We start from the raw sequence: 57,671 nt of genomic DNA on the forward strand, positions 1-57,671 counted from the left end.
TTTTCACAGGTTTTCTTTTTCACAACTGGCATTTCTTTTTAGCAATTCCTGTATTGGGCTACGGCTTTGCGTGGGTTGGACATTTCTTTTTCGAGAAAAACAAACCTGCTACCTTTCAGTATCCGGGCTATAGTTTAGTGAGCGATTTTATCCTATTCTACGATCTGTTATCCGGCAGACAGTCTTTTGTAATAAAGAAATAATTTTCAGGAGTTAAAAATAACCTTTCCATCTAAACTCGATTGAAGCGGCATCCTTTTTGGCTGTCACCCTGAGCGAAGTCGAAGGGCAGCCAAAAAGATATAGCGCAAAGCGAGGCTGCATGTCCCGAATGACTACTGCAAGATCATTTCCAAAAAATAATGAATCAATAATAAGACATGAAAGATGCTGAACTAAAAGAAAATCGTCATCTCGACTGAAGCACCGCGGAATGGAGAGATCTACCTTGAGATAGATTTCTCGACTGCGTTGCACTCCGATCGAAATGACAACTCTGTTAACTAAAAACTACCAACTGTTAACTAAAAACTAAACTACAGTTTCCTTCTTTTTAATTCTCTTTCAATCAAGCCAAGTTCACGGCCTGTTTGTCCGGCTACTGAAGTATTTTCTTGCGCCCTTCTGAACAAATAAGGCATTACTGCTTTAATCGGTCCGTAAGGAACATATTTTGCTACATTATAGTTCGAATCGGCAAGATTAAAACTTAAGTTGTCACTCATCCCCAATAACTGGGCAAAATATACATGAGGATGATTGTGCGTTATATTTTTTTCCTCTAAAAGATAAGTCAGTAAGCGGCTGCTATCTTCATTATGCGTTCCGGCAACTATGGCAATTTCCTCAATATGATCAATACAATAACGTAAAGATTCGTTATAATCGCGGTCAGATGCTTCTTTATCAGGCTGAATTGGCGAAGGATATCCCATTTCCAAAGCGCGTTTACGCTCCTTTTCCATGTAAGCACCACGTACCATTTTCACGCCTAAAATAAAACCATCTGCTTTGGCTATTAAATGGTCAGCTTTCATATCCGCTAATTTATCATGACGATACATTTGGTAAGTATTGTACACAATAATCCGTTCCCGGTTAAATTTACGCATCATATCCAGCGCCAGCTCATCAATGGTATTCTGAATCCAGGTTTCTTCAGCATCAATCATTATGGGCACAGCTTTATCGAAAGCCGTTTTACAGATCATTTCACAACGCAGTTTTACTTTTTCGTATTCTGCCTGTTCTGCTGCAGTTAAAACTTCTTTGGCATCCAGTTTCTGCAAGAGTGCAAAACGGCCGATACCGGTTATTTTGAAAACTGTAATCGGAATTTTGGTATCGCCATCGGCACGTACAATCGTACGGATAATTTCGGCACAGGTTTCGTCAAAAACCTGTTCTTCTTCTTCTCCTTCTACCGAATAATCTAAAATGGTACCTACCCCGCCTTTATCCAATTGCTCAATAGCTTTATTACATTCTGCAATGGTTTCACCACCGCAAAACTGCTGAAAAATGGTTGCTTTGATCGCCCCCTGAATCGGCAAACCGATATTTAAAAAGAAGTTTGTAATGGCCGGACCAACTTTGGTGAGGAAATTACTCCCAATCATTTTAAAAAGCCAGTATGCTTTTTTAAGCTCATGGTTAGATTTTTGACGGAAAGCGATTTCCGTATTGTCGAAATTGGGTTGTTTTTTGGTGGATAAATCCATTTTTACTATATAATAAGTCAGATTGGTGCAAAATTATAAAAAGCATTGGTTGTTAAAACTAAAAACCTCTAAATAATCGTATTTTTGCATAAAATGATACAATTCAAATTAGAAGGCGAATTTATTCCATTAATCCAACTGCTAAAAGCAACAGGCTTGGTTGGAACCGGTGGTGATGCACAGGCTGCTGTGATGGACGGTTTGGTAAAATGCAACGGTGAAGTAGAATTCCGCAAACGCTATAAAGTCAGGGTTGGCGACATCATCACTTTTGAACAAGATAAAATCGAAGTAATTTAATGGAAACCTTAACGAGCGCAGGCCATTCGCTTTATTTCGAAAGCAATTTAGACGCCTTAAAAACACTTTTAGAAAGCAACAAGTACAGCAAAGTTTTTGTACTTGCTGATGAGCATACCAGCGAAATCTGTTTACCGCTTTTCCAGTCGCTTTTAGATGATTTTTCTGAATTTGACCTGATTGAAACTTCGGCAGGCGAAGAAAATAAAAATATCGATTTCTGTATCGGCATCTGGAAAACCTTACTGGATTTTGAAGCCGACCGCAAAAGTTTAATGATCAATCTTGGCGGTGGTGTAATTACCGATATGGGTGGCTTTATTGCCTCTACCTATAAAAGAGGTATTGATTTTATCAATGTACCTACTACCCTTCTATCACAGGTTGATGCTTCGGTAGGCGGCAAAACAGGAATAGATATTGACAATGTAAAAAACATGGTAGGTACCTTTACCTTACCACAAATGGTTTTTATCGAAACTGCATTCTTAAAAACATTGCCGGAGCGTGAGCTTTTATCAGGCTTTGCTGAAATGATTAAACATGGTTTAATTTATGATAAGCCTTACTACGAAAAATTAAAGGCAAGTAGCTACTTAACGCCTGCTGCAGAAGACATTTACCGATCAGTTGAAATTAAAAACGAAGTGGTTACCATCGATCCGCATGAAAAAAACCTACGGAAGATTTTAAACTTCGGCCATACCATTGGTCACGCTGTAGAAGGCTACTCACTGGCAAATGACGAAAATCCATTAACACACGGTGAGGCCATTGCAATTGGTTTTGTGTGCGAGGCAGCCTTATCAATCAAAAACAGTACGCTAAGCAAAGACGAACTAAAGGATATTAGTGGCTATATCCTGTCTCTGTATCCTAAGTACCATATTAAAAAAGAAAGTTTTGATACGCTTTTGGAACTAATGCAAAGTGATAAAAAGAATGAAGATGGAAATATTCTCTTTTCACTTTTAGAAACAACAGGTAAATGCACGTTTAACTGCCGTGTAAGTACAGCCGATATTTTAAGCAGTTTAGATTACTATAACAGTTTGTAAAATGAAGTACACCGGAAGTGATATTTCTGTTATCGGGCTATTTGGCTTTGTAATCGTTTTAACCTTCGTTGAAATGTATTTCAGCTACCAGCACGACAGAAAATTATATACCAAACGCGATACCTGGACGAACATCTACCTGATGACGGCAGCCGTTGTGATTAATTTAGGCACTAAAACATTTACTTTTTTCTTATTGGCCTATTGTTACCAGTTCCGTTTATTCCAGATCTCAAATATTTGGCTGTATTGGCTTGTTTTGATTTTAGCTCAGGATTTTCTGTATTGGTTTTTGCATACCGTTGGGCATTATGTACGCTTTTTCTGGGCAATGCATGTTACCCATCATTCATCTGAACACTTTAACTTAACCACAGGCTTCCGTTCAACTGTTTTTGAGCCTTTGTACCGGGTTTTCTTTTATCTTCCGCTGGCATTTATGGGCTTTACGGCGGTTGATATTCTTTTTGCATACCTGGTTACCCAAATTTACGGCAATCTCGTTCACACCCAATACAACATCAAATTCCCTAAATGGTATGAGTATATTTTCGTAACCCCATCCCATCATAGGGTCCACCATGCCAGCAATGTGCGTTACCTGGATAAAAACATGGGTATGGTATTGATTCTTTGGGACAGGTGGTTTGGCACTTTCCAGGAAGAATTGCCTGAAGATGTAGTGAAATACGGTCTAACTTCACAACCTACTGATACGGGGCCAGTAAATATTATTTTCCATGAGTTTATCGCTTTAACTGCAGACGTTAAAAAGGCACCAAACTTTATGGATAAATTGAAATACATTTTCAATCCACCGGGATGGAGCCATGATGGAAGCACTAAAATCGCTAAAATTATGCAGCAGGAATTACGTGAGGAAGAACAGAAAAAGTATGATGAACTGCAACTGCAAAAAGTAAAGGGACTTAACGATAGAGGGGAATTAAGTTCTACAGGATAGAAATAATTTAAAGGTCTGTGTCTCCACAGACCTTTTTTGTTAACGATTTTATTGCTTTTTAACCGCAGATGCGCACAGATAAACACAGATGATGGTTTCGTACGCTAAAAATCTTGTGATTTTGGGGACTAATTAATTCATAAAAATCAATATAAAGACAGTATTGATATACGAGTAAAATTCCCTCGAGTTACTGTCATTTCGAGCGTATTCGATAGCTATCGCGTGTAAAGCAGTCGAGAACCCAAAGGCTCTGCGAATCAAAATCTGTCTAGATAGATCTCTCCACTTCGCGTTGCTCCGGTCGAGATGACGACGATTCTATTGAGTCTTTCAATGGTAGATGCTTCGTACCCCCAGCATGACAACTTATCTGTGTTTATCCTCTTATCTGTGGTTAATAATACACTAACCATATAAAAATCCGTTTTTAAGTTGTTTCAAAAAATAAAAAGACTAATCCAGAATACAGATCATTTTTAACAAAATTAAATTTTATTAAAAATATTTTCGTTTTCCTATTGACAAATTAAATTTTGTTATTACATTTGGCTCAACAAAAAAAGAAATGCAAATTACAAACACATATTACTTTGGTTACTTTTACTATTTTAGTGAGAGCCGGGGCTAATATGCAAAAAGATATATAACAATATTAAAATGTATAAAAAAGTCCCGGCAAACAGCCGGGACTTTTTTGTTTTAACGCAAAATGGAAACGACAAAACGAGTAGCAATTCAGGGTATTAAAGCATCTTTCCACGAAGAAGCCGCGTACAAATTTTTTGGTAAGGACATTGAAACTGTTGAGTGTAATTCTTTTAAAGAAACCTGCGACAAGCTAGAGAAAAACGATGCCGATTTCGTGGTAATGGCTATCGAAAACTCTATTGCGGGTAGCTTATTACCAAACTATACCTTGATCCGCGATTACGGCTTTTCAGTTGTGGGCGAAGTTTACTTAGCTATCCAATTGCACCTAATGGCGTTACCGGGCATAAAGTTTGAGGATATTAAAGTGGTTACCTCACACCCTATCGCCATCCGCCAGTGTATCGATTTCTTTTACGATTATCCTCACATTAAAATTGTAGAAAGCAACGATACTGCTGCCTGCGCAAAACGGATCCAGGAAGAGCAATTAACAGATACCATGGCCATTGCAAACAGCTTAGCCGCTGAACTTTATGGCTTAAATATTTTAGAACGCCGTGTAGAATCGAACAAAAAAAATTATACCCGTTTCCTGATTCTTAAAAAAGACAAGACAGACGAAGGAAAGAAAATAAACAAAGCATCAATCTGTTTTCAGGTCGGACATAAAGCAGGCTCATTGGCAACTGTGTTAAATATTTTCGCTGAACAGGATGTAAGCTTAACAAAAATACAATCTATGCCGGTTTTAGGTAAAAGAAATGAGTATTACTTTTACGTGGATTTAGAGTGGCCAAGCACCGAAAAATACGATAAAGCGATTAGAAAAGCATTAAAATATACATCGAACTTTAATATCTTAGGAGAGTATCAGAAGAACGATAAAGTATAATAGTCGGGAGTCCATAGTCAGGAGTCAGAAGATAAATAGCAGAACATCCAATTAATAATATAAAATAATTAAAATATAATTCCGGACATCCACCTAAGACTACGGAATTTAAACACCCAATCATCATGAAACTTAATTTAAACATTCAGCCTTTAAACACCTGGTTAAACGTAAACAACGAACCATTAATCATTTCTGGTCCTTGTAGTGCAGAAACTGAAGAACAACTATTAACCACAGCACATTTATTGGCTGCTACCGGAAAAGTATCGGTATTGAGAGCTGGTATCTGGAAACCACGTACCCGTCCGGGAGAATTCGAAGGTATCGGAAGTATTGGTTTAGAGTGGTTAAAACGCGCTAAAGCAGAAACCGGTTTGCCAACGGCTGTAGAGGTTGCCAATGCAAAACACGTTGAAGAAGCGTTAGCAGCTGGTGTAGATATTCTTTGGATTGGTGCACGTTCTACAGTAAACCCGTTCACAGTTCAGGAAATTGCTGATGCTTTAAAAGGACATGATGTTCCGGTATTGATTAAAAACCCGGTTAACCCAGATTTACAGTTATGGATCGGTGCAATTGAGCGTATCAATGGCGCAGGAATTACTAAAATCGGTGCTATTCACCGCGGTTTCTCTTCATTCGAGAAAAGTTCTTTCCGTAACGAACCAATGTGGGAACTTGCTATTCAGTTAAAAACACTTTGTCCTGAATTACCGATCATCAACGACCCAAGTCACATTTGCGGTAACCGTGAGTTAATCCCTTACATCTCTCAAAAAGCTTTGGATTTAGATATGCAAGGTTTAATGATCGAATCTCACGTAGATCCTTCAGTTGCCTGGACAGATGCTAAACAACAAGTTACTCCAGCTGCTTTAGCTGAATTGGTAGACCGTTTAACGGTACGTGAACCAGAAGCACCAAACGAAGCTTTCGCTGATAAATTAGCCGACTTACGTAAATCAATCGATAAAATTGATGATATTTTATTACAGAAATTAGGCGAACGTATGGCCATCGTTGAGAAAATCGGCGAGTTTAAACGTGATAACCAGGTAACTATTTTACAGGTTAACCGTTGGGATGCCATCATTAAAAAGGGTCACGCTTTTGCAAAAGCTTTAAAATTAGACCTGAACTTTACGGAGAAATTCTTAGAATTGATGCACGGTGAATCGATCCGTAAACAAACTGAAATTATGAATGCTGGTAAAGCTGAAAAAGGCATTGCGGCTGAGCAACATACTGAGGTTAAAGCGTAGTTGAGGTAAAAGCTGAAAGACTAAAGCTTAAAGCTAAGTTTAACAGTGGTGTCATCCTGAGCCTGTCGAAGGGCTTATAATACTTTCGATAACTCAATGTGATATAAAACAAATATAATGTGGTGTCAGGTGTTTCCATCTGACACTTACATTTAAGAATAAAAACAGAATAAAATGTCGAAAAACGCCTTAGTTTCTTTTAAATTAACCAAGAATATCAATACGGAAATCCAATTAACAGGCTCTAAAAGCGAATGCAACAGAGCTTTGATTATTAGCGCTTTAAGCAAGAAACTGGTTAAAGTTAAAAACCTTTCCAATGCTGCCGATACTGTAACGTTAAATGGAATTCTGAATAATCTGGAAGAAGAATTAGAAGTTGAAATTGAGGAATCAAAAACGGTAGATGTTGGTCCTGCGGGAACTGCGATGCGCTTTTTATCAGCTTATCTTTCTGCTAAAAACGGGAATTTCCTATTAACAGGAACCGAAAGAATGAAGCAACGTCCGATCGGGATTTTGGCTGAGGCATTGAGAACAATCGGTGCTGATATTTCGTATGCAGAAGCAGATGGTTTTCCTCCATTAAATATTACAGGTCCTTTAAATCAAAAAACTGCTGAAGTTAAAATAAAAGGCGATATCAGCAGTCAGTATATTTCGGCTTTGCTGATGATTGCCCCTATCCTGCCTCAGGGTTTAACGTTAGAAATTGAAGGCGAATTGACCTCTAAACCGTATGTAGATATGACTTTAGATATGTTGGCTGAAGTTGGCATTGAACATAGCTGGAACGAAAATTCAATTACCATTAAACCACAGGCTTTTAAACCTGGTACTTTGGTTGTTGAGCCAGACTGGAGCGCGGCATCGTATTGGTATAGCATTGCAGCTTTAGCAGATGAAGCAGAAATTAGCTTACCCGCTTTAAAAGAGAAAAGTTTACAGGGTGATAGCCAGATCAAAAATATCATGAAGATTTTTGGCATCGCTACCAGCAAAACCGATAAGGGAATTGCCATTAGCAACTTAGGCCATTCTTTAGATACTAAAGAAGTTTTAGATTTAAAAACCTGCCCGGATTTAGCACAAACTATTGTAGTTATTGCTGCAGCTCTGGGTAAAAATATGTCTTTTACGGGCTTAGAAACCTTAAAAATCAAAGAAACAGACCGTATTGCAGCCCTTCAGAACGAATTGGCTAAAATAGGTGTTACTTTTACAGAAGATAATCTGGTTTATACTTTAAATACAGATAACCTTCATTTTCCTGATAAAGTTACTTTTGCAACCTACGAGGACCACCGTATGGCAATGGCTTTTGCTCCTCTTGCACTATTGATTAACGAAGTTGAAATTGAAGAAATGCAGGTAGTAGAAAAATCTTATCCTTATTATTGGGAAGATTTGAAAAAAGCGGGATTTGATGTTAGCATAAAGTAAGTACAAAGTATTAAGATCCAAGTATCGAGATTGGATGTGAAAATCCATTCCATAATTTAATCAATCTATAATTCAATCAAAAATAATGGCAGGCAACTCATTCGGACAACTATTTCGCATCACCACTTTTGGCGAATCTCATGGCGTAGCCATTGGGGTAATTATTGATGGCTGTCCGGCGCAATTGGATATCGATATGGATTTTATCCAGTCAGAACTTGACAAACGTAAACCGGGTCAATCCAAAATCACCACGCAAAGAAAAGAAAGCGATACCGTTCAGGTTTTGTCGGGGGTATTTGAAGGAAAAAGTACCGGGACACCAATTGCCTTGCTTATTCCAAACGAAGATCAACGCTCAAAAGATTATGGCCACAATGTTGATGTTTACCGCCCCAGCCACGCTGATTATGTTTATGATGCGAAATATGGTATCCGCGATCACCGTGGCGGAGGCCGTTCTTCTGCGCGTGAAACTGCTGCCCGTGTAGCAGCCGGAGCAATTGCCAAGCTGTTTTTAAAGCACCAGGGCATTGAAATTTTCGCACACGTAACTTCAGTAGGAACAATAGAAGCTCCTAATTTGGAAGGCAATGATTTATCAGCGTTATTGCAGATTAGAGAAGAAAATATTGTGCGTTGTGCCGATCCGGCAACGGCAAACGAAATGATTGAGTTTATCGATTCGGTTAGAAAAGACGGCGATACCGTTGGCGGAAAAATAGGCTGCATAATAAAAGGCTGCCCTGCGGGTTTAGGTGAACCAGTTTTTGATAAATTGCATGCCGATTTAGGGAAAGCTATGCTCAGCATTAACGCTGTTCATGGTTTCGAATATGGCTCTGGCTTTGCCGGAAGTGAATTAAGAGGATCTCAGCACAATGACATCCCTCAGCCAAAAGTTGCTGATTCGAAAGTTTTTAAAACAACTACCAATTATGCCGGTGGCATTTTGGGCGGCATCTCTAACGGGATGGATATTACCTTCAAAGTAGCTTTTAAGCCTGTTGCCACCATTATGCATAACCAACAAACCATCAATGCAGCTGGCGAAGCTTCGGAGATTAAAGGCAAAGGCCGGCATGACCCTTGTGTGGTACCCAGGGCAGTAGTAATTGTTGAGGCGATGGCTGCACTCGTTTTAGCCGATCAGTTTTTAAGAAACAAAGTAAGTATTATTTAATTTTCGCAAATGAGAACCATCACTTTCTTATTGCTATTGATCAGTATGAATGGCTTTGCACAGCGTTATGCTGAACAGATTGCCAAACATCGTGAAACCTATAAACAGGATTTCATTAAAGACGAACGGTCACCGCTCAAGAAAAACGATCTGCAAAACCTTCATTTTTATGAGGCAGATAGTGCTTACAAAATCTTAGCCGATATAGAAACACTTAAGAATGAAAAAGTTTTCAAAATGTCTACTTTCGATGGCTCCAGCAGCGATTATTATAAATATGCACATGTAAACTTTGTTCTTAATAGCAAAAAAATCCAAATGACTTTATATAAAAGTGTTTCTTTATCGACCAACCCAATTTATAAAGATCACCTTTTTCTGCCCTTTACTGATGAAACCAACAATAAAGAAACTTATGGCGGTGGCAGATACATTGATCTGGATGCAAAAGAAATCATAGATAACCACATTGAAATCGATTTTAACAAAGCCTATAACCCTTACTGTGCCTATAGTGACGGATACCGTTGTCCTGTGCCGCCAGAAGAAAACGACCTGCAAATGGCTGTAAAAGCAGGCGAGAAATTATATACTGGTGAAAAGAAACACTAGAAATAAAAGTTAATGTTACGTTTATCTGCAAAATGATTCCTGGATTGTCTTATAATCCGCTTTTTAACGTAAATTACGAACATTAAGTAAAAATAACCCATTCCTAAATGACGTACAGCTGTTTAATTGTTGATGATAATGAAATTGAAAGAGATGCCATAGAAATGCATCTAAAAAAAATCCCGTCATTAAATATTATCGCTGTGTGTAGTAATGGTATAGAAGCTTCGCAAATTTTATCAACCGTTTCTGTGGATATTGTTTATTCTGATATTGATATGCCAGAGCTTTCCGGTATGGATTTATTAAAGAGTATTAAAAAACAACCGTTATTTATATTTATTACTTCATTTAGTGAGTACGCGGCAGAAAGTTTTAATCTGGATGCATTGGATTTTATCGTAAAGCCCGCAACGTTCGAACGCATATTAAAAGCCACTAACAAAGCGATCGAGTATATTGAGTTAAGGAAACAATTAAATAAACTTCCTGTCGAAAACTTAAACAACGACGATAAAAATGATGACGATTATTTCTTTTTTAGAGAGACTAAAGGCATAACCAAGCTTAAATATAATGATGTAATTTATATTGAAAGTATGGGTGATTTTTCAAAGCTGTTTACCAGTAGCGATAAACATGTTATTTTAGTAAGCCTAAAAAATCTGGAAAAACAACTACCTTCGAAAATTTTCTCAAGGGTACACAAACAGTATATCATTAATATAAACCACATCGTAACCTTAACCAATCATGAGGTTCATTTAGATCATAACTTTCTGGTTCCCATAAGTGCTGCTAACAGGCAGGAATTATTAGAAAGATCAATTGACAAGAAAATTCTGTCGAGATTTTTAAAATAAGTTATTTTTTCAGGATTATTTTAAAATAACTTCCACCTGTAGGATTAATATCGGCGCTAATTTTACCATCCATCAGGCTAATAAAGGTTCTGCAGAGCAATAAACCTAAACCTGTACCTTTTTCTTTATTGGTACCTGATGTACTCACACCGGCGCCTAGATAACCTGGCTTATTAAAATGCTCGACCTGTACAGGGGTCAAACCGATCCCTGTATCTGAAATTTTAATCTCCAGCACATTTCCGTTATGAGCAACACTAGTTGTAATTTTACCACCGTTTGGCGTAAATTTTATGGCATTACTGATGATGTTTCGAATAACAAGAGTTAACATATTCGAATCTGCTTTGCAAAACGTTTTGGCTGGCACAAAATTCTGAATAGCCAGGCTTTTTTCGTTGGCATTATCCTGCAAAGAAAGAATAACTTCATCAATCAGCTCATGAATATCCAACGATTCTAAATACGGGTTAAACCCCTGCATCTGGCTGGCCGCCCAATTAAGGAGGTTCTCCATCATTGTAGAGGTATAGGTAAGGTTGTTTTTTAGTGCCGCAGCATACCTTTTTAATTTCTCTTGCTCAATATTCCCCCCTTCTAACAACTGCATAAAGGAAATTAATGAATTTACAGGGGTACGCATATCGTGACTTACCACACTAAAAATACGGTCTTTAACCTTACTTAACTGCTCTAACTCCCGTTTTTGGGTATTGATAATTATATTCAGCCTCATTGTTTTCCGCTGATTAAAAAATATTACAACAGCAATAATGAGAATCAGTATGGTAGCTATGATGAGGAATAATCTTAAACGTTCATCAAATTTAATCTGTTGTACCTGTTTACTAATTTGCTTATCTTTTATCCCGGCGGCTAACTTTGCCTCAAATTTAGCATTAGCAAATTTACTATCCTGAGCCAAACGCTGAATATTGAGATCAGCTTTTGCCTTTTGAAAAGTTAGGAGGTCTAATGCTTTTTCTTTATCACTCAACACTAATTGTTGCCTTTTTAGTTCAAGTTCTTGTTGTTGTCGTTTTAACTCGCCATCTGTAAGTTTTTGCTTCAATAAATAATCGCGTTCTTTAATCCCAAAATCGAGCTGCATCTGCCTTCTGGTAATTTCCTTTTCCTTTTCCTGATCGAAAATCTTATCCCTAACTGCAATATACTGCCTAAAGTAGGCTAATGATTTGTTATAATCCTTTTGTTTTTCATATACCGTACTCAATCCCAAATTAGATTGTTTTTCTATATCTAATAATCTGTTTTCTTCGGCAATTTTTAAACTATTATTGAGTAATGGGATGGCATTTTCAAAATCATTTTCCTTTTGGTAAAAGTTCCCCAATGCATATAAACTTGCGGCATAGGCTTCTTTATCTTCTCCCGACTTATTTAACTCAACTGATTTTTGATATGACTTTAACGCTGCGTCCTTTTGTCCTATTGAACTGTATAAGTCAGCAAGTTCTCGTTTAACAGTGGCTATTAAACCTATATCTCCAATGCCTTCCGATACTCGCAACGATTTATTGTAATACGCTAAAGCCAGTTTAATTTTCTGGTCAGGCAATACATTCATCTCCCTTAATTCGCGATCTGAGGCCTCGAAATAATTGGTACCAATCAAACCATAAACAACCGCTACGCCTCTTGTATTTTCACCCGCTTTAGCAAATACTTTTAGGGCCATGTTCATATAAACCAAGGCCTGACTCTGATTACCCAAACTTTGGTAAATAGTAGAAATATTGGTATAACAACTTGCCATGTCGCCTTCGTTGCCCATTTTTTCGAAGATCGCTATGGCCTTTTGGTTAACTTCTAACGATTTTGCATAATCAGGAATGCTGCCATATAAAGCCCCTAAATTGAGGTAAGTTCCGGCAACCATATCTAAGTTACCTACTGAGGAAAATTCGGCGACTGCATTGTGATAATTCTCTTCTGCCTTTTGATAATTAGACCTACCGTGATACATTGTACCTCTACGGTAATAAGCCATTGCAGAGAATTTTTTTAGATTTCTCTCATGTGAAAGCTGAATGGTTTTATCAACATACTCTTCCGCTTTATCTACACTTTTCATCCTCATGTATTGGCGGTAAACTTCCGTCAATATTTTGATTTTAGTGGAATCTGTTTTTAGATTCTTTTGATTTAAACTTAAAAGGCTATCCAGTTTTTTCTGCGGGGCACTCATCTGACCAAAACCTGCCGTACATAAAAACAAAAAAAGCAGGAACAGCATACTTTTTTTCAAAAAACATACTTTGCTAACAAACTGAGCATGTACAAGATGGAGATTCATTTTCAGATCAAACTAATAATTTGTTTTATCGGAAAATAGTACAAAAAATCTCGAAAATTACAGCATTTCATGTTCGTGATGAGATAAAACATTCTGAAATAGGAATAGGCTATAAAAGTAAATAAAAAAGTGGTCAAAAGACACCCATTTTGTTACCTTTTGATAAAAATCACAATCATTTAAGCATAAAAAGATAATTAACAGACTTTTAACCCTTTAAATTATTCAGACCTTTAAATTTATACCTAACCATCATTTTATTCAAAAATTGAAGGATATTTAGTTGGATTTGCATCGTGCATCATCTGATAGATGGTTTCAATAACATCATCAACTGATGGTTTACTGAAATAATCACCGTCTGATCCAAATGGTGGACGATGTGCTTTAGCCGATAATGTTTTTGGCTGACCATCTAAATGGAAATAACCTTTTTGTTCTTCCAGAACCTTTTGCAGGATATATGCAGATGCACCTCCCGGAACATCCTCATCTACTACCAATAATTTATTGGTTTTGGCAAGCGAGTTTACACAAACCTGGGTGGTATCGAAAGGCAAGAGCGTTTGTGGATCAATAATTTCAACCGAAATGCCTAATAAGCTTAATTCTTCTGCTGCTTCCTGAACAATCCTTAATGAAGATCCGTAAGAGATTACGGTAATATCGGTTCCTTCTTCTAAAACCTCTGCTTTGCCTAATGGAACAGTAAAATCGCCAACATTACCTGGTAGCTTTTCTTTAAGCCGGTAACCGTTTAAACACTCAATTACTACGGCAGGTTCGTCAGCCCTGAAGAGGGTGTTGTACATACCTGCAGCCTGAGTCATATTTCTTGGTACACATAAGTGCATCCCTCTTAAAGCCCCTAAAATCATGCTGATTGGCGAGCCCGAATGCCAGATTCCTTCCAATCGATGACCACGGGTACGTACAATAACGGGCGCTTTTTGAATCCCTTTGGTACGATAAGAAAGCGATGCTAAATCGTCGCTAAGTACATTTAATGCGAAAATTAAATAATCAAGATATTGTATTTCGGCAATCGGTTTTAGGCCCCTCATGGCTAAGCCAATACCCTGCCCCATAATGGTCATTTCTCTAATTCCGGTATCGGTGATTCGCAATTCGCCATATTTAGCCTGCAAACCTGCAAAACCTTGATTTACATCACCAATATTTCCCAGGTCTTCTCCAAAAGCAACTAAACGTGGATCGCGGGCAAAGTTTTCGTTAAAGCAAGCATTAAGCACTTCCCTACCGTCAACCATTTTCGATTGCTCATCATAAACAGCATCAACCACTGCGATCATATCCGGACTTTCTTTGCCATTGGTATGCAGTTTAGAATTGTATCTGTCGTGATTAAACCTGGATTGCTGCTTGTACCAGGCTAAAAGTTCATTGCGTTCCGGAGAACTAAGACCTGCCGATAACCGTATGGCTTTTCGTGCAGCCGTAAAAACTTCCCGACGTTGCGCATCGGCAGTTGACGTCAGATTTGCAGCAATTTTAGCCAGTTCAGGCTGATGTTTAGCCATACTGCTAATTAAATCAACAACTTGTTTTTGTTCTGGTTTAATACTATCCAAAAACTCATTCCAGGCTTCCTTTTGTGCATTACGTACAAAAACCTTTGCATTCTTTTCAACCTCTGCAATTTCCTCTTCGGTTGCTACCGCCGATTCGAGCATCCAGGCGCGCATTTTCTGAATACAATCGTATTCTGTTTCCCAGGATAACCGGTCTTTTGATTTGTACCTTTCATGCGAACCAGAGGTAGAATGCCCCTGAGGCTGAGTAAGTTCGGTAACGTGAATTAAAACAGGTACATGTTCCTCTCTGCAAACATTTATCGCTTTTTCATATACCTCGCATAAAGCCGGATAATCCCAGCCTTTCACCTTATAAATTTCATAACCTGGTTGATCAGCATTACGCTGAAAACCTTTTAAAACCTCAGATATATCTTCTTTGGTAGTCTGATATTTTGCCGGAACTGAAATACCATAGGCATCATCCCAAATAGAAACGGCCATCGGTATCTGTAAAACACCCGCCGCATTAATGGCTTCGAAAAATACCCCCTCCGAAGTTGATGCATTTCCGATAGTACCAAAAGCAACTTCATTTCCGTTTACAGAAAAGTGTTTTAAATAATCGAGTTCTTTATTTTGTCTAAATAATTTCGAAGCATAAGCTAAACCTACCAAACGGGCCATCTGGCCTCCAGTTGGAGAAATATCAGATGAGCAGTTTTTAATCTGCGTTAAATCGTTCCAGCTGCCATCTTCATTAACAGATTTTGTTGCAAAATGACAATTCATTTGTCTTCCCCCCGAAAACGGATCAGCTCCATCTGTTGGATTGGCATAAAGTTGTGCAAAAAATTCCTTGATGGTAGAAATACCGGTTGCAAAGGCGAAAGTTTGATCGCGGTAATAACCCGAGCGCCAATCGCCGTTTTTAAAGGCTCTCGCCATAGCCAACTGCGGAACCTCTTTACCATCGCCAAAAATGCCAAATTTAGCCTTCCCTGTTAATACTTCTCTACGGCCTAAAACACTGGCCTGCCTACTTTCAAAGGCTATTTTATAGTCATTTATAACGATCGATTTAAAATCGTTAAAACTGAGTTCAGAAGCATCAATAGCGTTGGTCATCAATTTTTCATTCGGCATAGTAATCAAAGATTGGTTGCGGCAAATATAGACAAAATTAAAAGTTTGCCTTTAACCTCTATTGTAAAATTATATATCGGTTTGCAAAATATATTTGGAATAGTTTTTGTTTTAATAGGAAAACATTAAATTTGTTTTAGAATTTTTAAAAATAAATTACAGCCACATAACATGAAAAAGATCTTAGTATTATTCGCTTTTGTTTTAGGTTTTGGTGTTGCAGTAAATGCACAAACCAAGCCTGCAGAGTTTAAATTTGAATCGGAAACTCACGATTTCGGTAAAATTGTTTTGAACAAACCAGTAACTTACGATTTTAAATACACCAACGTTGGCGAAGCGCCTTTAATTATCACCAAAGCTGAAGCTAGTTGTGGATGTACAGTACCTAAATACACTTCTACCCCATTAAAAAAAGGTGAAACCGGTGTAATTTCGGTAACGTTTAACGCTGCTGCAGGTCCTTCTACTTTTTCGAAAGCCGTAACCATTACTTCAAATGCTAAAACACCAATTAAAGTGCTTTACATCAAAGGTGAAACAGTTGCCGCAAGTTCTAAATAATTTTTTAAACGATAATATTTAAAAAGTCCCGATTTTCATCGGGACTTTTTTATTTTTGTGCCATGCCAAAAATTTCACAAAAGGGTGTGCAGATGCCTGCATCACCAATCAGAAAGTTAACCCCATTTGCAGATCAAGCTAAAAAAGATGGTAAAAAAGTTTTCCATTTAAATATTGGTCAGCCAGATATAGAAACACCTGAAGGAATGTTAAACGCCATCAAAAACATTGATTTTAATGTTTGGGCCTATACTCCATCAGAAGGTACACTTGCATACCGTTTAAAACTTACCGAATATTACAATAAACTGGGTTACAATATTACTCCCGAAAATATACTGGTAACAGTTGGTGGCTCTGAAGCCATCACCATTGCCATGCAAACCTGCGTAAACGAGGGTGATGAAATTATTATCCCAGAACCTTTTTATGCCAACTACAATGGCTTTGCCTGTATGAGCAACGTGGTGGTAAAACCAATCCTTTCTTTCATTGAAAATGGTTTTGCATTACCACCGATTGCCGAATTCGAAAAATTAATCACTGAAAAGACCAAAGCAATTATTATCTGTAACCCTAATAACCCAACTGGTTATTTATATTCAAGGGAAGAATTAGAGGCTTTAAAAACGCTGTGTGTTAAATACGATCTGTTTTTATTCTCTGACGAAGCTTATCGTGAATTCTGTTACGATGGAAGGGAATTTATCTCACCAATGCATTTAGATGGTTTAGATGAAAATGTGGTGATTATGGATACGGTTTCTAAACGTTACAGTGCTTGTGGTGCACGTTTAGGCTGTTTAATTACCAAAAACAAAGAAGTTATTTCATCAGGATTAAAATTTGCGCAGGCAAGATTAAGTCCAGGCATGGTTGAACAGATTGCTGGTGCAGCAGCAATAGATACCCCAGATAGTTATTTTGAAAAAGTAAATACCGAATATACTTTACGCCGTGATACTTTGGTTGGTCGGTTAAATAATATTGAAGGTGTTTTCTGTCCTAATCCTGGAGGAGCATTTTACGTAGTGGCAAAATTCCCTATTGATGATGCTGATAAATTCTGTCAGTGGATTTTGGAGGATTTTAACCATAATAACCAAACGGTAATGATGGCCCCTGCAACTGGCTTCTACTCTACCCCTGGTTCTGGTAAAAACGAAGTTCGTATGGCATACGTATTAAATACCGATGATTTAAATGCAGCTATGGATTGTCTGGAAGTAGCATTGAAACAATATCCGGGAAGAGTAGGTTAATTGTATAAATTATTAAACCGATTAATTGTTGAACAAAGGTTCAGTTCAAGCAATTAATCGGTTTAAACAGTTAAGAATTACAGTTAATGTTGTATATTCTACGTATAATCAATATGCAATAAGCCTAAATAATAGCAAAAGTAGAATGAAAAGAGTTTTATTCCGCCTATTCATCACTTCTGATATATGTAGTTTAATCTGATAGCCACTCTATTTTAGTAAAACAATAAGCGAGCTGCAGTGGTTTTGAGATCATGACAGCATTTAACATTGAAATAGACCATAATGATCAAGCGATCACCCTTACCATTATCCCAAAAGCTGATTATTTTAAGATTGTTTATTTAGGAGACCTTTTAGGCGCAATAAAAAAACAGGAATCTGACTGGATCTTACTAAAAGCAGAAGAGATCGAGCCTGGGGAACTAGTACCATTTAAATTGACAGAAAAAGGCTATCATCTCTCTCTAGGTGTCGCCGAGATCAACCAGATCTCAGGCGCAATTGAAAACCACTTAAAATAGTTAGAACAACATAGAATTCAATGCACTCAAAAAAATGAGTTAGTGACGTCTATTTTCTACCTATTCCATTCCTTATTTCCCAAATACCTCTGTTGGCATTTTAGCACAAATCCACACTGCCTTTCTGCTTTCATCAAACTTACGACCATGGGTAATATTTTCCTTAGTAAATAATATTTGTCTTTATGTGTGCCCAAAATGAATGTCATTGAATAGCTCAGCCTACTCAAATGACATGCTAGTATCTTTCAAACGTTGCTAAAATCAAGTTTCACCACGTTAACGCCTCGTTTTACCACGTTAATGCAAAAAGAAAAAACTAAAAACCTAGAATTAAGTAATTGGCTACCAGGCAAAATGATGTACGAACTTATCAGCTTCAGGGAAATAATTTTAGATACCATTAAAGTGGGAGCAGTACATCAATGCCCAGGTAAGGAACTTCAAAATAAAATTTTAAAGGAAAGTAAACGAATAATCAGTTCCATTCAGCATAATGTAACACAAATAGCGCCTGATAGATCAAAGGCCTATATCAGACAACATCAACACGGGCTGGTACAATTAATGGATGAGTTAGCAGCCATGGTGGATGAGGATAACCTGAACACTTGCCAAAAAAACAAAAATAAAGAAATTAGTAGCATAATAAACCTACTCAACCAAATGGTTTTGGATATTCAGCAGTATCTGCCCTATTATTTCGACTATGATTGCGCCGTTCCCATAACTACCCAAAAACAACTGTTAGTAAATATTGCAGAAAATTCCAGTCAGATCCTGAAAAACCTTGAAGAACTGCATGCCAATAATGAAATCATCATTGTTTTAAAGCATATCTTCGAACACCTCAATAGCAGCCCAGGCCATTTCACTTTCGAACAGGCTATATATTTACATGATTTTTTTGAGTCGCTTGAAATAGCATTGAATAAATCCCTACCTTCTTTAACGATGCAAGGGATTATTGTACTGCTCGTCTCCTTAAATTTTAATCATCCATATTTTTATCATTCCTGCTGCAGCCATTTTAATCATGAACTTCAAAAATGCGAAAGCATTAGCGAGCAATATAGATTAATTCATTTCTTTAAAAAGCTTATTGGGCAGGTTTTTAAAACCATAAGCATACCATATAATAGAAATTTGTCCAATATTGACGAATCATTACTAAGGTATATTGAAAGTGAAATTAGCTACCTCAAATCAATAGATTCTATAGCTGAAGACCTGAGTCGCGGAGGTATTTTAGATAGCAATTTTAAAGTAACCTTTACGGTAAGACAACTTGCAATATTCATCCACCTACAAGTTGAGGCCGGCATCATCACAACGCAGAGTCCCAAGTCACTTCATCAATACATTACGAAACATTATAGTAGTGTAGAACAAGATACTATATCAGAAAAAAGCTTTAAAAACGCTTACTATGGGAATATTGGAAAGGATGTTGAAAAAGTGATCGACAAGATTGTCGCCATGTTGGCCATTGCCCAAGAAAAATACTAACCAATAAGATTTAACAAACCCTTCCTGCGTAAAAAATCAATAAATTCAAAATACCAGTGCTCTGAATAATCATCCAGTTCATGTAATTCTTTTTGGCGGGTTCCAATAATATCCTGAAGTGTGAAAAAACCCATTAGTTTACTTCTAAGCTTAAAATTCTCGGATAGTGGAAGTTCTGCGATTGGCAGATTAAGTAGAAAGTGATTTGACTGAAAAAAACTATCCATAAAAAGCGTGGGTTAACCCGATATCCGCTTTAGAGGCACCGCAAAATGCCCAGACACAAGATAAACAGGCACCCACGCGTAGCGTAGGCAACCATCTATTTTTTCCTGTGTCTTTTGAAGTTTTGCGGTTTTCTAAAACAGTAAAATAGCTATTGCTACAATATCAAATATGTAATTAATTTTTATTTCATGGCTCAAATATAATAGTTCTGAGACTTTTATTCCTCTAAAACAAAAAAATAAAGGGGTTGCCAGAGGTTGCGCCAACAGCAACTTGACAAACTTATAAATATGCATTTCTTTGGCCTTAAAAACAGATTATGGAAAAAGAACAGTACCTCTCCAAATTATCGTCCTATCAAAAACTTTCGGTAGGCCTCAGCGCATATCTTAATTATGCTATGCACCAAACTAATTTTAGTAAAATGGAAAAAATTTCGCTCGAAAGTATGGAGCCTGACAGTTTTTATTACCTGGCCAAAGGCAATGGTAGATTATTTGTTTATGATGCCGAAAACGAGCAAGAAATCACCATTCTGTTCTTCCAGGCTCAAGATATGCTACCGGAGCTAAAATCGATCTCTAAGTATGTTAAAGGGCAGCTTTTTATGCAATTCCTGAAAGACAGCGAACTAATTAGCATACCGAATAACCACACTAAAAACATACACAAGTTATTCCACGAATCAGCCACTTTAATTGCCGAAATAAATGCAGAACTACTTGTAAAAATAATCATCGTATCTACTGGATTAAAAATCCAGGATGCTGACCAGCGACTGCATAAATTATTAGAATCTTTTCCGACTGTTTTTAGCCAAACTGCAGTAAAAGATGTTGCATCATACCTGGGAATTCATAGCAGTACTTTGAGTGCGATGAGAAATAAAAGCAAGAAACATACGCGATAATTTAAGTTACCCTTTGCCAAAATACCATTAAAACCCACTTAGCGGTGATCGTTTCTCTACAAGATACCAGTTTTTACCACTTAGATGTGGGGCGATTTTGAATACAATAATCCAATTTCGGAATAGCAAAAGAAAATATCGGATATGAGGATCGACACCAAGGCAACGGTACTACAAGTTATTTCTGCAGCATTCATTTTATTATGGATCTACACCGCAGGCAGTAAGCTTTCCAGCTTTGAAAACTACAGGTTGGAAATGCAACACCAGGTTTTCAGCCCGATGGTATCAGAAATACTTATCTACATTATACCAGCCGTTGAAATACTCGCAGCATTATTACTATTGTTCCAAAAAACCAATAAAACGGGAATGATCTTTTCAGCCCTACTCATGACCGCCTTTACCATCTACATCGTACTCATCATCTCGGACTATTTCCCAAAAGTGCCATGCACCTGTGGTGGGGTAATCCGAGTCTTAGGCTGGAAAGCCCACCTTGTATTCAATTTGATCTTTTTAAGCGCGGCAATCCTTGCACTATATAACACACCAAAGCGGGAGGTAAGTGACAAAGAGTAACAGACAACCTGGGCCTAGCCAGCCCAAAATAGAAGAACCACAAAGTCCGATGGCCAAAAACAAAAGGAAAAAACATAAACCGGCCAGCTGCCTGGGCCCAACCGTCAGGCAGAAAATTTAAACTAAAAACATGTCAAAAAAATTCAACTTAGGTCTTGCAGCCCTTGTATTGGGGTTCGGCCTTATCGCCACACAAAGTGCATTTACAGCAAAAACAACTACCTATTACCATTACAAAACAACTAATGGCCCTGTTGAGCAGACCAGCTCATGGGAGCCTTCAGCAGGCCCTACCAGTTTTGAGTGTAGCGGTGAAGAAGAAGTTCCATGTATTATCGGCATCGAAACACCCCTATCAACCTATCTTTCAGGTAAGGACAACCAAGATGTACTGGATTCTCCTGAACTGATCTCTGCCAGGGAACAATAACAACAGTCAATGGTGCAGAAAAGATCTGCACCATTGCATTTATAGGTTCTGTTCAAGACCCGCAATCTCGATTACCCGCTCAGGGATCGGCAGCGCAAAAGCTGAACTGTTGGCCTTCAGACTGTATACCGTCCCTTTAACGCTTCTGCTAAAGGAAATCCCTGCACCTTCCCTGTTAAGCCTTTTAACATCTACCCATCTCAAGCCCCGGAGCAACAGTTCCTTTCTCCTTTCCAAAAGAACCATATCCAGAACCTCCTTCTGATCGGCTCCAGACTTTTCGATAAATGTATTCTTTCTATAGCGGTTACGAAGCAAACGGTTTAGATCAGAAAGCGCCTCCAAGAGCTTACCTGCCCTTGCAAGAGACTCACTTCTGATTAGTAAAACCTCATTCACAGCAAGCCCGCTGAAGAAGTTGGAATTGCCTTCATAACTTCCTTTAAAACCAAACGTACCGTTTTTGTTATCATTAAAAAATATCGTTCTGCGCAGATCATTAGCATCATATAATGCATAAAGCGAAGGATTGATCTTTCCTCTGGCATTGTTCAGCACAGGAGAAGTAAAATAACTATCTTGCAGCACCTCGGCGTTAAACTGTCCGATAGGATATGCCGCAGACGCATTCAGCAAATTATAATCCAACAGATCTGATTTCAACAGCAGACATGAATCAGCATACAACAACGAAAGCTCATATCTGCGCATCGACCAATAGGTTCTTGCCAGAAGCGCAAATGCTGCCGGCCTTGACGGCCGCATGACATGGACAGCCTTTATTGGCAATGCAGCGGCAGCCCTTTTCAGGTCCGAAATTACCTGCGCATAACCAGCCTCAACAGTAGCCCTGGTAGAAGGTTCGTTAAAATCAGCGCTTAGTTTCAATGGAACTCCAAGCTCACTCCCCGACTGCTCATCATAAGCATTCCCCCAAACATACAGGCCCCGAAGGTGGTTTTTTGCCCTGAGGTAATAAGCCTGCCCAGATACATTATCCCACTCAAAAGCATTGCCCGCGTTCCTATCAATTTTTCGGATAGACTCCAACACTACATTTGTCCGATTGATCGCTCTATAATTGTAAAACCACTCGTTTGAATCCTGCAAAAATATATTGCTCCGCTGCCAGGTATACATGTTCCGTTCGTTCTCTGTCCTTGCCGCCAGATCCGCATCAGTCAGGTATATATCATCAGTGCTGACCTCTGCAGCGTTGCCGTCCGCATAGTTTATATGCTGATATTGATCCAGCAGCGCCTGCAGATCGGGAAGCGTCTCAGGGATTGCCTGAGACTGGTTGGACTTTGCATCCAAAAATTTCTTACATGAAGCGAAAGCCAAAAGCAAAAACATGCCCAAAAAGATTAACCTTTTCATATCTTAATATTTATAAAGATGATTTAAAACCAAATGCAATGCTCCTTGCATCAGGTATACCCATATAATCCGGATCGATGCCTTCTTTGTTGGCCCGCCAGATAATCCCTAGGTTACTGGCCACTACGAACAACTGCAGCCTGGAAAACCCTGTCTTTTTTAAGCCGGCCGGCTTAAAATCATAACCTAAGTTCACATACTGCATCCGGATGTGGTCGCCCTTTAATACGTTAACCTCCGAACCCCAGTAAAACTCATCCCGCACATTGGAATTGGGATAGATCAGACTGGGAACACTGGTGATCAGCTCATCCCCCGGTTTCTGCCACCGCTTTGCATAGTCAGCGTTCCCTTCGCGGCCGATGAAAAGCGATCCATAGTCCAGTGCATTTTTTCTGAAGTAATAACGCAGCTTAAAACTCAGCCTCACGCTCAAGGTAAAACCGGCATAAGAAAAGCTATTGCCCAGCCCTCCCGAAAATATCGGAAGCGCAGTACCGTGGTAGACCATATCCTCAAACTTTAGCGAACTGCCCATCAGCGCATCATAGTTTTTGCTTACCGCCCCGTTTAGTATGCCCTGAGGATCACCAGTAGCTGGGTCCAATCCCGCCCATTTAAAAGAGATCATCCCATAAAGGGGATAACCCACCAGCCCGGTATAAGAAACATTCCCGTTCAGTTTTCCCCTGCCGTTAAAAGTACTGTTGTAATTCTTGAGCACCTTGTCCTTGTAGTAATTTAAAAAGAAATCTGTTGTCCAGCTGAACTTTCCTGTTAGGTTCCGGCTGCTTAGTTCCAGATCTACACCGTCCCCCTGTATTACCCCAGAATTCTTGACTATGGTAGCCCCTACACCCGCGGTCAGGTCGATCGGGGTCAGCGCCAAAAGGTCAACCGATTTCTTCCGGTAATATTCCAAGCTGCCCTTTATCCTGTTCTCCCTAAACCCAAAATCTAGCGCCGCATTGAACATAAATACCCGCTCCCATTTCAGCTCCGGATTGGCATAATTACTTAAAAATGCATAGGGAGTCTGGGTAAATACCGAATTGAAGCCTGCATAAGTAATCGTAGTTACCGCCGTACTCCTTGGGTCCGTATTCCCGCTTGCACCAAAAGTTGTCCGTAGTTTCAAAAAAGAAATCAGGCTACTGCGCCAGAACTTCTCCTTTGAGATATCCCAGGAAAATCCCGAAGAAAACAGCGGGTTCCATTTATCATTCGTCTTCAGGCCAAAAAGATTGGAAGCATCACGTCTTCCACTCAGAGAAAGCGTATAACGGTCATCAAAAGTATAGGCCAGGTTGGCAAAAGTGGAAACATAACGGTTCAACGTTTTCCCGAAAGCATCCCTATTGGTGATATACTCCAGATTGCCCGTCACAAAAGTTTTCACCGGATCCAGGTAGTTTACAACAGAAGTTGTCAACGTAGATTCATTCAGTCCATACACCCTGCCAGCGTTGGTCTCCGTGCCGTTACTCCTGATCTCCCCACCAATGATCCCCGAAAGCGCATGTCTGCCCATCACCTTATCAATATCTGCCTGCGCCCTCATATTATGTCCCTGCAGCAGTGAATAGTCTTGGTCGACGATGCTTCCCAAAGGGATATTCCGCTTTAAGGTGCCACCTGCATCAATAGACGAAAAAATATTCACCAGATTCCGCACCAGGTAACTCTGCGGGGTATTGACCGATTTTATTTTCCCATCCTGCTGCTCAAATTGATAGGTTGCAGCCACTTTAAGCCAGTCCAGCACCTGATAAGATGCCCTGAACGACGCCAGTACATCGTTCACGTTATTGACCGAACGGGTATACTTATAATCTTCCAGGGGATAATATCTCCAGTCCAAAAACTTACCGTTTCCTGCCGAGCTGATATAACCGGTCCTGTAATCGGTAATGACCGGAAGGGAATTCCCATTCTCATCCGCTAAGCGCGTATAGGGCGGAAGCATCCCTGTAGCCGAATTGATCTGTGATGGATCGGTCCTTCCGTTTTTGCTATTCGTATAGGTCAGCATCAGGTTCCCCGTTAAGGTAAGCCTAGAGGTCACCTTGAAATTCTGTTCTGCCTTTAAGTTATAGCGGCTGAACGGCGCGGCAAGCGAACTCACATTATGGTCAAAGCCCGCCGATAGCAGCCAGTTCCTTTTTTCGGACCCTGCCCCCATCTGCAGGCTGTACTGCTGGGCGGTTGCATTTTGGAACACATACCTGTCCAGATCCCTTCTCAGGTCGTAGCTCCTCAGCACATCGATTCTGGATTTCGCATCGCCTGCATTGATCAGTCCGTCCCTGGCCGCAATCCGTAGTTCCACTACCTCAGAGAGTGGCGCCCTGGCAGTACCCACCTCAAAACTTGTATAATAACCCTTATCAAAAAGAAAGTTCTCCAGATCAATAAAATCGTCTACCGATATTTTACTCTGGTAATACTGGTCTGGTTTTCCCGTCACTTTCAAACTTCCAGAAAAAGATACTTTCAGTTTATCGTTGAACCGCGCCTTTTTGGTGTTGATTACAATTACCCCATTACCAGCCCTGGCACCCCAGATCGAAGCAGCAGCTGCATCCCGCAGTACTGTAATACTCTCCACATCATTTGGATTGATATTATTAATATCTCCCTCATACGGAAAATTATCCAGCACGATGAGTGGACTTCTCGGTCCCTGCAGCGTCCCGATCCCACGGATAATAATTCCGTAGCCCTCACCCCCATTACTTTTACGGTCAACACTCAGGCTACTGGTAATCCCCTCCAGTCTGGCAATAATCCCAGTCCCAACCTGCTCATTCAAAACCTTACCCGACAGCTGTAAAAATGAACCTGTGGCGCGCTCTTTGGGCAATCTCTGGTAGCCCGTACTCACCTCCACAGTCTCCAGCTGCCGCTCCATGCCCACAAGCACCACCTCCAGCAGCCCGGAAAAAGGCAAAGAAACCAGCGTATCCAGCTTATCAAAATTCATCGCCGAAAAAGACAGTCTAACCTTGCCCGCCTTCCCGGATAGCACAAAACCACCATCCTCACCAGAAAACACCTCAACAGCCGCTCCCTTAACCGACACCCCACTAACAGCCTTGCCTGAAACATCCCTCACTACACCCCGCAAAGACTCCTGCGCTCCCACCAAAGAAGCGCAGAACAGCAAAACGATCATCAATAATAGCCTCCTCATAACTAATCCTTAGCCCCCCTAGCCTTCTTCTTGTTTACGATTATCATATGCTTCCTGCCGCGTTCCACCATCACTGCAACATTCTCCTCCGTCAGAAAATCACTCTGGGTAATTCCCAGCACAACCCCACCAACAATCCACACATAATGCGGAAGCGCCCGGTGAGGAAAAGCACTCAAAAACATTTTATCCTCCACCACAAAAGGAAGCCCAATCTCTCCCACGGCACCCGCAGCAGCCCCCATCCTAACCTTCTGCGCAAGCGAGGAAGCAGAATCTCCCGTACCAACCGAATTCACGAGCACCACCTTCAGATCATCAGGAAACTGCTTCTGAATTTTTGCTAGCAAAGGAAACTTCTTCAAACAGCTCCCACACCAGCTTGCCCAGAAATCAATCAGGATAAGCTTATCATAATCCCTCGCAAGCGATACTTCCGACAATACTCCATCAATAAGCATCTTACTCTTCGTATCAAAAAGCACCCTAGGAAGCTTTCCGCCAACATACACAGGCGCAATACTATCTACCCCCCTCACCTGTCCCAGCACAACTGTGCACAAACAGAAAAGGAGCAATAAAACACAAAAAATATTTTTTATCATTATCATAAATTGTTAGCAGTTTAGGCTATATAATACATTAAGCGGAGATATGCGGGAAGGTTCTTCCCGCATTAGCCTCGCCACCACTGTACCCTGTTTTGCGTCCAGGGCAAACCAGCAGAAAAAGCTTATACCAAAGACATAGCAATCTCCATACAGCCAAAACCGTTTAGTTTAAATTTTAGTTAGTTAAAAGCAATAAGAAAAAAAATCAACAGGACAGGCCAATGGTTAAAAAGCCTTATCTAAATCATAAAGCTTTGGCTGTTCTGTCATCAATTCAACCAAGGCCTTTAGGCTTTGCAGCCTATAGCATTTCAGGAAGAAACCGCTTACTTTGGCCCAAAAATCTATTAATATGAGTTTCCCCCTATCATCAGAGAGGGTATATTCGCGTGGCATGCCCCGTTCAAACAATACATGTTTAAAATTCCAAAAAGTCTTCGGCAGTTGATCTCTAAAGGCTGCAGTCGTAATTTTCGGTAGCGCCTGCTGTGCAAATCCACTATAGGCAAATAGCTGAATGAGCAATAAAATTGTACAAATATTTTTTATCATTTTTAGTTTGGTTAGTTTGTATGGTCAGTTTATTCTGCCAACATAACCGCCCGGAAAGAATCTTCCGGGACAGTCAAGCCTGCTGCTCGCTCCTTTTTGCGGCAGGAGCTTTTGTAGCGGCAAAATATCTACCGTTCTGAAAATTAATCAGATCGCATGGCCATACAGGTTAATATGGTAAAGTGTTGATCATAAAGTAATCCGAGAATAGAGTGCTGTCACTGCTACAGGTATCAGACACTTTCACGGTTTGCTTAACCGCATTGTGATGTTTTCCAATTCCTGCTTTAGTATCGGCTTTTTCTTTACAATGCTTGCCATTGGTTAGCATAATCAATGGCGCATACAACAATGCACCGCAAAAGAAAAAAAGCGGCAAGTAAGAATTGTTGAATTTCATAATTTGGTCTGCGTAATTGGTTAAATTGAATCGTAAAAATTTAGGTTATTGAAACTTTGTTATGAAAGAAAAAAAGCATGTAACAGGCGAAAAATTTAGACATAACAATCACATTGCAGCATAAGCCACTTATTTTTTATAAAAAATTCTATAAAAACTTAAGTTTTATTCGAATATCAAATAATCTCTGCAAAGAGGAATAAGGCAGGCCATCATCATTAAAAACCTAAATTATTATTAACCTTTAAGGTTAGCCTGCCTTATCGAAACAGTTATTCGGGATTTTTGGGCTTTAAGGCATAAAGCCGATCAAAAGGACAACTTAACAGAGACTGGTAAAGAAATACTTGAAAATGGCGAACAATTAAAATAATATATTGGGGCATACTCACTTCAGTAAGTACCAACCATTTAATCCAACCTATTTTTTGCTTGCTCATAATCGTATGTTATGAGTCTTGATGGAGAGAAAAAAAAGTGGGCTTCCCAAACCATAACCTCATAATGTTTCTCACGCCTTACGTTGAAATGGAATTACAGCAGAAGCCCACTCTTATTTTGGAAAGCTAAAGATAGCAATTCCGCTATAAGAAATGGGATAAAATCTGCTGTCCTGCTCCAACGGCGTGAGATTTGAGGTTGCAAGACTCTTAATTTTACCTTTTATTGGTTCTTATTTTTTTGTTACGTAAATGTAAATAAAAAAAATACAAATGTCAAGTAATTGCATGACGTTTTTAAATAAAATATAAAAGACATTGCTAATCATATTTTTATTAGCAATAAAATGATTAGTGAGAAAGAAAAAATAATTCTGAAAAGATTCGGTCAGCATTTAAAATCTTTAAAAGAGAAACAGGAACTTTCTTATCGTGAATTTTACAAGAGAAGTGGAGTTAATACAGGAGATATTATTAAATATGAAAATGGAGAAACCAGCCCAAGCTTCATTACAATAGTGAGATTGGCTATAGGTTTAAAAATCCATCCAACAGCACTTCTTGATTTTGATTTTGGAATAGACTTTAACGCCGGGCTGGAATAGCATAAAATTCATGATATAGTGTCAGATCTGGAAACCAGGAGTAACTGAAAGAAGCAGCCTGCCTATATGTGAATATAACAAATTGGAAAACAGCGGACAATAAAGATGCTTATAGGTACCGGTTAATAAAGGGAGTGTGATTGTAGCAGACAGTTTTTACAATGACTTTTACCTGTTGAATGTCTGGAATAGCAAATGGATGTTTTGTTATCAGGCATAAAGACAATCTTCGGTATGATTCTCCGAAAGAAAATATACTACCATCGGATCGGCAACTATCAAATATGGTGGCTTCATCAGACTATAAACGCAGCGAAATGGAGAAATCTTTGGACTATGTTAAAAGATTTCTCCACTGCGGCCGAAATGACACCACTTGTATATTTGTCATCAGCCATCCAATGTATTCGAAAAATTCCACACATAGTAGTAAGATTGCTTCCCCGGCTGAAAAAGCCTCATCGCATCCGATAGCTATCGGATGACGGATTTATTGTTGTAATAGAATGCCAACCGTATTAGCACCTCACTTTTCTTTACAAAAATCATCCCCTTTTCCCCTTCTTTCACTATTTTTACCCTTATGGCTAAACTCATCAATCTAGAAGTATTTCAGCGTTTCTTCCGCTCCGGACAAGTAGGCGGTTTCCTATTACTGATCTGCGTTGCAATCTCCTTAATCATCGCCAATACCGCTTCAAAAGAAAATTTCGAAACCTTTTTAGCAACCAAATTAGGCTTTGGCGCCGTCAACTACAGTATTTTAGCCTGGATAAACGATGCCTTAATGGCTATATTCTTCCTGTTAGTAGGATTGGAAATCAAACGCGAACTGGTAGAAGGCGAACTATCTTCTGTTAAAAGTGCAGCCTTACCCGTAATTGCAGCCCTGGGCGGCATGCTTGTTCCAGCGCTAATTTATTCGTTTTTTAATAAAGGCGCAGAAACTGCCGACGGCTGGGGCATCCCTATGGCAACCGACATTGCCTTTGCCCTCGCCATCATTGCGATGCTCGGTAAAAGCGTACCCACCAGTTTAAAAATATTCCTGGCGGCTTTAGCCATTGTAGACGATCTTGGCGCCATCCTGGTCATCGCAATCTTTTATACCAACCAAATTCATTTCGAATACCTGGCCATGGCCGGAGGCATCCTTGTTCTTTTAGGCCTGATGAATTATTTCGGCGTTAAGAAACTTGTGTTTTACCTCATCCCGGGCGTATTCCTTTGGTATTTCATCCACCACTCGGGCATCCATGCTACCATTGCAGGTGTATTACTGGCTTTCACCATCCCTACTAACGAAACCGATGTTAAATCGCCTTTAGAAAAACTGGAGCATTTTTTAACCACTCCGGTTAACTACATTATTATGCCCATTTTCGCATTGGCCAATACCAACATCACCTTTCAGAAAGAAATGCTTACGGGACTGGTTTCCCCCCTTGGTCTCGGCATTATTGTAGGTTTATTCGTGGGTAAAACCATTGGCGTAACCTTTTTCAGCTGGTTAGCCGTGAAACTGAAGTGGGCCGATTTACCCACCGGGGCAGGCTGGAAACACATTTTAGGTTTAGGCATGCTCGCCGGAATCGGTTTTACCATGTCGATTTTTATTGCCCTGCTCTCTTTTAGCGAAGTGCTGCATGTTTCGCAAGCGAAGTTTGCAATTTTAACCGCTTCGATCCTATCGGGTGTGGTGGGCTTTGTATTTTTGAAATCGGTTAAAGCTCAGGAATTAACCACAGAACGCAGTTTAACCACAGAGGACACAAAGTAAAACACAGAGAATCTGATCATAACCACCCCCACCCCTCCTAAATTAGGAGGGGGAGTTCCCCTCATAGTTTCAAATGGATCAATCCATGGATGTTTGTCTCTGTTCCTCCCAATCTGCACCATGCTATCCGGCCTAGCAGATTTAGTAGTAAGAATCGGTCGTCATTTCGACTGGAGCGCAGCGGAATGGAGAAATCTTTGAACTGTGTTTTCGCTTACTTTCAAGCGCCTTAAAACCCTTTCTGCCTATCGTTTTCAAACCTTCCGCTTTGCCTGTAGGTATGCTCTTCAAATAAAGAGATAACCATTGAGTAAATACTGAGCTTAAACTAAACCAGGCTAGCTACTCCCCTAACAAATTTTTATGTTTTACGCCCCAGCTTTCGAGTGCATTAATAATCGGTCTCAATTCCAGGCCAATGGCAGTTAGTTCATATTCCACCCGTGGCGGAACTTCGGCGTAAACGGTTCGCTTCACAATTTTAGCTGCTTCTAATTTACGTAGCTGTAAGGTGAGCATTCGCTCGGTAATGTTAGGTAAATTTTTTCTTAATTCTCCAAATCTGAGTTTACCGCTCATTAACCACGAACAGATCACCAAAGCCCATTGCCCACCGATAATGTTGGCCGTATAAACTTCTAAACACTCATCAGCTAAAGCTTGTTTGTTCGCATAGTTGGTAGAGGTTTCCTTGATTTTAGACATACTTACATTTTTTATAGTACCTTACAATTGGTGGCTAATGTACAAATTAAGCGGTTATGCATCTATTTTTGCAATTATAATCATCAAAATCTGTAAAAATGAAAATATTGATCATCGTCACCCATCCCGACATTAAAAACTCCGTAATCAACAAAAGGTGGATTGAAGAATTAAATAAATACCCCAATAAATATCTGGTCCATCAACTGCATGAGGCATATCCTGATGAAAAGATTGATGTATTGGCAGAACAAAAGCTGGTTGAACAGCATGATAAAATTGTATTCCAGTTTCCCTATTATTGGTTCAATTGTCCCTCACTTTTAAAAAAATGGATGGATGAGGTTCTCACACATGGCTGGGCCTATGGCAGCAAAAGTGGTTATAAATTGGCTGGCAAGAAAATCGCCCTGGCCATTTCATTGGGCGTTGAAAAACACGAATTGCGTCCATCAGAAAAATATAAATATCCCTTAGCAGAATTAACCCATCCGTTCGAACTTTCTTTTCAATATGTAAAAGCCGATTACCAACCCCCATTTGCTTATTATGGAATAGACAATAACCCATCGGAAGAGTGGATAGAAGATAGCGTTTCCTTGTATTTAGATTTTTTAGATGCGTTGTAATTAAGAAGTATTGAGGTTCGCGATTTTAACCGCTTCGATCTTACTGGTGTGGTGGGTTTTGTTTAAATCAGCTATTATCCCACCATTCCATTAATAAAAGTCTCTACAAAATCCTTAATGCGCAACAAAATTCCATCACGTCGCTTCTTACGTTGAAGAATACTCGGTTTTTCTCCTTCAATCAAGTCTAGCAAATCATCCGTCAATGGTTCTCTCTCGGCAAACAGATAATCTTCTATTAGCTTCTCTGTTTTTTCTTTAGATAGCTTTTCCTCATCAATTAATTTCTCAAAGGCCTGCTTTTGTTCTTTGTCCCAGAATTTATCAAACTCTCCTGTAACCTCATCCGTATCTTTAATTAAGGGCAGATTTTCTTCAATAAAGCGTTCGATCAATTCACGTTTACTACGTAAAGTAGTTTCGGTTGATAACAAATTTGCAATCTCTTGTTTGGTCTTTTCGTCATCACCTTTATTAGCAGCTTTAAGTTTAATCAGTAGTTGGATAATGTAGGTGACATTAATTTCATCACGATGGATGAGTTCCAGTTCAAAATCTACATCATCTAAAATGGATGCCTTTTCTTTGGCATGTTCATGTTTTACCTTATCGTATAAGTCGAGGTATTTGCTTTTGAAATCTTCAAACTCCTGTTCACCCATTTGTAAGTCATCCCAGTTAAAATCAGCGAACGAAGTCATAATGTTTTTGATGCGCATGACATTCCTAAATGCCCTTACAAATTCAAGTTCATCTTCTTCTGTCACCAACTCACTTACATCGTCTGGGAACCTTGCAATTGAAATTAGCTTTTGATAAGCTTTTTCAAACTCCTGGGTATAATCTTCATAAGGCTGCATAATGATGACTTCAATTGCATCCTTATTACTAAACAGGGTTATTGCTTCGTCAGTCCTGTTTTTTAAATTACGGAAAGCAACAATATTGCCTTGCGATTTTTGCTCATTCAATATCCTATTGGTACGCGAATAAGCCTGTATTAAACCATGGTATTTAAGGTTTTTATCTACATAAAGCGTGTTTAAGGTTTTACTATCAAAACCTGTTAAAAACATATTTACCACTAGCAAAACATCAATTTTACCGTCTTTTACCTTTGCAGAAATATCATTGTAGTAATTATAAAAGCTTTCGCTGTCTTTAGTGCTGTATGCACTACCAAACATGACGTTATAATCTGCAATAAATTCGTCTAACTTTTCTCGGCTATGCGCTTGCAAACCGTATAATGCTCTTGGTTCTTCCACTACCGAAACTTCTTCTGATATAAAACCATTCGCTTCTGCATCATCTTCGTTACTGGCATAACTAAAAATGGTGGCAATTTTTAAATCATGAGTACCCTCTATTTTTCTACGTTTAAAAATTTCGTAATACTTAATCAAGGTTTTAACACTATCCACGCAAAACATAGCGGTAAAGCGTTTATTTTGTGTTTTACGGTCGTGATGAGCAATAATGTAATCTGCTATTTTGATGAGCCGCTTGGGGTCTTCCATCAACGCTGTAGTATCAATATCTTCCACTTCAATATCAATAGCCGTTTCCCTGCCATCTTTATGTTTGTATCTACCTACATATTCTACCGAAAACTTCAATACATTTTCATCACGAATGGCATCAGTGATGACATATTTATGCAAGCAATCTTCAAACAAATCTTTAGTGGTACGTTTGCCTAAATCATTTTTATTGGCATTATCGGCAAAAATTGGTGTACCTGTGAAGCCGAATAGCTGACTATTGTTAAAGAATGATTTGATGCGTTGATGGGTATCGCCAAATTGGCTACGGTGGCATTCATCAAAAATAAACACGATACGTTTATCTTTTAAACCGGCCATTTTGCCTTCGTACTTCAATTTACTAATAGCTGTATTTAGTTTTTGTATAGTGGTTACAATTAACTTTGAGTTTTTATGTTCGCCTTTTTTATCAATATAATTGTCGGTAAACTGCTTAACCAGGTTACTGGTATTATCTGCCCCATCTATACTCCCCTCTTGAAAACTATTGAACTCTTTAGTAGTCTGGTAATCCAAATCCTTACGGTCTACCACAAATACTACCTTATGAATTTGTGGCAACTTCATTAAAATCTGACTAGCCTTAAAGGAGGTTAAGGTTTTACCCGAACCCGTAGTATGCCAGATATAACCATTCCTGGCTGTATTTTTCACCCTTTCAATTAAAGCCTCAACAGCATAATATTGGTAAGGGCGCAATATCATGGGTATTTTATTGGCTTCATTTAAAACGATATACTTGCATATCATTTTACTGATATGACAAGGCTCTAAAAAGGCATCGGCAAAACCTTCCAGCAAATTGGTAACTCGTTTATTTTGTATGTCGGTCCAATAGAAAGTTTGTTTAAAATCCTGGTAGCGATTATTAGCGAAATATTTTGTATTCACACCATTGCTAATTATGAATACCTGCACATACTGATATAAAGCGTAACTGGCATTAAACGAATGCCTCTGGTAACGATTAAGCTGATTAAAAGCCTCTTTCATTTCCAAACCTCGTCGCTTTAATTCTATCTGAACCAAGGGCATGCCATTGATGAGCAAGGTAATATCATAGCGGTTTACATACTTACCTTCTTGCGTAACCTGATTGGTTACCTGATATTCGTTCTGACACCAATGCTCTGTGTTTAAAAACTCAAAATATAAATTATCGCCGTTATCGCGAACAATATGTTGTTTTTGACGTAAGGTTTTTCCTTTTTCGAAAACGGTACCCTTATTCAAAATGTTAAGCACTTTGTCAAATTCCGCTTCAGAAAAATTCACTTTATTGTGCTTTTCTAACTGCAACTTTAAATTGCGAATAAGCGCCTCTTCGTTAAGTACAGTAATATAATCATAACCTAACTTTTGCAAGTTGATGATTAACTGTTCTTCTAATATTTGTTCGGATTGTTTAGCCATTTAATTCCAAAGTGCTTCGTTTTCCCAGTTCACTTTAAAACCTAAAGCATTGGGGTCTACGGATGGATATCTAGTTAATAATTCTTTCATCTTTAATGCAAATGAATTCTCTGGAGCTATAATATTAAGCATATACCTAATGATACATAAGTGAAGATAGAGCTTTTGAGTATCTGCAGGCACATCAACCAGCCATCTATGAGGCGGTCTGGGCAATATTTTCGGAGTTCCCGGAAGATTTTTATTCCATAACCTGCTATGGTGCGCACAATAGTTTCTTATTTGCGCAATAGACTGTAACCAGCTCGGTAAATAGGTATGATTTACGGCTCCCAATTCTTCGGCAATAGTATCTTTTGATTTGATGGTATTTTTAAGATTGCCATACAGTTTAGAAAGTGAACCAAAACTGGTCATCTCTAAAGATTTCCAGGCTGGTGGAAACCTTAAATCTTCTTTATACCTTTTTTTATGTTCTTTAATAAAAATATCTTTTGAACGTTCAATCTCCTCTTTCAAATTGGCAAGTGTTTCTATAAGCGCACCACTATCCTGAAATATAGCTATATTCTGAAACCACCAGGGATCAAACTCATGAGACAAATGATAAATTAATTTTGTTCGTAAGCTAATTTCTATTTTTTCGATAGCATCGAAAATTAATATTCGTAATTCCCTATCAAAATTATAAAGATGGATTATATCTTCAAACTTACTGTTTTCTTTAAACTTATGCTGTGCTTTATCCGCTTGCATAGGCCACCAGTAGCCCGCTAAACGGTAATAGCTTACATGTGAAAGATAATGTGCAGCCAACACCTTATCTGCAATAACCAATCCTCTTTCTTGAAGTTGCGCAATATGCTCATCAATAGTAAATGCATTTTTGTTATAAATCATTGGCGATAATATTACAAAAGGAAAATCCCTCTAAAAATGCCTTGATTAGCATATTAGAGGGATTGTTATCAGTTATCAAAAAGTCTATAAAAGCAAAAGACCCGCCCTGGGACGCTGTTCTGATGGGTAGCGTGGCGAGTACTGTTAGTGCAAATCTAGTATCTTTTTTTGGTATAATAAAATATACTGTAATATTTTTCATAAAAGTAAATACTCGCCTATTTGGATTAGCCAGCATCTTCACTGAAAATATTTGATTAGGCAATTTGAGCATTTTTCAATTGAACGAATATAATGTATTTATACAAATAAAAAATTACGTAAAACCGTAAAATTCTAAAAATAGGAAGCATATGGATTATAGGACGCGTTTAATTCTACAATCCATAAGCTAACCTAAGTCTAATTTTATCTCAATCCCTTAAACATCTGGTCTATCGCCTTCTTCTTCTGCTCTAAATTAGGATGCACGTATAAGTTTAAAGTAGTGGTAATATTAGAATGCCCCAGCAACACACTTACCGTTTTATAATCGCAATTACTTTCTATGCACCTGGTAGCGAAACTATGGCGCAAACCATGAAACTTTAACTCAGGCATATTTAACGATTTCATTAAGTTCTTATAATAGGCCCTGTAGGTGCGAGGTTCAGTTGGCTTTGCATCATTAGTGAGTACAAAAAACGAAGGATTTACAATCTTTTTAAAAGGTTTAAGCATTTTCAACAAATCCCTGCTCATTGGAATTTCCCTAATGGAGTTTTTGGTTTTCGGAGTATCTAATATGAGCTCTGTTTTACGTAGACCATCTTCTACCAGATAAATGCGCTGGATGGTTTTGCTCACATTGATTACACCATTTTCGGTGTCTATATCTTCCCAGGTTAGCGCACAAACTTCGCCGATACGTATACCTGAACTTAAGCAGATATAAACGCCTAAATTTCTGAAAGTAAAGTGCTCTTGAATATATAGCATCATCTTTTTCTGATTGGCTCGGCTTAATACTTCTATGTTATATTTCTCTCTATCCGTAGGAAACTGAATATCAAAAGGGAGGTGTGTTAGCCATTGATGCTTTGCACCAAACTTAAGCACCATTTTTAGTACAATTAAAATGTCTTTAATCGTTTTCTGACTTAAACCCTGTGCCAGTTTTTGCAATACAAAAGCCTGTACTTGTGCCTCTTCAATTAAGTTTTGTTCTCCAAAGCTGGGCAATAAATGGTTTTCGATAAGCAGTACGTAAGCCGAAAAACTCGATTTTTTGACATACTGTTTCTTGTCGGTTTTCCATAAGGCTACTACTTCTGCTAATGTTTTTTGTTCGTTCATTAAGGTTGATTTTAAGTTTTAAAATCAAAAGGTAATGAAATGATGTAATTTATGTACTGAGATTTGGGATTTATACGTATTTCAAATTTAGGAGTTTGGAAATTATTAGTTTTAGGTTCCTAATTTGAGATTTAAGGGGTTTGAGGGGGGATGGGAAGAGAGACAAATATCGGAAGTTGCTGAAATTGGAAGAGGTAAATCTAAGCATAGGCCCCGAGATGCAGAATTCTTATTTGGCGGAAAATATCCATTTATACAGACAGGAGATATTAGAAAAGCAAATTTATTTCTCACAGAATTTTCACAAACTTATTCAGAAGCTGGATTAAACCAAAGTAAGTTATAGCACGAAGACACTTTATGTATAACAATTGCGGCAAACATTGCCGAAACGGCTATCTTAAAAATAAAAGCCTGTTTTCCAGATAGTATTATTGGTTTAATTCCAAAAAAAAATGCAACAAGTGTCCTATTTGTAAAGCATCTGTTTGATAAATTTAAAATTGAAATACAAAAACTTTCACAAGGTGTTGCACAGGACAACTTAAATAAAGAGAAGTTATCAAAAATTGAATTTAGTTTTCCGAAAAAAGTTGAGCAAGATAAAATTTGTTCATTTCTATCAGTAATAGATTTTCGCATCCAAACCCAAAGCAAAATAATTGAGGAGCTGGAGTTATTAAAAAGTATCACTAGCACAAAGATTTTTACTCAAAAATTGAAATTAAAGGATAATTCTGGAAACACCTACCCTGATTGGCAAACTAAAATTCTAGGCGAAATTGGTCAAACATATAATGGTTTAACAGGTAAAACAAAAGAAGATTTCGGAGTTGGAAAACCATATATCCAATACAAACAGATTTTTGATCAATCAAAAATAGATATTTCAAGATGTGAATTAGTAACTATACATAATAATGAAACTCAGCCTAAAGTAAAAAAAGGAGACATATTTTTCACTATATCCTCAGAAACCCCAGACGAGATAGGAATGTCTTCGGTACTGTTAGAAGAAGTTGAGGAAGTTTATTTAAATAGCTTTTGTTTTGGATATAGGCCTAACTCTGAAGAAATTCTTTTACCTAGTTTTGCTAGATATTTATTTAGAAGTGATATTTTACGAAATGAAATTATAAAATTAGCACAAGGAAGTACTCGATATAATATGTCTAAAATAGGGTTAATGAAATTAAAAATTAAATTACCAAGCCAAGCAGAGCAATTTCAAATCGGCAGTTTTTTAACTGCTTTAGATAATAAAATAAGTATTGAACAAAACTTATTAGAGAAGTTAAAGAAACAAAAGCAATATTTACTATCAAACCTTTTTATATAAATAGATTTTCTAAAAGGTATTTCTTTTGATTTTCATATTTAAGAAGTAATTGTTTTTCTAATTCAATTTTCTCTTGAAGCTTATGTAAAAATTTGCCAATACACCTCTGTTCATCTAAAGATGGGATAGTAAGTTCAATATTGAAAAAATCAGCTAAACCAATATTCAATAAGCCATGGTTTCTAGCCCCTTCTTGAGCAATTTTCTCTAACTCTGAGTTTTGAATACCCCCTTCGAAAAGGTGTTCCATAAAATCAAGGTCTATATCAGAATTAAAATCAAAACAGATATATAATGTTGACACTACACCCTTCTCATAGTTTTTCAACCTTTTAATCGCACCCATTGGATATCCATTTGAATAGCTTTTATTATAAGCAAAATAGTTCTTGCTTAATAGAAAATATCCTGTCAGATCTTTAGCTGAAACAGATTTATTGAAAAAATCCAACTGGCTGATTAGTCCATATTGCGCGGAAATTGTTAATACATTTATGTTGTTTTCCTTGTTTTTGTTCGTAATTCTTGTCGCAATATCTCCTAATCTTTTTATTTCCCAATCAATAAAAGATTTACCAAAATTATCTTTAAATCTATATTTTTGAGTAAATAACCTTTTCCTCAAATTTTGCATTGAGGTTTCTAATCGTTGAATTATTTTGCTTTGGGTTCGAATTCTATTATCTAGTAATAATAGAAAAGTTGCTATTCTTTGTTGTTCATTATCATTAGGAATAAATAGTTTTTTTGATTTTATATCTGAGGATGATATTCCCTTAATAGATGTGCCTTGCAAACTAGAAGCAGAATTTTTCATCTCTACTGAAAGAAAATAAGATAGAAATAAACCGTTACACTTAAAGTTAACGATGTTAGTAAAATCTTGACTTGTACAAATACTTTCATGAGAATAGGCAACTTTACCAACTCCAACTCTTGAAACAATTAGTATTATTGGGGCTTTGCAGAGCTTTGTAGATGATTTGTTAATTGCTTCTTCTGTTATAAACCTAGAAACATTCATAGAATGGATGTTGTCTTCAACTAGATCTGAAGATGAAATCCATGGAATATCTCCATTCCAAAAATTGGAATTAGATGATGAAGGTGTACCTCCTCCAATAAAATCTCCTAAATCGGACAATGTTCTTTGTTCCCATTCCTCCTCAAACCCCTTAAATCTCAAATTAGGAACTCTACGAACTTCTTCTTTCTTAGTCATTTTCTCGATTATTTAATTGAAACTATTGCTAACATTAAGGATTTAAATAATTAAAAAACTAGCCCTAGTTCTTTAAAATAAACTTCAATCTCCTTATCGAGTTCGGCTCTTTTGGCTTCCAGTTCCCTAATCTCCTGCATCACTGCCTGGATATCTATTTCTTCCTCTTCTTCAAAAGTGTCTACATAGCGAGGAATGTTCAGGTTATAATCGTTGTCAGCAATTTCTTGTAATGGCGCCCGGTAGCTGTATTTTTCAGTTACCGTTCTATTTCGGTAGGTTTCTACAATCTGGTCTATATGCTCTTCTCGTAAAATATTTTGCGTTTTTACTTTCTCAAAACCTTTACTGGCATCAATAAATAAAACATCTTCCGGGTTTTCCTTACATTTTTTAAACACCAAAATACAGGTAGGTATGCTGGTACCATAGAAAATATTTGCTGGCAAACCAATTACAGCATCTAAATAGTTTTTTTGTTCAATTAAATATTTACGAATGTGAAGTTCGGCTCCGCCCCTAAACAAAACCCCATGAGGCAAAACAATAGCCATAATGCCATTTTCTGCCAGATGATAAATCATGTGTTGCACAAAAGCAAAATCAGCTTTGCTACCTGGCGCCAATTTCCCATACTGACTAAAACGGTCATCGCTTAGGTGCAATGGATTTGCACTCCATTGGGCAGAAAATGGCGGATTAGCCACAATAGCTTCAAAAGTTTGACTACCATGCTGAGGGCGTTCTAAGGTATCTTCTTGTTTAATATCAAATTTGCGGTAATGGATACCATGCAAAATCATATTCATACGAGCCAGGTTATAAGTAGTTCGGTTCATCTCCTGTCCGTAAAAATCACCTACATCTTTTACCTCTCTGGCTACCCGCAACAATAGAGATCCGGAGCCACAAGTTGGATCATATACAGATTTTAGCTTATGCTTACCAGTGGTAACCAGTTTTGCTAAGATCTTGGAAACTTCCTGAGGAGTATAAAATTCGCCAGCCTTCTTCCCTGCTCCACTGGCAAATTGGCCAATTAAGTATTCATAAGCATCACCTAAAACATCTAATTCGGAATTCTTAAGCTTAAAATCAATTTTATCTAGATGCGCTAAAACTTTGGCAATAATATCGTTCCTCGCATCCGGCGTTTTACCCAGCTTCGTACTGTTTAAGTCCATATCCTCAAAAAGATTATCAAAATCTTCTTCACTTTCGGTTCCCATAGTACTTAACTGGATATTGGTCAGGATTTTTTGTAAATCACCAAGAATGAAGTTAGTGCTCGTTTGATCGCTAGTTGCTTTATCATCGCTATTATTACCTCTTAATGCTACTGCCGAAAATAACTCTTGTGGTTTTAAAAAGTATCCTAATTTTTCAAGTGAGGCTTCTTTTATGGCTTCAAGAATTTCATCATTCTTTGTGTTACCACTCTTTATGCTACTAAACGAAATTTTATCTTGTGCTAAAATATCATTAGCAAATAGCTCCATTTTTTCGCTCAGGTATTTATAGAAAATAAATCCCAAAATATAATCCCGAAATTCATCCGCATTCATTTTGCCACGCAAAGTGTTGGCAATATTCCAAAGTTGTTGTTCTAATTGCTTTTTCTGATCTTCAGACATGGTTATTGGTATGAGGGTTAGTGGGGTGTAAAACTATCAAAAGTTTTTATTCCTCAATGTAATGAATTGAGATTTATAATTAATGATTTTCCAGACATCCCGTCCGAAAAATCATTAACACTAGCACTCAGGCAGAGAAAGCAAATTATTAATTGTAGTGCTGTCAGCTTCAGTTTTTAAATACTTTGTTCCTGAAGCCGTTTCAGCGGTAATTACTTTTACTTTGTTACCATTTTTCTCTACATAGCCATAACCGCCATCATTCTTTATCCAATTGTAAATTTCCAGTCTTGTATTTTTTCCTTTTGAGTTATCGGCGTCATTTATCCATCCTAGATGGGTAATAGCCAAATTTGGGTTTTCATGATTCCCATTGTCTTTGTTGATGCATGTGATTTTAATTGCCATAAGATTTGGTTTTAAATTTAATTGTACCAAACCTATTTAATGCGATACACAATTTTATACGGTTAACCGTAAACATAAAAAGAATGGCTTAAATGTGTGATTCAGACTTCCAACTCAACCTTCCTCTACCGCCCAGCTTAACTTATCCACTTGCTCCGTTACCTCCTTTTCCACTTTAGGTTGCGCCACAAAATTGACGATTACCCCATCCTTTACATGCAGGGCGTGAATAATTTTACAGGCATAATAACGCCGGTCGGCAAAGCGGGCCGTACCGGTAAAAAATGAAATGCCCATGGCGAAGATTAAAGCTTTATCGCCATTGTGATCCAGGTGTAAGGCTAAGGCTGTTTTCGAAAAAAGGCTGTTGCTTAAAGGTATCACCAGGTCATTTACTTCAATAATTTCGTAGCCGCCCTGATCATCCAGTTCGAAATGAAAGCCCATCACCTGCAAACGTGCTTCGGTAGCCTTAGGATGCGGTTTCAGGAGAGATTTAAGTTTGCACTCAGGCAGAATAAGTTTTACTAATCCATCGGGTTCTATGCACAAAACCGTTTCGCGAAGCCACAACTTTTCCAGGGCTTTGCTGCTGTTAAATTCGAACCCCTTAAGCAAAGGGATGTCACCATCAATCAATTTTTTATTTCCTGCCTGTTCAGCCGGGATGGTTTTAAAAATTTCGATAAAACGTTTGTTCAGGCGGTTCAGGAGATCGCCATAATCATAAAGCTTCACCAGCGGTGCAAATGCTTTCCGGATGTAGGCGGCATTTCTGCTGGCCGTGCCAAAATCGCGACTGCTTTTTTTGCTCGCTTCGGTTTGCTGTTTGTGGACAGCTTTTTGTCTGACAACATCCGTATTTCCGCGTTTGTAAAACACAAGATCGCCCAGTTGTCCATTAATTTTAATAATTCCATTCTGGCTAGCCATAATTTTAGTATATTAGGTTAAACAAAAGGGATGATCACTCAATTTAATCAATCTGATTTAAAAATCCCAAAAAAAAATATTCCAAAGCCCACCTTTACGCCACATTTACCCCACGTTTAAGCCACCTTCCGGCCAGGCTTGCTTGTGCCCTGCTGTACACTAACTTGCCCACTGCTTCGGGCTTGCTTTAGTTGAAACAGAGCCATGTTGAAGATGAGCGTTATCAAAGGCTTGCATCGCTTTCGGTTGGCGGGTTAACATGAGGTAAATAAAAGGTAAAGAGAAACCTATTTTAGGGTTATTTTGGTCCACAGCGATGTCGGTATTAGGGCATGGAGATTAGCTTACAAAACTCGCGAATATTTAGGAGCTCAGGTCTTATGGTTCCCGCCTGTGCGGTAATAGCGACCGTATTAGAAGTCCAAAGATCTCTCCACTACGGTCGAGATGACGATCCAGCGTGCCCCTCATAGTTTCATAGGAATAAATTTACGGATGCCTGTCTATACATCATGCGATCTGCACCTCGCTATACGGCCTGGCAGATAGCGAGTGCTTTAAGATTCCCGCATGCGCGGGAAAGACGACCGTATTAGAAAGTTCAAAGATCTCTCCGCTACGGTTGAGATGACGATCCAGCGTGCCCCCTCATAGTTTCAGAGGAATAAATCTACTGATGCCTGTCTATACATCATGCGATCTGCACCTCGCTATACGGCCTGGCAGATTTCCGCCGGAAAAAGCACGGAAATCTTTGCAGTTCCCCCTCATAAACCCACAGCCTAAGGCAGGATCAAAGCGGGAGCGATGGGATAAGCAAGGGTAAAAGCCTCGATGCTGCCGCAATCAAGATTTTCGTAGGTTTTTACAAGGAATTGCGCAGCAATCTTTTATACCTATAAAAACAACATTATCAGATAAAAAACGATGCAAGCCTTGGGTTTTTGTTTCTTTTGGGCCAAGCCAACCTGCGAAGCAAGCTTGAAGGCCTATAAAAAACATATACACAACTGAAAAAAGAAAGAGCCTCTCAGTGGCGACGAACCGAGGCAAGACTGAGCGAAGGGCAAACTTTTTAGGTAGTGAGTAAACACAAACAAGTGCGAAGCACTTACAGATCCTTCGTACCTCAGGATGACAGAACAACACAGTGATTGTGGTATAAATCGCAGATTACCCGTAGTAGTAAGATTGCTTCCTCGGCTGAAAAAGCCTCATCGCAATGACGGATTGATCGAAATAAAAATTACGCGTAATATTCCCCTGCTCCATGCTATCCGGCCTAGGAAATGATGGAAAGATCCTTCGACTACGCTCAGGATGACAAAAACCGAAGGAAAATACAAGGGGGGATGAATTGATCGCGATTGAAATAACGCGATAAATCCGCTGCACTATGCTATCTGCTCCATGCTATCCGGCCTGGCAGATTTTCGCCGGAAAAAGCACGGAAATCTTTGCACTTCCTATCATTACCTCACAACCCAAGGCAGGATCAAAGCGGGAGCGGTAGGAATAAGCAAGGCTAAGAGCCTCGATGCTGCCGCAATCAAGATTTCCGTAGGTTTTTACAAGAAAGGATGCAAGCCTTGATTTTTGGTTACCTTTTTATCAAGAAAAAGGTAAGAGCCCTTCGGTGGCGAGCCGAGGCAAGCCCGAGCGAAAGGGCAAGAATAGCGACCGCTTTAAGATTAGCTTCGCTGAGCACTTCGTGGTTCCCGCCTGCACGGGATCCGATAGCTATCGGATGACGATCGTATTACACCTCCTTTCAACCTACCACTTTTTTCAGTTGGATAGCGGATATTGAATTCAGATGATGAATTAATACCTGGCTTTTAATATTTTTACGGCATCTAAATACACCATGTTCAAACTTATTTTCAACACTTATAAAACATCATTCAGCGGATTAAGCAAGGAAACCTGGCTTTTGAGCATTGTAATGATGTTTAACAGATGTGGGAGCATGGCTGTTCCTTTTATGGGCTTGTACGTTACCCAAAGTTTACATCGCTCAGAAATGGACGCTGGTTTAATCATTACCTTATTTGGCGTAGGTTCAATTCTGGGTTCTGCAACAGGAGGAAAACTGACCGATATGATTGGTTTCAGGCCGGTACAAATTTTATCATCAATTATCGGCGGACTGTTTTTCATCTTTTTCTCAACCATTACACATTTCTCTACACTTTGCGTTTTGGCAGTTGTCATCAGCTTTTTTTCAGAAGCTTTTAGGCCTGCAAATTTTACAGCGGTGGCCCATTACGCAAAGGAAGGAACCATTACCCGCTCCTATTCGCTCAACAGGCTGGCTGTAAATATCGGCTGGTCGGTCGGGATTAGCTTAGCGGGGATTATAGCATCATTTAATTACCGGCTTCTATTTATTGTTGAAGGTGGTGTAAGTATTATTGTTGGCATTTTAATTTTATTGTTTTTGCCACAGGTGAAGGGTTTTATCCAGAAGGCAAAAGAAAATGCTATCAACATGGTTATTATGAAACCCTGGAAAGATATTTTTTACGTGAAATTTATTTTGCTAACCACTGTTTTTATCACCTGCGCTTTCCTGATGTTCAGGGTTGTACCGGTATTTTTTAAAGAGCAATGGCACATCAATGAATTTGCTATTGGCATCATTATCGGTATTAACGGGTCGGTTATCGCCTTGTTTGAGATGATTATGATTAATAAAATAGAAGCCAAAAGATCGCCGATGTTTTTCATTATCATTGGTGCCGTATTATTTTCGATATCATATATCTTGCTGAGTGCTCCGCTTAGCTATCATCTGGTTGCAGCAGTTGTTGTCATAATCATATTCACCGGTGGAGAAATGTTTTCACTACCATTCATTAATACAATTGTAATTAGCAGAAGTAATGAACATAACAGAGGGCTATATGCGGCCGGCTATACTTTAAGTTGGTCATGCGCCCAGGTTATCGGACCTTTGTTTGGCTTTTTTGTTGCCAAAAATTTTGGTTACAACTGGCTCTGGTTCGGATTGGCCTGCATGCTTTTATTATGTGCCTGGGGGTTTAATACACTTGATAAAAGACAGGCAAAAACTGTTTTACAAAAAACTGAAGCTCAGCTGGAAATTGAATAAAATCTCCAGCCGAACAGTGTTTATTTTACTTTCTGTGCTTTTACACCTTCGTTGGTAATTTTTACAGGTAAAATCATACCATCTGCATCAAATTTCATTTCATCAATGCAGGTAACACGATGATTGCCATCGGTTTCGGTTAAAGGCCTGCGGTGATATACAATATAATAGGCTCCTTTTTTCTCGTTGATAATTACGGAATGATGGCCTGCACCGGTTGCAATTGCAGCATCTTGCTTTAATATTTTACCTACCCTTTTAAACGGACCGAAAGGTGAATCGCCAACGGCATAAGCTACTGAATAGTCTGGACCAGTCCAGCCGCCTTCGCTCCACATAAAATAATATTTACCATTCCTGATGAACATATATGGGCCTTCTACATAATTATCGGGGGTTATTTCTTTAAAAGTGGTACCATCTTCGAAAGGTAAAAAGCCTGTAAAATCTTTATTCAATTTAGCAATATTACAGTGTTTCCAGCCACCATAAATTAAATAATACTGGCCATCTTTATCCTTAAACACAAACTGATCTATCGGTTGCGCACCGTTATGAAATTTATCTACCAAAGGTTTTCCGAGGTGGTCTTTATACGGGCCTTCTGGTTTATCGGCAACGGCTACCCCTATCCCGCCAATTTCTTTATCGCTTTGAATATCGTTAGCACCGAAAAACAAATAGTATCTCTTGTCTTTTTGAACAATGGCTGGTGCCCATATCGCTTTGTTGGCCCATTTTACAGCAGCAGTATCTAAAATATGCGGGTGTTTTTTCCATTTCACCAAATCGTCAGACGAAAAGGCATCCAAAAATACCTGCTCTTTGTATCTGGCAGAATAGGTTGGATAAACCCAGTACTTATTGTTAAAAATAGCCGCATCAGGGTCTGCATACCAACCCTGAAATATTGGATTTCCAGACTGATTAATCGTTTTAGTATTCTGAGCAAAAGAAGTGAGCCCGGATAAAAGTAAAAGAGATGAGAATAGATATTTCATGGCAGCAATTTAGAAAAAAATCTGTGTTTTAAAAATTAACAGCGCAGTTTAACGATCAGAAAGGTCTTCGACTCCGCTACCATTGACAGGACACCAATACAATGGTCGTCATCTCGACTGTAGCGCAGTCCCGACGTTAAGTCGGGAGAGAGATCTATTTAGTTAGATTTAGCTTCGCTGAGCACTGCATGGTTCTCGACTGCGTTGCACTCCGCTTGAAATGACGGCAACTGGAAGGATTTTTATTCTTAGATTAATGCTTTCATTTATATTGATTTTATACAATAAATTACCCCCAAGAATGACAAAAAATTAAATTTATTGAGTTGTTTTGGAAAGCAAAACTTGTAGTAGTTGGGTCAAAGCAGCCCTGCCCTTCGTTCCAAATCCTCGCCCTCATGCTTCGGCCTGCGGGTTTTTCACTACGGTCAGGTTTAGGTGGCAAGGTAAACCGTACTATCTGGAGCTGTAAGATGCATAATTAATGCCATGGCTGGAACAGCTATGCTCTGGAAAACAGGCCACTGTTAAATAAACCCTACAATAGCGAAAATACCTTTGTTGCACTACCGCCAAACTGAGCTGTCATGCTGAGGCACGAAGCATCTGCAAGCGATGAAAAAGATGCTTCGTGCCTCAGCATGACAGTAGTGTGAAAAATTTAAGCGGATGGTGGGACGAAAGCACCGATGAAACACAGACCGCTCATTTTCAAAAAAAACACCCTTTTAATAAATTAGGCAAGGATGGTCTTCGACTCCGCTCAGACTGAGATACGACTACGCTCAAACTAACCATAAAAATGAAATTTATTGAGTTGTTTTGGAAAGCAAAACCTCCAGCATTTCGGTTAAACCTGCCCTGCCCTTCGTTGCAAATCCTCACCCTCATGCTTCGGCCTGCGGGTTTTACACTACGGTCAGGTTTAAGTGGCTAAGCTGGTAGTACCATTTAAAGTTTTTATAGCGGATGCAGGAACAAGGCTTTGCTTCGAAGAACGAACCGCAGTTAAATAAACCCGACAGAGCTAAATAGCCCGGAATGGAGCACAGCGAAATGAGGACTATAAGCGATGGCGGGACGAAAGTACCTATGAAAAACAGAATGATCGTTTTCAAAAAAATCGTCACCTCGACTAAAGTTTGGCGAAATGGAGAGATCTGCTGAAAATAGATTTCTCGACTGCGTTGCACTCCGCTCGAAATGACGATCTGTTGCTTATTTACTCAATTCTGCAAAATATTTATGGAATAACGGCAAAGTTTCTATTCCTTTATAATAATTGTAAATATCATATTTCTCATTTGGAGAGTGCAATGCATCGCTATCTAAACCGAAGCCAAAAAGCACCGATTTAATGCCCAGTACATCTTCAAACAAGGCCACGATAGGAATACTGCCACCACCGCGTGTTGGAATAGCTTTTTTACCAAAACTATCTTCAATCGCTTTTTCGGCTGCCTGGTATGCAATACTATCAGTTGGGGTTACTACAGGTTCGCCACCGTGGTGAGGCGTAACTTTAACCTTAACATTTTTAGGTGCTATACTTTCGAAATGTTTGGTAAAAATCTCAGCAATTTCTTCTGAGCTTTGGTGTGGAACCAAACGCATAGAAATTTTTGCATTGGCTTTACTAGGCAAAACTGTTTTTGCACCCTCTCCAATATAACCACTCCAAATTCCGTTTACTTCTAAAGTTGGGCGGGTACCTGTACGCTCCAGGGTCGAATAACCTTTCTCCCCCCAAACTTCTTCTATATCTAAATCCTTTTTGTATTCTGCTTCATCGTAAGGTGCAGAATTTAATGCTTTTTTCTCCTCATCTGTTAATTCGAGCACTTTATCATAAAAAGCAGGGATAGTGATGTGGTTATTTTCGTCGTGTAATGAAGCAATCATTTTACAAAGAATAGTTGCCGGATTAGCCACTGCCCCGCCGTAAACTCCAGAGTGTAAATCGCGGTTCGGACCAACTACTTCAACTTCCATATAAGCTAAACCACGTAAGCCAGTTTCAATTGATGGATGTTCCATACTAATCATCGAAGTATCAGAAATCAAAACTACATCGGCTTTTAAACGCTCGGTATTTGCATTTACAAAAATACCAAGATTAGCAGACCCTACTTCCTCTTCACCTTCAATCATGAATTTAACATTACAAGCCAAAGTATTGGTTTGCATCATCAGTTCGAAAGCTTTTACGTGCATATAAAATTGTCCTTTATCATCACAGGCACCACGGGCGTAAATTTTGCCATCGCGTACCGTAGGCTCAAAAGGTGGTGTATGCCAAAGTTCTAAGGGATCTGCTGGCTGAACATCGTAATGACCGTATATTAAAACCGTTGGTAAAGAAGCATCTATAATTTTTTCACCATAAACAATGGGATATCCTGCAGTTGGGCAAATTTCCACCTGATCTGCACCTGCGTCTTTTAATTTCTGGGCAACATAATCAGCTGTTTTTAAAACATCGCCTTTGTATTTCGGATCAGCACTAACCGATGGAAAACGCAATAACTCAAACAACTCATCTAAAAAACGTTGTTTGTGCGTTTCTACATAATTTTTAATCTCTTGCATAACAAAATGAATTTGGACAAATATAGGCTTTACCAGATAAAAGGCGCAGTAAACGATTAAATTATCACCTTGTTAAGCATAAAACTTTGCTTATACATGGTTACTGTGTTTAATTATTCTAAACTCAAAACCTTTGTGTTGTTTTAAAACGTAAAAAACGTCTTTTAAGAGCTACAAAAAATAATTTAATGTTTGTAAAAAAGAATAGTACGGTATTTTTTATGTTTACTTTTTTGTAAATTGCGCCATTAAACGATGTCCTTAAATCCTGTACGAAAGAATTTTAACAATGAAGTTTAGCGCAAAAGTATTTTTATCTCTGCTGCTGCTTTTCGTTGTCCGCATTTCTTCTTTCGCTCAGGGAACACCTCCCCCTAATCGCGTAAGTTGCCCGGAAGCAGCCCAATATTATTCGAAAGACAGTATAAATATTGTAACTTTTGGAGCCAGCACAGTTGAAGGCGTTAACGGTTTTGGTTTTCAAACCATGCTTAAGAACAATTTTACAAATTGTTATACGAACAAAATCGTGGATATAACCAATCATGGCATTGGTGGACAGACTACTTTTCAGGGTTTACTCAGAATTGATAAGGCAATAGCCAACAGAACAGGTTTTATTGTAATTAATATGGGCATTAATGATGCTGTCGCAATGAATGCTGGCAAAGGAAGTATAGCTGAAACGGTTGCCAACATGCGGGTTTTGATTACTACAAGCCTTAAACAGAAATTAGTCCCAATTTTATGTACGCTCCAGTTTGTTGATGACAGAAACATTAAAAGTTATGTTGCGGTAAATACCAACATCAGGAACCTGAATACAGCTTACAGAAAATTAGCTGCTGAGTATAAATTATATTTAGCTGATGTAAATGCGGCCATGAGACGCGATTTTTCACTTTATCAGGATCCCTTCCATCCAAATGCACGCGGTTACAGGTTGGTGAGCTACGTTATTTTCGATGCTATAAATAAAGCAATTTTTGATAACTTCCTGAAGTTTACCGTTACTCAGAATTACCCGAATCCTGCCGCCATGCAAACATTTATTGATATCGTTTTGCCGGAAACGGATAAAATTAACATCCAGGTTTACGATTTAATGGGCCGGTTGGTTAAAACAGTAGTGAACGAATACCTGAACATAGGAAAACACACCTTAGAAGTCAACACCTCTACCTTTGTTCCCGGCATTTATTTCTTCAAAATTTCTTCCGATTCCGGTCAATATAATTCTGCAAAAAAGTTTATTGTAGCGAGGTAACAAAAGATTTAAACATTAGTCTATTTATAGATGAATATGTTTTATACCTTTAGCTATGACCACAGAGACCTCTTTCACTAATGAAGTTATTGATCTCGATCTTCTTCCAAAATATGAAGATATTCAATTAAGCCAGCCACATCCCCATTATTGGAAAATCATTTGTATTAACTTATTGATCTTTTTTGGCCTGCTTGGAATAACTATTGGTATTCTTCTATTCTTTGTTGATGAAATAAGACCAAATTCAAAATGGATGATTCCAGTTTATTTAGCTTTGTTAGCCATCTTCTTTCTACTCTTTCGCATTAGTTTTAAGAAACGGGGCTATGCTATCCGTACGCATGACGTAATATATAAAAGTGGAGTTATTGCCGAATCTACAACTATTGTTCCTTTAAACAGGATTCAGCATATTGAATTAAATGAAGGGATTTTTTCCAGAATATACAAACTGGGATCATTGCAGCTATTTACCGCAGGTGGTCAAACGGGGCATATCCATATTTCGGGCATTGCCATTGATGATGCCAGGCGTATTAGGGATCTTCTTTTGAAAAAACTAGAACTGCCTGAAAATCCAACAACAGAATTGAATGCCAATGAATAACGATTTTAGTAAACCGCAGCGCGAATCGGCTTTTGGTATCATCGTAATGGGTGCTCATACCATGCTAAAAATTGGTAAGGCGAGTTTTTTCTTATTCATTATTGCTTTCGTAAAGATGTCGGGCACCTCTTTTACCTACCTGATATCAGGCATTTCGGCGATAATCATATTCAGTTTTATATTTGCTTATTTGTGGTATTTAAAATTCACGTTCTTTCTGGATAAAGAAAAGCAGGAGTTTGTGGTGAATAAGGGAATCTTCAATCGCGATCAGGTCATTATTCAGCTCGATAAAATACAGCAGGTTAACATTAACCAGAATATTCTGCAGAAAATTATCGGCGTTTATGGATTAAAAATCGACACTGCTGGTGCGCATGGAGAAGAAGTAAGTATAAAAGCCATTGATGAAACTGCTGCTTACAACCTTCAGGCGCATCTACTGAACAGAAAGGCTGTGGATGGAGTGCAACCGGAAGCGATACATGAAAATGATCTGACTGAAGAAACACCATTTTTAAGGATCAGTGGCTTTACCCTATTTAAAGTTGGTTTAACTTCTAATTACGGACAAAGTTTAGCTTTACTTGCCGCTTTTTTTTACACGGTTATTTATGAAGGCCGGCAATTGCTGGATGCCTTTAAGATCAACAGAGATGAAATTCAGAATATGGTAACTGGAATGCTGACCATTGTTACGGTTTTTATCTTAATTGCATGCCTTTTGATTGTATTGTTAATTATTAACCTGGTTAGAACCTTTTATAAGTATTTCGAGCTCGAAATTAGCGAGCATAACAATACACTTTTGCTCTCATCAGGGCTGATTGCAAAGAAAAACACGCTGATTAGCCCTAATAAAGTCCAGATTACCAAATACAGCCAGAATTACTTCCAGAAAAAGATGAATATGCTGAATATGAGTTTAAAGCAGGCTCATTTTGGTGAAAGTAAAAAAGGACATGAAATGCAGGGAAACACCTTAGAAATTCCGGGATGCAATCCCATCGAGAGAGATGAATTGTTAAAAATGATATTAGGTAAGGCGCCATTAAAGCGAAAAACCTTTGTTCCAGACTGGCGTTTTTTAAACCTGCCAGTTTTCTTCAAACTGATTCTACCCGTTTCAATCTTTTTGATCCTGGCTTTTAATATCCCGGAGGTGAAACCTTTTATTGGTATCGCAATTGCATACTTCGTTGCAGGTGTGCTCATGATTTATATCAGCTACCGCCGGCACCGGATTTCAGTAAGTCAGGATTTCATCATCAAAACCAGCGGAATTTGGGATATTTCTGATGAAATTGTAGTGCCAAATAAGATTCAGGCAATTACTACTTTTCAATACCCCTGGCATAAAGGAGTGGATGTTGGCCACCTTACTTTACATACCGCTGCAGGTCAGATTCACTTCAAATATGGCAATTATACCGAAATTAAGCAGCTCGTAAATTATTGGTTATATCAGTTAGAGCATAAAAATGAGAATTGGATGTAGCCAAACAGTTGTCCGGCCGCTAAACCGAACAACTGTTATCCTTTAATTAGCCATGATATGCTGCAGCAAAATCTCTGGCAAAATCTTCAAGCTTAATGTTACCTAAAACGGGTCTGTTTTTATAATAATCTACAAAAAGTTTTTTGCTTCTGATCGCATCGCCCATTTCTACATAGTTTTTGGCTATTTCTTCAGGCAAACCTGCGCCTACCATTCCGTTAAATGCATCTTCATCGCTAAATTCAATCCAAGGTAATTCTGGCTTACCTACGGCAGTGCCTAATGCTTTTGCAACATCAGCCGGCGTACTTTCATCATCACTGGCTACATATTGTACAGTTTTGCCTTTAAAATTGCTTTCCAATACTTCGGCGGCTACCGCTGCAATATTACGGGGATGCACCAAAACAAGTTTGGCATCAGCACCGAAATTAGATCCCAATATGTGGGCATGTTTAACCATATCGACGTTGGCTAAAAAGTTGATATAGAAATAACCGGCACGCAAATGTTTTACATCTACCCCATTTAATTCGGAAAAAATATTTTCTACATCATGTAATCCGGCAATCGGGCCAGTTCCATCAGGCAAATCTGCACCTACACTACTTAAATTCACTACTTTTTTAACCCCTGATTCTTTTATGGCAGCAGCATAATTTTCGCCGATACTTTTAATATATTCCCTGAATTTTGGTGCTGTAAAATCTGGTGGAACCATCGTGTAAATGGCATCAGCACCGGTAAATGCATTTGTTAAAAATTTAGTATCGCTCACATTACCAATTAAGGGTATTGCGCCAAGCGATTTAATTTCTTCTGCCCTGTCAGCGTTACTGCTAATCACTTTCACTTCATGGCCTTTGGCTACCAATATTTCGGCTAGCGGCTTTGTAATGTTTCCTATTGATCCTGTTAATGTTATTTTCATGATTTTTTGTTTTTAAATATTGAATACAAAGCTATATTTGTACTTACTTTTATACAAGTACTTACTCCAAAGTATGTAACTATGACAGCTGTTAAAGAAAGTTCGACCCGTAATTTTAATAAAGGCATGGCACTAACCAGCTGCCCTGTTACTTTTGTAATGGAAAAAATTGGAGGTTATTGGAAGCCGATTATTATTTTTCATTTAATGAGCGGACCAAAACGTTACAGTGAGTTAAAACGTGCTATACCAGAGATTACAGAGAAAATGCTGATACAACACTTAAAGCAATTGCAAAATGATGACCTTGTTCATCGGGATGCACAAGCCGTTATACCGCCTGTAGTTACGTATAGCCTTACCAAATCGGGACAGGATCTTTTTCAGGTGTTAGACTCGATGGTAGATTGGGCCGTTAAAAATGGTTCTGTTTAACCTTTATTATATACAAAATAAGAGTTTGAGTAAAACTTTGGCTCATTTACCATTTAAGACACATAAGGTACATATAAGCCAATACGGGGTAGATCATGAAACAAGTTTAGCATGATGGCTTTATCTGTAGTTGATTATTAGGCGATATAATGTCTTTTATTGATTGGAAATGAAAGGATGGTTTTTCATCGGATATTACAGCCCTGCTGTTCGCTGTAGCCCTCATGCTTCGGGGCTGCCGCTACCATCAGGTTTACGAACAGCGTAGGTGCATAGTGCAATCTCAAAAATGAAATACGGATCTGGCTTTTCTAAAAACCAAAAGAAATCATTTTAAATGTGCGGGATAGTCTACAGTATCATAATCCCCTTGATGTTTGCGGCTTGCTTATAAACAGCAATCACTTCATCAGCATTTTGCATGGTCTTTTTTACCGTAATCGAAACATATTTACCGGTTTTTGATGCTTGCTCAATAAACTCATCATTGGGTAAAATGGCACGTAAATCCTGTATTTTATCTAAACCGCCTGTAATGATAAATTTAAAATTGTAAACACCCGGAAACTGCTCAACACTTTCTAGCTTCTCTTTTAAATTAGCATAAATATCACCATTTGTCCCATCTGGGATATCAGTAAGCTCAATATTCTTATTTATTTTTTTCTCTTCCATTATCAGGTTATATCAAATTCTATACCTAAAACATCAGTGTGTAATTCTGACAGCATCCTGCATTTATTTAACTCAAAATCCCGCCATTTTGCGTGAAAGCGGTTGATTTTAAAACCTCAATAGTAGTACAAACTCAATTTAAATAAACCTTGGCGAAGCGGATACCGGCCTGGTGCGTAAGGCCTGCAGGCGTATGAGCAAAGAAAAGGGCTACACAACCCAATGAAATACAGGTTTGGCTTTACCCCTAAATCCCCTAAAGGGGACTTCATATCCAAATTTAATGGCATGATAGATTCTGGCCACGAAGTAGCTATTAGACCTCAAAAACAACAAGAACAGCTAATAAAACGGGTTCAGAATGACGAACGATAAAATATGACTTTAGGTTTTAAACTAATTACTAACAACTTTGGCAAAAAGCGACAGGAATTGTTATTTTTGAACCTCAAAAAAACAGGAGCCGATTTGGATTATTTAGCAGGATTAAACCCACAACAGAGAGCAGCAGTAGAGAACACAAAAGGACCGGTAATGATTGTTGCAGGTGCAGGTTCGGGCAAAACCAGGGTAATTACCTTTCGTGTAGCCCATCTTATTCAAACCGGTACCGATCCATTTAATATTCTGGTTTTAACCTTTACCAACAAAGCGAGTAAAGATATGCGCGAGCGTATTAGTAAAGTGGTTGGTGCAGAGGCAAAGAACATCTGGATGGGTACTTTTCACTCTGTTTTTGCGAAAATTTTACGTGTGGAGGCCGAGAAAATCGGTTATCCAAGCAACTTCACCATTTACGATACCGACGATAGTAAAAGTGTAATCCGTGCTATTTTGAAAGAAATGCAGCTGGATGATAAATTATATGCAGCAAACTTTGTTTTTAACAGAATTTCATCAGCTAAAAATAATTTAATTTCCTGGGGCGAATACCAGGCAAACGACCAGATACAGGCTGAAGATATCCAGAATAAACGCCCATTAATTGGCCAGATTTACGAAACCTATGCTAAACGCTGTTTCAGAGCTGGTGCAATGGATTTTGATGATTTGTTGTTCAAAACCAACATTTTATTAAAAGAACACCCGGATGTTTTAAATAAATACCAGCAGAAATTCAGATACCTGATGGTGGATGAGTACCAGGATACCAACTTTTCGCAGTATACCATTGTGAAAAAACTGGCTGCTGCATATCAAAACATTTGTGTAGTGGGTGATGATGCACAGAGTATTTATGCTTTCCGTGGTGCAAACATCCAGAATATTCTAAATTTCGAACGCGATTATCCTGATTTAAAGGTTTATAAATTAGAACAGAATTATCGTTCTACCCAAAATATTGTTGATGCTGCAAGCAGTATTATTGCCAACAACAAAAATCAGCTCGAAAAGAATGTATTTTCTGAAAATGCAGAAGGAGATAGAATTAAAGTTTCGCGTGCGTTTACCGATAACGAAGAAGGTAAATTGGTTGCCGAAGCCATTATTCAGGAGCGCAGTACAAAAGGATATCAACACAGCGATTTCGCCATTTTATACCGTACCAATGCACAAAGCAGGGCGATGGAGGAAGGTTTACGCAAACTAAATATTCCTTACCGGATCTATGGCGGTCAGTCTTTTTACCAACGCAAAGAGATTAAAGATTTAATTGCTTATTTCCGTTTAACTTTTAATCCGAAGGATGAAGAGGCGATAAAACGTGTAATCAATTACCCTAAACGTGGTATTGGCGACACTTCTATTGATAAAATTATTGTTGCGGCAGATCAGCATGGAAAAACCATGTGGGATGTAATTTCTAATGCACACGAATATGTTGATGGGCGTTTAGCCAATCAACTGAACGATTTTTCCATGATGGTGCAAAGCTTCCAGGCAGAAGCGAAAAAGCTGGATGCCTATGATACCGCTTTGTTTATTGCTCAACATGCAGGTATTTTAAAAGAATTATACACTGATGATAGTGTGGAAGGACGTGCGAGATACGAAAACATTCAGGAATTATTAAATGGTATTAAGGAGTTTGCAGAACGCGAAGACATTGAAGAAAAAGGCCTTGATATTTTTATGCAGGATGTTGCCCTTTTAACCAACGATGATAAAGATGGTGATAAAAATAAGGATACGGTTTCTTTAATGACGATTCACTCAGCTAAAGGATTGGAGTTTAAAAACGTGTTTATTGTTGGATTGGAAGAAAATCTGTTTCCATCGCAAATGTCGTTAACCAACCGCACTGATCTGGAAGAGGAACGCCGTTTATTCTACGTGGCCATTACCCGTGCCGAAGTAAAACTGACACTCACTTATGCCACTTCCCGCTACCGCTGGGGAACTTTAACCAACTGCGAACCAAGCCGTTTCATAAACGAAATTAGTCCGAAATTTTTAGAATTGGACGTTAAACCAGCTAAATCAACTACTTTCGACGGAAATTTTGATGATGATAGGAAATCCTGGACTTCACAACCACGCGACTTTATCAGCAAACCCAAACCAGCGGCCGGTGCTACTACTTCTGCCCCTCCTGTCCGCCCGAAAACAACATCATTATTG

At 38.6% G+C, this 57,671-nt stretch carries 48 protein-coding genes and 1 pseudogene (2 of these 49 running past the window's edge); 28 read left to right on the forward strand and 21 right to left on the reverse strand.

Annotation, left to right across the window (positions count from 1 at the left end; all coding sequences use genetic code 11):
- Positions 1 to 203: the 3' portion of a DUF962 domain-containing protein gene (locus BCL90_RS20245; protein ID WP_121286580.1), read on the forward strand. 118 nt of this gene lie to the left of the window's left edge; 203 of the gene's 321 nt are visible here — the last part of the coding sequence; its start codon lies beyond the left edge, outside the window; its stop codon occupies positions 201 to 203.
- Positions 204 to 536: 333 nt separating this feature from the next.
- On the opposite strand, the gene BCL90_RS20250 is transcribed toward BCL90_RS20245, so the two are convergent.
- Positions 537 to 1,721, reverse strand: a complete 1,185-nt coding sequence (locus BCL90_RS20250) for a proline dehydrogenase family protein (protein ID WP_121286582.1) — start codon at positions 1,719 to 1,721, stop codon at positions 537 to 539.
- A gap of 93 nt (positions 1,722 to 1,814) precedes the next feature.
- On the opposite strand from BCL90_RS20250, the gene BCL90_RS20255 reads away from it, so the two are divergent.
- The 9 genes from BCL90_RS20255 (at position 1,815) to BCL90_RS20295 (ending at position 10,955) form a co-directional block, all read left to right on the forward strand.
- Positions 1,815 to 2,021, forward strand: a complete 207-nt coding sequence (locus BCL90_RS20255; protein ID WP_025142770.1) for an RNA-binding S4 domain-containing protein — start codon at positions 1,815 to 1,817, stop codon at positions 2,019 to 2,021.
- Positions 2,021 to 3,079: a 3-dehydroquinate synthase gene (aroB, locus tag BCL90_RS20260; protein WP_121286585.1), complete on the forward strand. Its 1,059-nt coding sequence runs from the start codon at positions 2,021 to 2,023 to the stop codon at positions 3,077 to 3,079. Before BCL90_RS20255 ends, aroB begins: the two co-directional genes overlap by 1 nt.
- A gap of 1 nt (position 3,080) precedes the next feature.
- Positions 3,081 to 4,043 (forward strand): sterol desaturase family protein, encoded by a 963-nt coding sequence (locus BCL90_RS20265; protein WP_121286588.1) that lies wholly within the window; start codon positions 3,081 to 3,083, stop codon positions 4,041 to 4,043.
- A 712-nt stretch (positions 4,044 to 4,755) separates the two neighbouring features.
- Positions 4,756 to 5,589 (forward strand): prephenate dehydratase, encoded by an 834-nt coding sequence (locus BCL90_RS20270; protein ID WP_121286591.1) that lies wholly within the window; start codon positions 4,756 to 4,758, stop codon positions 5,587 to 5,589.
- A 125-nt stretch (positions 5,590 to 5,714) separates the two neighbouring features.
- Positions 5,715 to 6,854, forward strand: a complete 1,140-nt coding sequence (locus BCL90_RS20275) for a chorismate mutase (protein ID WP_055907066.1) — start codon at positions 5,715 to 5,717, stop codon at positions 6,852 to 6,854.
- 174 nt (positions 6,855 to 7,028) lie between these two features.
- Positions 7,029 to 8,297, forward strand: a complete 1,269-nt coding sequence (gene aroA / locus BCL90_RS20280; RefSeq protein WP_121286594.1) for a 3-phosphoshikimate 1-carboxyvinyltransferase — start codon at positions 7,029 to 7,031, stop codon at positions 8,295 to 8,297.
- A gap of 85 nt (positions 8,298 to 8,382) precedes the next feature.
- Positions 8,383 to 9,480 (forward strand): chorismate synthase, encoded by a 1,098-nt coding sequence (aroC, locus tag BCL90_RS20285; protein ID WP_121286596.1) that lies wholly within the window; start codon positions 8,383 to 8,385, stop codon positions 9,478 to 9,480.
- A 9-nt stretch (positions 9,481 to 9,489) separates the two neighbouring features.
- Complete coding sequence (locus tag BCL90_RS20290) at positions 9,490 to 10,092, forward strand: DUF1684 domain-containing protein (RefSeq protein WP_121286599.1); 603 nt, start codon at positions 9,490 to 9,492, stop codon at positions 10,090 to 10,092.
- A 107-nt stretch (positions 10,093 to 10,199) separates the two neighbouring features.
- Positions 10,200 to 10,955: a LytR/AlgR family response regulator transcription factor gene (locus BCL90_RS20295; protein ID WP_121286602.1), complete on the forward strand. Its 756-nt coding sequence runs from the start codon at positions 10,200 to 10,202 to the stop codon at positions 10,953 to 10,955.
- A 1-nt stretch (position 10,956) separates the two neighbouring features.
- Here the strand turns inward: BCL90_RS20295 and BCL90_RS20300 are convergent, their stop codons facing one another.
- Both BCL90_RS20300 and BCL90_RS20305 read right to left on the reverse strand, forming a co-directional pair.
- On the reverse strand, positions 10,957 to 13,212 hold the full coding sequence (locus BCL90_RS20300; protein WP_166792284.1) for a tetratricopeptide repeat-containing sensor histidine kinase: 2,256 nt from the start codon (positions 13,210 to 13,212) through the stop codon (positions 10,957 to 10,959).
- A gap of 317 nt (positions 13,213 to 13,529) precedes the next feature.
- Positions 13,530 to 15,953, reverse strand: a complete 2,424-nt coding sequence (locus BCL90_RS20305; RefSeq protein ID WP_121286608.1) for an alpha-ketoacid dehydrogenase subunit alpha/beta — start codon at positions 15,951 to 15,953, stop codon at positions 13,530 to 13,532.
- Positions 15,954 to 16,124: 171 nt separating this feature from the next.
- On the opposite strand from BCL90_RS20305, the gene BCL90_RS20310 reads away from it, so the two are divergent.
- From BCL90_RS20310 to BCL90_RS20325, 4 genes are all read left to right on the forward strand, one after another.
- Positions 16,125 to 16,517, forward strand: coding sequence for a DUF1573 domain-containing protein (locus BCL90_RS20310; protein ID WP_121286611.1), 393 nt, complete (start codon positions 16,125 to 16,127; stop codon positions 16,515 to 16,517).
- 62 nt (positions 16,518 to 16,579) lie between these two features.
- Positions 16,580 to 17,779 (forward strand): pyridoxal phosphate-dependent aminotransferase, encoded by a 1,200-nt coding sequence (locus tag BCL90_RS20315; protein ID WP_121286615.1) that lies wholly within the window; start codon positions 16,580 to 16,582, stop codon positions 17,777 to 17,779.
- Positions 17,780 to 18,033: 254 nt separating this feature from the next.
- Complete coding sequence (locus tag BCL90_RS20320) at positions 18,034 to 18,303, forward strand: hypothetical protein (protein ID WP_121286618.1); 270 nt, start codon at positions 18,034 to 18,036, stop codon at positions 18,301 to 18,303.
- A gap of 303 nt (positions 18,304 to 18,606) precedes the next feature.
- Positions 18,607 to 19,812 (forward strand): hypothetical protein, encoded by a 1,206-nt coding sequence (locus BCL90_RS20325; RefSeq protein ID WP_121286620.1) that lies wholly within the window; start codon positions 18,607 to 18,609, stop codon positions 19,810 to 19,812.
- On the opposite strand, the gene BCL90_RS25445 is transcribed toward BCL90_RS20325, so the two are convergent.
- A complete protein-coding gene (locus BCL90_RS25445; RefSeq protein WP_134380786.1) occupies positions 19,809 to 20,039 on the reverse strand; it encodes a hypothetical protein in 231 nt (76 codons plus the stop codon). The two genes, BCL90_RS20325 and BCL90_RS25445, sit on opposite strands and share 4 nt — an antisense overlap.
- A 320-nt stretch (positions 20,040 to 20,359) precedes the next feature.
- Between BCL90_RS25445 and BCL90_RS20330 the strand changes: the two genes are divergently transcribed.
- The 3 genes from BCL90_RS20330 (at position 20,360) to BCL90_RS20340 (ending at position 21,962) form a co-directional block, all read left to right on the forward strand.
- Positions 20,360 to 20,950: a cyclic nucleotide-binding domain-containing protein gene (locus BCL90_RS20330; RefSeq protein ID WP_121286623.1), complete on the forward strand. Its 591-nt coding sequence runs from the start codon at positions 20,360 to 20,362 to the stop codon at positions 20,948 to 20,950.
- A gap of 144 nt (positions 20,951 to 21,094) precedes the next feature.
- Complete coding sequence (locus BCL90_RS20335; RefSeq protein WP_121286626.1) at positions 21,095 to 21,532, forward strand: MauE/DoxX family redox-associated membrane protein; 438 nt, start codon at positions 21,095 to 21,097, stop codon at positions 21,530 to 21,532.
- A gap of 130 nt (positions 21,533 to 21,662) precedes the next feature.
- A complete protein-coding gene (locus BCL90_RS20340; protein WP_121286628.1) occupies positions 21,663 to 21,962 on the forward strand; it encodes a hypothetical protein in 300 nt (99 codons plus the stop codon).
- A gap of 39 nt (positions 21,963 to 22,001) precedes the next feature.
- On the opposite strand, the gene BCL90_RS20345 is transcribed toward BCL90_RS20340, so the two are convergent.
- The 5 genes from BCL90_RS20345 to BCL90_RS20365 form a co-directional block, all read right to left on the reverse strand.
- Positions 22,002 to 23,342 (reverse strand): RagB/SusD family nutrient uptake outer membrane protein, encoded by a 1,341-nt coding sequence (locus BCL90_RS20345; protein WP_121286631.1) that lies wholly within the window; start codon positions 23,340 to 23,342, stop codon positions 22,002 to 22,004.
- Between the two features lie 10 nt (positions 23,343 to 23,352).
- Positions 23,353 to 26,535: a SusC/RagA family TonB-linked outer membrane protein gene (locus BCL90_RS20350; protein WP_121286634.1), complete on the reverse strand. Its 3,183-nt coding sequence runs from the start codon at positions 26,533 to 26,535 to the stop codon at positions 23,353 to 23,355.
- A 2-nt stretch (positions 26,536 to 26,537) separates the two neighbouring features.
- Positions 26,538 to 27,140 carry a TlpA family protein disulfide reductase gene (locus tag BCL90_RS20355; RefSeq protein WP_166792283.1) on the reverse strand — a complete coding sequence of 201 codons (603 nt, stop codon included), beginning with the start codon at positions 27,138 to 27,140 and terminating at the stop codon, positions 26,538 to 26,540.
- A gap of 231 nt (positions 27,141 to 27,371) precedes the next feature.
- Positions 27,372 to 27,698 carry a hypothetical protein gene (locus tag BCL90_RS20360; RefSeq protein WP_134380784.1) on the reverse strand — a complete coding sequence of 109 codons (327 nt, stop codon included), beginning with the start codon at positions 27,696 to 27,698 and terminating at the stop codon, positions 27,372 to 27,374.
- A gap of 169 nt (positions 27,699 to 27,867) precedes the next feature.
- Complete coding sequence (locus tag BCL90_RS20365; protein ID WP_121286643.1) at positions 27,868 to 28,098, reverse strand: hypothetical protein; 231 nt, start codon at positions 28,096 to 28,098, stop codon at positions 27,868 to 27,870.
- Positions 28,099 to 28,885: 787 nt separating this feature from the next.
- Between BCL90_RS20365 and BCL90_RS20370 the strand changes: the two genes are divergently transcribed.
- Together BCL90_RS20370 and nhaA are read left to right on the forward strand one after the other, a co-directional pair.
- Positions 28,886 to 29,143: a helix-turn-helix domain-containing protein gene (locus BCL90_RS20370; protein WP_121286646.1), complete on the forward strand. Its 258-nt coding sequence runs from the start codon at positions 28,886 to 28,888 to the stop codon at positions 29,141 to 29,143.
- Positions 29,144 to 29,726: 583 nt separating this feature from the next.
- Positions 29,727 to 30,923: a Na+/H+ antiporter NhaA gene (gene nhaA, locus BCL90_RS20380; protein ID WP_121286652.1), complete on the forward strand. Its 1,197-nt coding sequence runs from the start codon at positions 29,727 to 29,729 to the stop codon at positions 30,921 to 30,923.
- A 342-nt stretch (positions 30,924 to 31,265) separates the two neighbouring features.
- Here nhaA and BCL90_RS20385 read toward each other — a convergent pair whose 3' ends face one another.
- A complete protein-coding gene (locus tag BCL90_RS20385) occupies positions 31,266 to 31,628 on the reverse strand; it encodes a winged helix-turn-helix transcriptional regulator (protein ID WP_121286655.1) in 363 nt (120 codons plus the stop codon).
- 98 nt (positions 31,629 to 31,726) lie between these two features.
- Here BCL90_RS20385 and BCL90_RS20390 point away from each other — a divergent pair, with 98 nt between their 5' ends.
- Positions 31,727 to 32,257 (forward strand): NAD(P)H-dependent oxidoreductase, encoded by a 531-nt coding sequence (locus tag BCL90_RS20390; RefSeq protein WP_121286658.1) that lies wholly within the window; start codon positions 31,727 to 31,729, stop codon positions 32,255 to 32,257.
- 74 nt (positions 32,258 to 32,331) lie between these two features.
- Here the strand turns inward: BCL90_RS20390 and BCL90_RS20395 are convergent, their stop codons facing one another.
- The 3 genes from BCL90_RS20395 to BCL90_RS20410 all read right to left on the reverse strand — a co-directional run bounded on the left by BCL90_RS20395 (position 32,332) and on the right by BCL90_RS20410 (position 37,452).
- On the reverse strand, positions 32,332 to 35,217 hold the full coding sequence (locus BCL90_RS20395; RefSeq protein WP_121286660.1) for a type I restriction endonuclease subunit R: 2,886 nt from the start codon (positions 35,215 to 35,217) through the stop codon (positions 32,332 to 32,334).
- Entirely contained in the window at positions 35,218 to 36,117 is a 900-nt protein-coding gene (locus tag BCL90_RS20400; RefSeq protein ID WP_208529931.1) for an Abi family protein, read from the reverse strand.
- Positions 36,118 to 36,525: 408 nt separating this feature from the next.
- Entirely contained in the window at positions 36,526 to 37,452 is a 927-nt protein-coding gene (locus BCL90_RS20410) for a tyrosine-type recombinase/integrase (RefSeq protein ID WP_121286666.1), read from the reverse strand.
- A 124-nt stretch (positions 37,453 to 37,576) separates the two neighbouring features.
- On the opposite strand from BCL90_RS20410, the pseudogene BCL90_RS26280 reads away from it, so the two are divergent.
- Positions 37,577 to 38,116 (forward strand): annotated as a pseudogene (locus BCL90_RS26280) (restriction endonuclease subunit S); the annotation flags it as partial.
- A 54-nt stretch (positions 38,117 to 38,170) separates the two neighbouring features.
- The gene (locus BCL90_RS20420; protein WP_208529948.1) at positions 38,171 to 38,791 is read left to right on the forward strand and encodes a restriction endonuclease subunit S; all 621 of its coding nucleotides are present in this window, start codon (positions 38,171 to 38,173) and stop codon (positions 38,789 to 38,791) included.
- Here the strand turns inward: BCL90_RS20420 and BCL90_RS20425 are convergent.
- The 4 genes from BCL90_RS20425 to BCL90_RS20440 form a co-directional block, all read right to left on the reverse strand.
- Positions 38,784 to 40,013, reverse strand: coding sequence for a restriction endonuclease subunit S (locus BCL90_RS20425; protein ID WP_121286668.1), 1,230 nt, complete (start codon positions 40,011 to 40,013; stop codon positions 38,784 to 38,786). The two genes, BCL90_RS20420 and BCL90_RS20425, sit on opposite strands and share 8 nt — an antisense overlap.
- Before the next feature lie 50 nt (positions 40,014 to 40,063).
- Entirely contained in the window at positions 40,064 to 41,647 is a 1,584-nt protein-coding gene (locus BCL90_RS20430) for a type I restriction-modification system subunit M (RefSeq protein ID WP_121286671.1), read from the reverse strand.
- Positions 41,648 to 41,767: 120 nt separating this feature from the next.
- Entirely contained in the window at positions 41,768 to 42,055 is a 288-nt protein-coding gene (locus BCL90_RS20435) for a DUF3892 domain-containing protein (protein ID WP_121286674.1), read from the reverse strand.
- A 114-nt stretch (positions 42,056 to 42,169) separates the two neighbouring features.
- Positions 42,170 to 42,988, reverse strand: a complete 819-nt coding sequence (locus BCL90_RS20440; RefSeq protein WP_121286677.1) for a hypothetical protein — start codon at positions 42,986 to 42,988, stop codon at positions 42,170 to 42,172.
- Positions 42,989 to 44,855: 1,867 nt separating this feature from the next.
- On the opposite strand from BCL90_RS20440, the gene BCL90_RS20445 reads away from it, so the two are divergent.
- Complete coding sequence (locus tag BCL90_RS20445; RefSeq protein WP_121286680.1) at positions 44,856 to 46,103, forward strand: MFS transporter; 1,248 nt, start codon at positions 44,856 to 44,858, stop codon at positions 46,101 to 46,103.
- 20 nt (positions 46,104 to 46,123) lie between these two features.
- Here BCL90_RS20445 and BCL90_RS20450 read toward each other — a convergent pair whose 3' ends face one another.
- Together BCL90_RS20450 and BCL90_RS20455 are read right to left on the reverse strand one after the other, a co-directional pair.
- On the reverse strand, positions 46,124 to 47,104 hold the full coding sequence (locus BCL90_RS20450) for a glycoside hydrolase family 43 protein (protein ID WP_121286683.1): 981 nt from the start codon (positions 47,102 to 47,104) through the stop codon (positions 46,124 to 46,126).
- A 1,218-nt stretch (positions 47,105 to 48,322) separates the two neighbouring features.
- The gene (locus BCL90_RS20455) at positions 48,323 to 49,693 is read right to left on the reverse strand and encodes a dipeptidase (RefSeq protein WP_057933422.1); all 1,371 of its coding nucleotides are present in this window, start codon (positions 49,691 to 49,693) and stop codon (positions 48,323 to 48,325) included.
- A 289-nt stretch (positions 49,694 to 49,982) separates the two neighbouring features.
- Here BCL90_RS20455 and BCL90_RS20460 point away from each other — a divergent pair, with 289 nt between their 5' ends.
- From BCL90_RS20460 to BCL90_RS20470, 3 genes are read left to right on the forward strand one after another with little or no spacing between them, the layout of a single operon-like run.
- A complete protein-coding gene (locus BCL90_RS20460; protein ID WP_121286685.1) occupies positions 49,983 to 50,960 on the forward strand; it encodes an SGNH/GDSL hydrolase family protein in 978 nt (325 codons plus the stop codon).
- Between the two features lie 55 nt (positions 50,961 to 51,015).
- Complete coding sequence (locus tag BCL90_RS20465; RefSeq protein ID WP_121286688.1) at positions 51,016 to 51,570, forward strand: PH domain-containing protein; 555 nt, start codon at positions 51,016 to 51,018, stop codon at positions 51,568 to 51,570.
- Positions 51,563 to 53,068 carry a PH domain-containing protein gene (locus BCL90_RS20470; RefSeq protein ID WP_166792245.1) on the forward strand — a complete coding sequence of 502 codons (1,506 nt, stop codon included), beginning with the start codon at positions 51,563 to 51,565 and terminating at the stop codon, positions 53,066 to 53,068. Before BCL90_RS20465 ends, BCL90_RS20470 begins: the two co-directional genes overlap by 8 nt.
- 46 nt (positions 53,069 to 53,114) lie before the next feature.
- Here BCL90_RS20470 and BCL90_RS20475 read toward each other — a convergent pair whose 3' ends face one another.
- Positions 53,115 to 53,999 carry an NmrA family NAD(P)-binding protein gene (locus tag BCL90_RS20475; protein ID WP_121286694.1) on the reverse strand — a complete coding sequence of 295 codons (885 nt, stop codon included), beginning with the start codon at positions 53,997 to 53,999 and terminating at the stop codon, positions 53,115 to 53,117.
- Between the two features lie 81 nt (positions 54,000 to 54,080).
- On the opposite strand from BCL90_RS20475, the gene BCL90_RS20480 reads away from it, so the two are divergent.
- A complete protein-coding gene (locus BCL90_RS20480; protein ID WP_121286696.1) occupies positions 54,081 to 54,434 on the forward strand; it encodes a winged helix-turn-helix transcriptional regulator in 354 nt (117 codons plus the stop codon).
- Positions 54,435 to 54,785: 351 nt separating this feature from the next.
- On the opposite strand, the gene BCL90_RS20485 is transcribed toward BCL90_RS20480, so the two are convergent.
- Entirely contained in the window at positions 54,786 to 55,109 is a 324-nt protein-coding gene (locus tag BCL90_RS20485) for a DUF493 family protein (protein ID WP_121286699.1), read from the reverse strand.
- Between the two features lie 468 nt (positions 55,110 to 55,577).
- Here BCL90_RS20485 and BCL90_RS20490 point away from each other — a divergent pair, with 468 nt between their 5' ends.
- On the forward strand, positions 55,578 to 57,671 hold the 5' portion of the coding sequence (locus tag BCL90_RS20490) for an ATP-dependent helicase (protein ID WP_121287306.1). Its footprint extends 210 nt past the window's final position; the window shows 2,094 of its 2,304 coding nt (coding positions 1–2,094); its start codon is at positions 55,578 to 55,580; its stop codon lies off the right edge, out of view.

This window comes from Pedobacter alluvionis, from assembly GCF_003664035.1.
GTDB classification, from domain to species: Bacteria; Bacteroidota; Bacteroidia; order Sphingobacteriales; family Sphingobacteriaceae; genus Pedobacter; species Pedobacter alluvionis.

Coding starts and splice junctions, on each gene's coding strand:
- BCL90_RS20340 (WP_121286628.1), top strand. CDS start 21,663: ATGTCAAAAAAATTCAACTTAGGTCTTGCAGCCCTTGTATTGGGGTTC.
- BCL90_RS20345 (WP_121286631.1), bottom strand. CDS start 23,342: ATGAAAAGGTTAATCTTTTTGGGCATGTTTTTGCTTTTGGCTTTCGCT.
- BCL90_RS20400 (WP_208529931.1), bottom strand. CDS start 36,117: ATGATTTATAACAAAAATGCATTTACTATTGATGAGCATATTGCGCAA.
- BCL90_RS20390 (WP_121286658.1), top strand. CDS start 31,727: ATGAAAATATTGATCATCGTCACCCATCCCGACATTAAAAACTCCGTA.
- BCL90_RS20370 (WP_121286646.1), top strand. CDS start 28,886: ATGATTAGTGAGAAAGAAAAAATAATTCTGAAAAGATTCGGTCAGCAT.
- BCL90_RS20385 (WP_121286655.1), bottom strand. CDS start 31,628: ATGTCTAAAATCAAGGAAACCTCTACCAACTATGCGAACAAACAAGCT.
- BCL90_RS20450 (WP_121286683.1), bottom strand. CDS start 47,104: ATGAAATATCTATTCTCATCTCTTTTACTTTTATCCGGGCTCACTTCT.
- BCL90_RS20350 (WP_121286634.1), bottom strand. CDS start 26,535: ATGAGGAGGCTATTATTGATGATCGTTTTGCTGTTCTGCGCTTCTTTG.
- BCL90_RS20250 (WP_121286582.1), bottom strand. CDS start 1,721: ATGGATTTATCCACCAAAAAACAACCCAATTTCGACAATACGGAAATC.
- BCL90_RS20485 (WP_121286699.1), bottom strand. CDS start 55,109: ATGGAAGAGAAAAAAATAAATAAGAATATTGAGCTTACTGATATCCCA.
- aroC (WP_121286596.1), top strand. CDS start 8,383: ATGGCAGGCAACTCATTCGGACAACTATTTCGCATCACCACTTTTGGC.
- BCL90_RS20305 (WP_121286608.1), bottom strand. CDS start 15,953: ATGCCGAATGAAAAATTGATGACCAACGCTATTGATGCTTCTGAACTC.
- BCL90_RS25445 (WP_134380786.1), bottom strand. CDS start 20,039: ATGGATAGTTTTTTTCAGTCAAATCACTTTCTACTTAATCTGCCAATC.
- BCL90_RS20470 (WP_166792245.1), top strand. CDS start 51,563: ATGAATAACGATTTTAGTAAACCGCAGCGCGAATCGGCTTTTGGTATC.
- BCL90_RS20365 (WP_121286643.1), bottom strand. CDS start 28,098: ATGAAATTCAACAATTCTTACTTGCCGCTTTTTTTCTTTTGCGGTGCA.
- BCL90_RS20310 (WP_121286611.1), top strand. CDS start 16,125: ATGAAAAAGATCTTAGTATTATTCGCTTTTGTTTTAGGTTTTGGTGTT.
- BCL90_RS20265 (WP_121286588.1), top strand. CDS start 3,081: ATGAAGTACACCGGAAGTGATATTTCTGTTATCGGGCTATTTGGCTTT.
- BCL90_RS20360 (WP_134380784.1), bottom strand. CDS start 27,698: ATGATAAAAAATATTTGTACAATTTTATTGCTCATTCAGCTATTTGCC.
- BCL90_RS20270 (WP_121286591.1), top strand. CDS start 4,756: ATGGAAACGACAAAACGAGTAGCAATTCAGGGTATTAAAGCATCTTTC.
- BCL90_RS20335 (WP_121286626.1), top strand. CDS start 21,095: ATGAGGATCGACACCAAGGCAACGGTACTACAAGTTATTTCTGCAGCA.
- BCL90_RS20455 (WP_057933422.1), bottom strand. CDS start 49,693: ATGCAAGAGATTAAAAATTATGTAGAAACGCACAAACAACGTTTTTTA.
- BCL90_RS20430 (WP_121286671.1), bottom strand. CDS start 41,647: ATGTCTGAAGATCAGAAAAAGCAATTAGAACAACAACTTTGGAATATT.
- BCL90_RS20435 (WP_121286674.1), bottom strand. CDS start 42,055: ATGGCAATTAAAATCACATGCATCAACAAAGACAATGGGAATCATGAA.
- BCL90_RS20480 (WP_121286696.1), top strand. CDS start 54,081: ATGACAGCTGTTAAAGAAAGTTCGACCCGTAATTTTAATAAAGGCATG.
- BCL90_RS20395 (WP_121286660.1), bottom strand. CDS start 35,217: ATGGCTAAACAATCCGAACAAATATTAGAAGAACAGTTAATCATCAAC.
- BCL90_RS20275 (WP_055907066.1), top strand. CDS start 5,715: ATGAAACTTAATTTAAACATTCAGCCTTTAAACACCTGGTTAAACGTA.
- BCL90_RS20300 (WP_166792284.1), bottom strand. CDS start 13,212: ATGCTGTTCCTGCTTTTTTTGTTTTTATGTACGGCAGGTTTTGGTCAG.
- BCL90_RS20355 (WP_166792283.1), bottom strand. CDS start 27,140: ATGATAAAAAATATTTTTTGTGTTTTATTGCTCCTTTTCTGTTTGTGC.
- aroA (WP_121286594.1), top strand. CDS start 7,029: ATGTCGAAAAACGCCTTAGTTTCTTTTAAATTAACCAAGAATATCAAT.
- aroB (WP_121286585.1), top strand. CDS start 2,021: ATGGAAACCTTAACGAGCGCAGGCCATTCGCTTTATTTCGAAAGCAAT.
- BCL90_RS20475 (WP_121286694.1), bottom strand. CDS start 53,999: ATGAAAATAACATTAACAGGATCAATAGGAAACATTACAAAGCCGCTA.
- nhaA (WP_121286652.1), top strand. CDS start 29,727: ATGGCTAAACTCATCAATCTAGAAGTATTTCAGCGTTTCTTCCGCTCC.
- BCL90_RS20320 (WP_121286618.1), top strand. CDS start 18,034: ATGACAGCATTTAACATTGAAATAGACCATAATGATCAAGCGATCACC.
- BCL90_RS20445 (WP_121286680.1), top strand. CDS start 44,856: ATGTTCAAACTTATTTTCAACACTTATAAAACATCATTCAGCGGATTA.
- BCL90_RS20440 (WP_121286677.1), bottom strand. CDS start 42,988: ATGGCTAGCCAGAATGGAATTATTAAAATTAATGGACAACTGGGCGAT.
- BCL90_RS20255 (WP_025142770.1), top strand. CDS start 1,815: ATGATACAATTCAAATTAGAAGGCGAATTTATTCCATTAATCCAACTG.
- BCL90_RS20325 (WP_121286620.1), top strand. CDS start 18,607: ATGCAAAAAGAAAAAACTAAAAACCTAGAATTAAGTAATTGGCTACCA.
- BCL90_RS20460 (WP_121286685.1), top strand. CDS start 49,983: ATGAAGTTTAGCGCAAAAGTATTTTTATCTCTGCTGCTGCTTTTCGTT.
- BCL90_RS20290 (WP_121286599.1), top strand. CDS start 9,490: ATGAGAACCATCACTTTCTTATTGCTATTGATCAGTATGAATGGCTTT.
- BCL90_RS20410 (WP_121286666.1), bottom strand. CDS start 37,452: ATGAACGAACAAAAAACATTAGCAGAAGTAGTAGCCTTATGGAAAACC.
- BCL90_RS20425 (WP_121286668.1), bottom strand. CDS start 40,013: ATGACTAAGAAAGAAGAAGTTCGTAGAGTTCCTAATTTGAGATTTAAG.
- BCL90_RS20465 (WP_121286688.1), top strand. CDS start 51,016: ATGACCACAGAGACCTCTTTCACTAATGAAGTTATTGATCTCGATCTT.
- BCL90_RS20295 (WP_121286602.1), top strand. CDS start 10,200: ATGACGTACAGCTGTTTAATTGTTGATGATAATGAAATTGAAAGAGAT.
- BCL90_RS20315 (WP_121286615.1), top strand. CDS start 16,580: ATGCCAAAAATTTCACAAAAGGGTGTGCAGATGCCTGCATCACCAATC.
- BCL90_RS20330 (WP_121286623.1), top strand. CDS start 20,360: ATGGAAAAAGAACAGTACCTCTCCAAATTATCGTCCTATCAAAAACTT.